This is a genomic window from Bradyrhizobium sp. Kon37, from assembly GCF_055807535.1.
The window spans coordinates 731,126-788,663 of record NZ_JBVVOY010000001.1 but is presented as its reverse complement, the minus strand read 5'-3'; the positions used below and the strand labels follow the sequence as shown (position 1 = coordinate 788,663).

Sequence of the window (57,538 nt, the reverse complement as noted above, 5' to 3'; positions counted from 1 at the left end):
GCCACGACCGGCCGGGTCGGCGCCCAGCACGTCCTCAATGCGGAATACTTCAAGCGCATCGACGCGTTGAACTACACAATGATCCATGATGACGGCCAGCATGTCGAAGGGCTCGATGATGCGGACGTGGTGCTCGTCGGCGTTTCCCGCACCTCCAAGACCCCGACCTCGATCTACCTCGCCAACCGCGGCATCCGCACTGCCAACGTGCCGCTGGTTCCAGGCATTCCGGTGCCCTCGCAACTGGAAACGTTGACGCGACCGCTGGTGGTGAGCTTGCATGCGACGCCGGAACGCTTGATTCAGGTGCGCACGAACCGTCTGCTCTCCATGGGCGCCGATTCCAGCAGCGACACCTATACCGACAAGCAGTCGGTCGCCGAAGAGGTCGCATTTGCCCGCAAGCTGAGCGCCAAGCACGATTGGCCGCTGCTCGACGTCACGCGGCGCTCGATCGAGGAAACCGCCGCGGCGATCATGAAACTCTATAGTGATCGTCAGCGTAACCGGCCTTCTGAATAAACTTGAGAACAGTCTTGGGAATGGTTTCGCGATGGGTCTGTGGCTCGGCAAATCTTCGTTGATCCTGGCCTCGCAGAGCAGCGCGCGAAAGATGCTGCTGGCCAACGCCGGGCTTGAGTTCAAGGCGATTACGGCTGATATCGACGAGCGCGGCATCCAGGCCGCCTCCGGGCTTTCTGGTCCGCGCGAGATTGCGCTGCTGCTGGCGCGCGAAAAAGCCAAGGCAGTCTCGGCCCATCACGCCGGAAGCACCGTCCTCGGTGCGGATCAAACGCTGGCGCTTGGCGATCGCCTCTTCAACAAGCCTACGGGCCGCGCCCAGGCGCTGGCGCAACTGCGCGATCTCTCCGGCAAATGCCATGAGCTGAATTCCGCAGTGGCGATAGCACGCGATGGCGTGATCATCTTCGAGGACGTCTCGGTCGCCCGCCTCACCATGCGGCAGATGACCGAGGCCGAGCTTTCGGCCTATCTCGACACCGCCGGCGATGCCGTCACCACCAGCGTCGGCGGCTATCAGCTCGAAAGCCTGGGGATCCATTTGTTCGAGCGTATCGAGGGCGATCACTTCACCATTCTCGGCCTGCCGCTGCTGCCGCTGCTTGCGTTCCTGCGGCGCGAGCGGCTAGTTGCGGTGTGAATGGCAGAGATGGCTGGGCGCTGATGCGGATCCTGGGACTGACCGGCTCGATCGGGATGGGTAAATCCACCACCGCGAAATTATTCGCGGAGGCTGGTGTCCCTGTCTACGATGCCGATGCGGCCGTCCATCAGCTCTATGAGGGCGAGGCTGCGCCCGCGATCGAGGCCGCCTTCCCCGGCACCACCGCGAACGGCAAGGTCGATCGGCCAAAACTGTCGGCGCGTGTGGTGCACGATGCTGCGGCCATCAAGCAGCTCGAGCAGATCGTTCATCCGATGCTCGGTGCTTCCCGGAAAAAATTCTTCGCCGACGCCGAAGCGGCCAACGCGCCGGTCGTGGTGCTGGACATTCCGCTGCTGTTCGAGACGGGTGGCGAGACGCGGGTCGATGCCGTGGTCGTGGTGACGACGTCTCCGGAACTGCAGCGCGAGCGGGTGCTGGCGCGCGGCACGATGGACGAGGCCAAGCTCGACGCCATCATCGCCAAGCAGACACCCGATGCGGAAAAGCGCAGGCGTGCCGATTTCGTGGTGGATACGTCGCACGGACTTGATCCAGTGCGCGCCCAAATCGCGCACATCCTCGCCGAGGTCGTTAAGATGCCGCAGCGGCGCGCCTGATTCGCCGCCTGACACGGCTTCTTGGATCATGCGCGAAATCGTTCTCGACACCGAAACCACCGGCCTCGACCCGCTGCGGGGAGATCGCCTGGTCGAAATCGGCTGCGTCGAGATGCTCAATCGCATGCCGACGGGACAGAGCTTCCACGTCTACATCAATCCCGAAAGGGACATGCCGGCAGAAGCCTTTGCGGTGCACGGGCTGTCGGCCGAGTTTCTGGCGACCAAGCAGCTGTTCCACGAGGTCGTCGACGATTTTCTGGAGTTCATCGGCGACGCGCCGCTGGTGATCCACAATGCCTCGTTCGACATCAGCTTCATCAATGCCGAGCTCGACCGGATCAAGCGCCCGGCGATCCCGCGCGAGCGACTGGTCGATACGCTGCTGCTGGCACGGCGCAAGCATCCCGGCGTGTCGAACCGGCTCGACGATCTCTGCTCGCGCTATGCGATCGACAATTCACGCCGCACCAAGCACGGCGCATTGCTCGACGCGGAATTGCTTGCGGAAGTCTATGTGGATCTGGTCGGGGCGCGGCAATCGCAGCTGCTGCTGGCGTCGGAATCCGAGGAGACTCGCGCCAATGGGGCTGCCGATGCGCCACGGCGGCAGCGGCCGGCGCCGCTCTCGCCGCGGATTTCAGACGCCGAGCGCGAGGCCCACCGGGCCTTCATCGCAACGCTCGGCGACAAGGCGATCTGGAACGAGTTTCTGCCCGCTCCAGCTGCCCCTTTGGCTGGTTAAGCCTGGCCGCTCGGCTGAGCGGCCATTTGCCGCTCCATGTTCTGACGATAGAGGCCGACGAAGTCGACCGGATCCAGCATCAAAGGCGGGAACCCGCCGTCACGCACGGCAGTGGCGATGATCTCGCGGGCGAACGGGAACAGCAGGCGCGGGCATTCGATCATGACCAGCGGATGCAAATTGTCCTTCGGCACGTTGGAGATGCGGAACACGCCGGCATAAGCGAGCTCGAACGAGAACATGATCTTGCCGGCGGTCTCGGCCTTGCCCTCGACCGACAACGTCACCTCGAACTCCTGTTCGCTGAGATTGTTGGCGCTGACATTGATCTGGATGTTGATCTGGGGCGGCTGGCTCTGCTGCTGGAGCGAGCTGGGCGCGTTCGGATTTTCGAACGAGAGGTCCTTGGTATATTGCGCCAGGACGTTGAGCTGGGGAGCCTGGGCCGCCTCGGGAGGGGTGCCGTTACCGTTGGTCATAAGAGTGTCTCCTTACCCGATTGGGCTGAATTTCGCGGCGGTTGGCTAACATAGGGCTACCTCGTTCCACAAGGACGAACGGTCCCGGATGGGGAATTCCGGCCACGGCCACAACTGCGGCGTTCACCCCGTCGATCCCGCCTAACCGCGGCTTAAACGATTGAAGATGCGCGATTTCCGGGCAGGATCGGGTTTCCCCTTAAGCATAAAACGCGCTACACTCGGTGCTGTGCCAAAAGGCGCCATTGGCCGGGCAAGATTTCGTGCCTACATCCCACGGACCTGACGCGCGGACCCGAAATGGTGATGTAGACTTGCCGTTCCGGTATGGAACGGTCTACTGGCCGGATCGATTTTCCCGGCACGACCCCTTCGAACGGCCCCTTCTACAGACGACCAGAAAGCGAATACGACGTGGACATCTACACCATCATCTTCCTGGCGCTGGCGGTCTTCATCTTTCTGAGGCTGCGCAGCGTGCTGGGGCAGCGCACCGGTAACGAGCGGCCGCCGTTCGACCGCAACGCGCTCCAGGGTGCCCAGGACAAGAACGTCGTCACCATGCCGGGCAAGGTCATCGACCAGGCCCCCTTGGCGCCGACGGCCGAGCCGGCCCCGCCCTCCGACCGCTGGAAGGGCCTGACCGAGCCGGGCACCGTGCTCGCCCAGGGTCTCGACTCCATTGTCGAAAAGGATTCCACCTTCGATCCGCGCCATTTCATCTCCGGCGCCCGCGGCGCCTATGAGATGATCGTGCTGGCCTTTGCCAATGGCGACCGCCGTTCGCTGAAAGACCTGTTGTCGTCGGAGGTCTATGACAGCTTCGATGCCGCGATCAAGGAGCGCGAGAAGAACGAGCAGAAGACCGAGACGCGCTTTGTCTCGATCGACAAGGCCGAGCTCGTCGGCGCCGAGCTGCGCGACCGCACCGCCCAGCTCACGATCCGCTTCGTCTCGCAGATGATCTCGGCCACCCGAGACAAGGCCGGCAATATCGTCGACGGCAGCGCCGACACGGTCGCCGACATCACCGACATCTGGACTTTCGCCCGCGACATCACCTCTCGCGATCCGAACTGGAAGCTGGTTGGCACCGGAAGCGCGAATTAAGGCTTTCCTGAAGACCAGCGCGACGGCGCTTTGCGCAGGTGCCGTCGCGCTGTCGTCGTTTTCACTCGGCGCCGAGGCGGCGCGGCGCCACTATCGCAGCCATCACCATCATCTCCCGGGATTGCCTGCCGCGCCGCCGCGCGCCTTGCCGTATCCGCAGCTTCCCCTGCCGTTCGAGATTCCCGGCGCGCAATATCTGCCGCTGGCCTGGGCCGACGTGAAGGGCTGGGGCGATGACAATCATCTCGCCGCCTACAAGACCTTTCGCGCCAGCTGCCGTCCGATCAGCGCGCAGACCGGCGCTCCCGAACCGAAGGCTTTGGGTGCCTCGCTGGCCGAACCCTGCCGGGTCGCCAAATCGCTCGAGCTTACCGACGACGCCAGGGCCAAAACCTTCTTCGAGGAGAATTTCGCGCCGCTGCGGATATCTCGCCTCGGCGAGCCCGACGGTTTCGTCACCGGCTATTACGAACCGGTGCTGGAGGGATCGCGCACGCAGACCGATGTCTACAACGTCCCGGTCTATCGCCGCCCGTCGAACCTGTTCGTGCGCGGCTACAAGCAGGATTCGGTCAGCCTGCCCAACAAGGGCGCGGTCTATCGCAAGATCGGCCGCCGCAAGCTCGTGCCCTATTACGACCGCGCCGAGATCGAGGATGGCAAGATCGCCGGCCGCGGACTCGAGATTGCCTGGCTGAAGGACCCGACCGATCTGCTGTTCGCCCAGATCCAGGGCTCGGCGCGGATCAAGTTCGACGACGGCGGCACAGTCCGGCTCAATTACGATGCCTATAACGGCTATCCCTATACGGCGGTCGGTCGCATCCTGATCGAGCGCGGCATCATTCCGAAGGAAGAGATGTCGATGCAGAAGATCAGGGAGTGGATGGCCCAGACTCCCGACGGCGCCAAGGAGCTGCGGCGCCAGAACCGCTCCTACATCTTCTTCCGCGAGGTCAATCTGTCCGACAAGGAGGAGGCGGTCGGCGCGCAAGGTATCCCTCTGACGGCCGGCCGCTCGATCGCGGTGGACAAATCGCTCCACGTCTACGGCACGCCGTTCTTCATCGAAGGCGAGCTGCCGATCGATTCCGAACGCGCGAAGACGCCGTTCCATCGGTTGATGATCGCGCAGGACACCGGCTCGGCCATCATCGGTCCGGCGCGCGCCGATCTCTATTTCGGCGCGGGTCAGGAGGCCGGCCGCGTCTCCGGACGGCTGCGCCATGCCATGCATTTCGTGATGCTGGTGCCGAAGGGCCTTGATCCCACGGCGCGCGGCGCGCGGCTCCCGATGCCGGACCCGCGGCCTTCGGAGAAGATCGCAAAGCTGTTTCCGCAAACGGAGACCGCGAAGGACAAGCCGGCGGCAGCCGTGGCGCAAAGCACGAGCGAGACCGTCGCTGTCGCCGGTCCAGTCCCGCTACCGGTGCCGCGTCCCGTAATCGAGCCAGTTCAGGAGCCGCGGCGGCCGGTTAAAAATCGTTCCCATCGGCAGCAATGAAGCGATCGTCCCGTCCGCCCGTGCTGGAGCCTCGTCCCTCGCCGCGCCGTCGCGCGCTGAGCGAGGAAGAGCGCGCTCTGTGGGATGCGATCGCCAAGCAGGTCAAGCCGCTGAGGAAGCATCGTGCCGCCAAGGTGCAGGCCGCGCCGCGCACCGAGCCTTCCCCCGCAGCGCCCGCCACGCGGCTTGCGTCCTCGCCACGTCCGATGGCCGCCGCCCCGGCACCGCGTGCAGCGAAGCCGGCCGTGCCGCCGCTGGCGCCGCTCGGCAAACGCGAGCGCACAAAACTGTCGCGCGGGCGTAGCGAGATCGAGGCGCGGCTCGATCTGCACGGCATGACCCAGATGCGCGCCCATCGCGCACTGACCGGCTTCCTGCACCGCGCCCACCATGATGGTCTGACCTTCGTGCTCGTGATCACCGGCAAGGGCCGAAGCGGCGGCGAAAGCGGCGTGCTGCGCCGTCAGGTGCCGGAATGGCTGAGCCTGCCGGAATTCCGCGCCTTCGTTGTGGGGTTTGAAGAGGCCGGTATCGGCCATGGCGACGAGGGCGCGCTTTACGTGCGGATCAGGCGAGCGAGATACTAGAACGGCCGCACGATGCCGACGCGCGGGATCAGCGTGAGGATCAGGCCCAAAATATTTGTCTTCCGATCCTCGGCCGGAATCAGCGGCGTCTCGCGCGCGGCGGGGAGCATCTTCACCGCGTGCAGGATCAGGAACATGCAGACCGCCCAGTTCGAGATCCAGCGCGAATAGTCGAACACCATCGCGAACATCACGAGACAGGCGAGGCTGACGCCGGCGAGCGCCGCGACCACGAGACGGCGATGCGTGTCGCTTGCGAGCGCAGCGATCAGGTTCGCAAAATAGCGCCACAGCGGTGTGTGCAGCCAGATCAGCAGCGCGAACACGGGCACGCCGAGGATGTTGTGGGGCAGGCGGCCCCAGGTGTCGGAAATCTCCCGCGCCAGCGGCTGATACCAGATGTAGGCGAACTGCAGCAGGTCGGCCCGCGACGGAACGGCCATCCGGCTCTTCAGGTAGGAAACGAAATCCGCCTCCGGGATCGGCATCGTTCCCCAAAATTGCGCGGCGAAGAACAGCGCGGAGACGGCAACCAAAGCAATGATGCCGAACGCGACATTGGTGCGATCGCAGCCTTGCATCAGATAATACCTGATCACGACGATGGTGACGATGGTCGGCACATACATCAGCAGATGGATGTGGTGGATCAGGATGAGAATGATCGAGAACAGCGCAGCGAGCGCCACGAACAGCAGCGAGCCGGCCGGCACCAGCAGCAGGATGATCGCCAGCGCGCAGCCATAGATATCGAAATGGCCGAGCGTGTGCATGAAGTTTTTGAGGAAGAACGGCGAGCCCGCGATGAAGACGAACAGCGGCAATGTCTTCGCGGTGAAGCCGAACGTTGTCTGGAAGAGCCTTGCGTACAGCCCGAGCGTCGCCAGCCATGTCGCGCCGCCGAGCGCGAACACCAGCCATAGCGGCACCTTGTCGGTGAACAGCGCGACGATCGCCCCGATCAGCGCGCGCTTGATGAAGCCGAAATGATAGTCGACGAGGAGGTGGATGTAGGGGACGTAAGGCGGTAGCTGGATCTTGTGAACGAAGACGCCGACGATGACCGCCGCGTTGATCGCGAGCAGGATGCGCCAGGGGTTTTTCTGAAAGTCAGCGAACATGTGGCACTCGACGCGCGGCACCTTCCGCTGTCGTCCCGGCGAAGGCCGGGACCCATAGCCACGAATGTTTGCTTTGAGCCAAGGCTGGAGCCGCTATCTCTTCCAACAATAACCGCTGGTGGTTATGGGTCCCGGCCTTCGCCGGGACGACGGCGGAATAAATAGCGCGGCCCGGTCAAATTACAAAATGAACCGGCTCAGATCCGCGTTCTTGGCGAGGTCGCCGACGTGCTTTTGCACGAAATCGGCGTCGACCCTGACGGTCTCGCCGCTGCGGTCGGGGGCGGTGAAGGAGATCTCGTCCAGCACCCGCTCCATCACCGTCTGCAGCCGCCGCGCGCCGATGTTCTCGACGGTGGAATTGACGGCGACCGCGACGTCCGCAAGCGCGTCGATGGCATTGTCGGTGATGTCGAGCGTGACGCCCTCGGTCTGCATCAGCGCGACATATTGCTTGATCAGCGAAGCCTCGGGCTCGGTCAGGATGCGGCGCATGTCGTCGCGGGTCAGCGCCTGCAGCTCGACGCGGATCGGCAGGCGGCCCTGCAGTTCCGGCAACAAATCGGACGGCTTTGCGACGTGGAAGGCGCCGGAGGCAATGAACAGAATGTGGTCGGTCTTCACTGCGCCGTGCTTGGTCGAGACCGTGGTGCCTTCGATCAGCGGCAGCAGGTCGCGCTGCACGCCCTCGCGTGAGACGTCGCCGCCGGCGCGGCCTTCGCGGGCGCAGATCTTGTCGATCTCGTCCAGGAACACGATGCCGTTGTTCTCGACGGCGCTGATCGCCTCCATCGTCAACTGATCGCTGTCGAGCAGCTTGTCGGATTCCTCGTTGACGAGGATCTCGTGCGAGCTCTCCACCGTCAGCCGCCGCGTCTTGCTGCGGCCGCCGAGCTTGCCGAAGATGTCGCCGATCGAAACCGCGCCCATCTGCGCGCCGGGCATGCCCGGGATCTCGAACATCGGAAAGCCGCTGCCGCCGCCTTGCGTCTCGATCTCGATTTCCTTGTCGTTGAGCTCGCCCGCGCGCAGCTTCTTGCGGAAGGAGTCCCGAGTCGCCGCGCTGGAATTGGCGCCGACCAGGGCATCGAGCACGCGCTCCTCGGCGGCGAGCTGCGCTCGGGCCTGCACGTCCTTGCGCTTGCGCTCGCGGACCTGGGCGATCGCGACCTCGACGAGATCGCGCACGATCTGCTCGACGTCACGGCCGACATAGCCGACCTCGGTGAATTTCGTCGCCTCGACCTTCAGGAACGGCGCGTTGGCAAGCTTGGCGAGCCGCCGCGCGATCTCGGTCTTGCCGACGCCGGTCGGGCCGATCATCAAAATGTTCTTCGGCAGCACCTCTTCGCGCAAGGAGCCTTCGAGCTGCTGCCGCCGCCAGCGGTTGCGCAGCGCGATCGAGACGGCGCGCTTGGCATCGGCCTGGCCGACGATGAAACGGTCGAGTTCGGAAACGATTTCGCGGGGAGAGAAGTCTGTCATGGGACCTTAGCTAGGATCAGATGCGGGGCGGGACAAGCCGCTTTTTTGCGTCAGATGATCGGCGGACCCGATTGCCATTGTTTCACGGCCTCGACCGGGTGGATCAGCATCAGGATATTGAGCGTCAGATTGTCGCGAATATGGAGCGCCAGCATGATTTCGAAGGCGAGCCCGAGCAGGACGGTCACCGATACAGGCAGCAGGCGCGCAGCGAGGAAGCCCAGCATCATGGACAGATTGTCAGAGACCGAATTGACGATGCTGTCGCCGAAATAATCCAGCGAGATCGTGCCGGCGCGGTAGCGTTCGATGATGAAGGGCGAGTTCTCGACGATCTCCCAGGCGCCCTCGATCAGCATCGCGATGATCAGGCGCGCGGGCCAGGACAGAGACACGAACGGCAGGCGCGCGAACAGCAGCCAGGTCAGTCCGTAGAACAGGAAGCCGTGCAGGATGTGCGAAAAGCTGTACCAGTCGGCGATGTGCTGCGAGTTCTCCGAGCTGTTCACCACGCCATGCCACAGCTTGACATAGCCGCAAGTGCAGATCGGCACCCGGCCCATCGCCAGCAGAATCGAGGCCTGCATCGCCAGCAGCAGCAGCGCGATGCCGACCCAGGCGAGCGGTGGAAACGCGGCCTTGCTCTCATGCGTGGTTGCCAGCGTCATGGCTCGCGTACCATCAGGAGTGCGGGCCCGTCGGGCGTCTCGACCATGCGCTCGCGGACAAAGCCGGCCTTCTGATAGGCACGCACGGCGCGCACGTTGAGCGGATCGGGATCAGTGACGATGCGCGGCAGGCCCTGCCGCAATTGCGCGTCGGCGAATTGGCGGATGAATGCCGAACCGTGCCCGCGCGCGATCATGTCGCTTTCGCCGATGAATTGATCGATGCCACGCGTGCCCTCCGGTTGCGGCCCAAGACCCGTGTTCCAGGCGGTCAGGCGGTAGCATTGAAGATAGCCGAACGGCTTGCCGTCGGCCAACACGATGAACTGGTCCATGTCGGGGTCATCGAGATCGCCGCTCACGAGCGCGAACTGCTCGTCCGGATCGCCCCACCATTCCCGCACATGTGCCTCGCCCAGCCATCGCCGGATCAACGGCAGGTCGGCCGCGGTCATCTGGCGGAAGGTGTAGGCGGGGGTCATGGCCTACCCGGCCGACAGCGCTTCGACGGTAACATTACGGTTGGTGTAGACGCAGATGTCGGCGGCGATGTCGAGGGAGCGGCGGACGATGGTCTCGGCGTCCTTGTCGGTGTCGAGCAGGGCGCGGGCGGCCGCTAGCGCGTAATTCCCGCCGGAGCCGATCGCCATCACGCCCGCTTCGGGCTCCAGCACGTCGCCGGTGCCTGTCAGCACCAGGGAGACGTCCTTGTCGGCGACGATCATCATGGCCTCCAGCCGTCGCAAATAACGGTCGGTGCGCCAGTCCTTGGCGAGCTCGACGGCGGCCCGGGTCAATTGCCCCGGATATTGCTCGAGCTTGGCTTCCAACCGCTCGAACAGCGTGAAGGCGTCGGCCGTGGCGCCGGCAAAGCCGCCGATGACGTCGCCCTTGCCGAGTTTCCGGACCTTCCTGGCGTTGGACTTGATCACGGTCTGGCCGATCGAGACCTGGCCGTCGCCGCCGACCACCACCGTGCCGCCCTTGCGGACCGTCAAAATCGTGGTGCCGTGCCAGACCGGCGAGCTGTTCTGGGAAGCCTGCATGAATGATCCTCGTTGTCCGGGCTGATTTAGGCGGTCGGGAGCGGGGGCACAACGGGCCGCTCCGGGACCAATTTCGCTCACCATAGGCAGAAGTAGAGGCCCGGCCCGCCGTTCCCGCAGTAGCGAAGGCGTCATTTGGCTGTTAAAAGACCGGCGTTTTCGGCCCCGAACGAGGATGAAAGCCAGTTTTGATGCGCACCGCGACGATCAAGCGCAAGACCAAGGAAACCGACATCGAGGTCACCGTGAACCTCGATGGCACCGGCGTGTCCAATATCGCGACCGGCATCGGCTTTTTCGACCATATGCTCGATCTCCTCGCCCGCCATTCCCGCATCGACCTCACGGTCAAGGCGGTCGGCGATCTGCACATCGATCATCACCATACCACCGAAGACACCGGCATCGCGCTCGGCCAGGCCGTCAAGCAGGCGCTCGGCAACATGGCGGGCATCACCCGCTATGCAGGCGTGCACATGCCCATGGACGAGACGCTGTCGCGGGTGGTCATCGACATCTCGGGCCGCCCGGTCCTGGTGTTCAAGGTCGACTTCCCCCGCGACAAGATCGGCGAGTTCGACACCGAGCTGGTGCGCGAGTGGTTCCAGGCCTTCGCCATGAACGCGGGCGTGACTCTTCACGTCGAGACCCTATATGGCGATAACAGCCACCATATCGCCGAGTCCTGCTTCAAGGGTCTGGCACGGGCGCTGCGCACCGCCATCGCGATCGATCCGAAGGCTCTGGGCGAAATCCCGTCCACCAAGGGCTCGCTCGGCGGCTGACATCTTTCGGCCCGCGGCCCGCGCCGTTTGCGGTATCACTGAATTCCTAGGGAACGGGGCATCGCCATGTCCGTCTACACAGTTCATGCTCCCTCACCTGCCGGAGCCGATCTGCGCGCGACCGACAAGTTCGTCTTCGTGCGCGACGGCTTCCATTTCTGGGCGATGATCTTCGGACCGTTCTGGCTGCTGTGGAATCGGCTGTGGCTGGCGCTGATCGGCTGGCTGATCTTCGTTGCCGTCTTGAATGTCGGGCTGTCCAGCCTCGGCGTCGGCCGTTCGTCGATCTTCTTCGCCGACATCATCGTCGCGCTGCTGATGGGATTCGAGGCCTCCAGCCTGCGCCGCTGGACGCTGTCGCGCGGTAAATGGCGGCAGCTCGACGTGGTGATTTCCGACGACGAGGACACCGCCGAGCGCCGCTTCTTCGAGCGCTGGAGCCAGAAGCAGCGCGGCATCGTCAACGATCAATGGGCCGTCGATCGCGGCGGCCCGCCGCCGACCCGCAACGTGCCGGGTCAGCAATTCTCCAACCCGCCGCCGATGCCGGCGGGTGGCATCATTGGTTTGTTTCCAGAACCGGGAGGGTCAAGATGAGCGTCGCCATCATCGATTACGGTTCCGGCAATCTGCATTCGGCCGCCAAGGCGTTCGAACGCGCCGCGCGCAGCATGGACAACCCGCAAAAGGTGTTCGTCACCAGCGATCCGGACCAGGCCTACAGCGCCGACCGTCTGGTGCTGCCGGGCGTCGGCGCCTTCGCCGATTGCCGGCGCGGGCTCGATGCCGTCAACGGCATGGTCGAGGCGATCACCGAAGCGGTGCGCGTCAAGGCGCGGCCGATGTTCGGGATCTGCGTCGGCATGCAGCTGTTCGCCACCCGCGGCAAGGAACATGTGATCACGCAAGGCCTGAACTGGATCGGCGGCGACGTCGAGAAGATCACGCCGAACGACGAGAGCCTCAAGATCCCGCACATGGGCTGGAATACGCTCGATGTGCTGCGCGAGCACCCGGTGCTAGACAAGCTGCCGCTCGGCCCCAAGGGCCAGCACGCTTATTTCGTGCACTCCTACCACCTCAACGCCGCCAACGAGGCGGACGTGCTCGCGCGCGCCGATTACGGCGGGCCCGTCACCGCGATCGTCGGCAAGGATACGGCGATCGGGACGCAGTTTCACCCCGAGAAGAGCCAGCGCTTTGGCTTGGCCCTGATCTCGAACTTTTTGCGATGGAAACCGTGATTCTCTTTCCGGCGATCGACCTCAAAAACGGCCAATGCGTGCGCCTCGAACAGGGCGACATGGCGCGCGCGACCGTGTTCAATCTCAATCCCGCCGCGCAGGCCGAGAGCTTCGTCGCGCAGGGCTTTGAGTATCTCCATGTCGTCGATCTCGACGGCGCGTTTGCCGGGAAGCCTGTGAATGCGCAGGCCGTCGAGGCGATGCTGAAGACGATCACGATTCCGGTGCAGCTCGGTGGCGGCATTCGCGATCTCGCGACTGTCGAAGCCTGGCTCGACAAGGGCATCACCCGTGTCATCATCGGCACCGCCGCGGTACGCGACCCCGAATTGGTGAAGGCGGCCGCCAGAAAATTCCCCGGCCGTGTCGCGGTCGGGCTCGATGCACGCGACGGCAAGGTCGCGGTCGAAGGCTGGGCCGAGACCTCGCAGGTGACGGTATTGGAGATCGCACAACGGTTCGAGGATGCCGGCGTCGCCGCCATCATCTTCACCGACATCGCGCGCGACGGCCTGCTCAAGGGCCTGAATCTCGATGCGACCATCGCGCTGGCGGATGCCATCTCGATTCCCGTGATCGCCTCCGGCGGCCTCGCCTCGATCGAGGACGTCAAGGCGATGCTGACGCCGCGCGCGAAAAAGCTCGCCGGCGCGATCGCCGGCCGCGCGCTTTACGATGGCCGGCTCGATCCCGCAGCCGCCCTTACCCTGATCCGCGCCGCGGCCTAGGAGACCTCCGATGTTCAAGGTGCGCGTGATCCCCTGCCTCGACGTCAAGGACGGCCGCGTCGTCAAGGGCGTCAACTTCGTCGATTTGCGCGATGCCGGTGACCCCGTCGAAGCGGCGATCGCCTATGACGCAGCCGGCGCCGACGAGCTCACTTTCCTCGACATCACCGCGACCCATGAGAATCGCGGAATCATGCTGGACGTGGTCCGGCGCACCGCTGAAGCCTGCTTCATGCCTGTGACCGTCGGCGGCGGCGTGCGTGAGGTCAACGACATCAAGACCCTCCTGCGCGCGGGTGCCGACAAGGTCTCGATCAACAGCGCCGCGGTGTCGCGACGCGAGTTCGTCAAGGAAGCCGCCGAGAAATTCGGCGGGCAATGCGTGGTGGTCGCGATCGACGCCAAGCGGGTCAAGCGCGCCGGTGGCGGAGAGCGCTGGGAGATATTCACCCATGGCGGCCGCAACTCGACCGGCATCGACGCCATCGAATATGCCCAGGAGGTGGTCTCGCTCGGCGCCGGTGAAATCCTGCTGACCTCGATGGACCGCGACGGCACGCGGCAGGGTTTTGACATCCCGCTGACCCGGGCGATCGCCGACAGCATTCCCGTTCCCGTGATTGCTTCGGGCGGCGTCGGCAATCTCGACCACCTCGTCGACGGTATTCGCGACGGCCACGCCACCGCCGTGCTGGCCGCCTCGATCTTCCATTTCGGGGAATTCACCATCCGCGAAGCCAAGGAGCACATGTCCCGGCGCGGGCTGCCCATGCGCCTCGATGCCTGACGACTCCCGTCGATAAAAATGCTACATGATCGGTGGGGACGGCTTATCCCGCCGGATAGACGGCCAATACCGGCCAAGGCGCGTTTTCCGAGTATTTGTATGCCGCGTTTCACGATCCACGATCTGGCCGAGACCATCGATGCCCGCGCGGCAGCGGGTGGCGAGGCGTCCTATACCCGCAAGCTCCTCGACAAGGGCGCCGAACATTGCGCCAAGAAGTTCGGTGAGGAAGCAGTCGAAACCGTAATCGCAGCAGTCGAAAACGATCGCGCGCATCTGATCGCCGAAGGCGCCGACCTGCTCTATCATTTCCTTGTGCTGCTCAAGGCCCGCGGCGTAAAGCTGGAAGAGGTCGAGGCCGCATTGGACAAGCGGACCAATATGTCAGGGTTGGAAGAAAAGGCGTCGCGCAAGGGCGGCAGCTAGCCGAGGTGGAGAGTCGCGTCATGGATATCCGCGCACCCGAGCAGCAGTATAATCCGTACCGCGTCTATACGCGCGAGGAGTGGTCGCGACTGCGCGACGACACGCCGATGACGCTGGAGCCGGGCGAGTTCGACCGGCTGCGCTCGCTGCACGACCGCCTCGACTTGCAGGAGGTCGAGGACATCTACCTGCCGCTGTCGCGCCTGCTGTCGATCTATGTCGATGCGATGCAGCGGCTCTATTACGCGGAGCGCCAGTTCCTCAATATCCGCGATCGCAAGATGCCCTACATCATCGGCGTCGCCGGTTCGGTCGCGGTTGGAAAATCCACCACGGCGCGCGTACTTCAAGCGCTGCTGGCGCGCTGGTCGCCGCGTCCCAAGGTCGAGCTGATCACCACCGACGGATTTCTGTATCCCAATGCCGTGCTGGAGCGGCAGGGCATCATGCAGAAGAAGGGTTTTCCGGAGAGCTACGACCTGCCGCTGCTGCTCAGCTTCCTCTCCGACATCAAGGCCGGCCGCCGCCATGTGCGCGCGCCGGTCTATTCGCATTTGACCTACGACATCGTGCCGAACCAGTGGGCCGAGATCGACCAGCCCGACATCCTGATCGTCGAGGGCGTCAACGTGCTGCAGACCGGCAAGCTGCCGCGTGACGGCAAGGCCGTGCCCGTGGTGTCCGACTTCTTCGATTTCTCGGTCTATATCGACGCTGACGAGGCCGCGCTGCGGCAGTGGTACATCCGGCGCTTCCTGTCGCTGCGCGACACCGCGTTCACCAATCCAAAATCCTACTTCAACCGCTACGCGCTGTTGTCGGACGAGGAAGCCACCGCCACCGCGATCGCGATCTGGGAACGCACCAACCTCGCCAATCTGGAGGATAACATCCTGCCGACCCGTCCCCGCGCGACCCTGATCCTGAAGAAGGGCGCCGACCACACGGTGGCAAGCGTGGCGCTCAGGCGGCTGTAACTGCCTTGACGAACGCAGTCCTTGTTAAATTTCGGGCTGAGTATCTTTTGTTGCAGACCGGCGAGGGGTATTTGGTTATGGCTTTCGGAAACGCACACGGGCCCCATGGTTGATCGTCTCAGAAGCGCTGCCGAGCAGCTGGAAGCACCGACCTGCCCGGATTGCCATATCGAGATGAAGTGGTTCCGTTCCGAGCTGCTGGCGGACGAGCCGGCCCCGATCATCGCGCATCTTTTCGTGTGCCCGCATTGCAAGCGCGCGGCCCAGGCGGACACCAAATTCAAGGGCACGCCAGCGCCGCCGGCCAAGCTGTCCGCGCCGCGGTTTGCTGCTCACGCCGCGTAACATTCGGGGGCGGCCGGATTCGGCGCTCGGCTGGCCGCCGGATAGTAACTCGACATGACGATCATTTCCGGGCCTCCTGTCGCGCTTTCGAGCCGATGAAGATGTGCCACGCCGTGAGAAACATCGCGGCGACGAGCGGGCCGATGACGAACCCGTTCGCTCCGAAAGCCGCAAGGCCGCCTACGGTCGCGAGCAGCACGACATAGCTCGGCATTTGGATCGACTGGCCGACCAGGATCGGACGGAGAAAATTGTCCGCAAGACCGATCACGAAGATCCCGAAGGCGAGCAGGATGATCCCTTTCGTGACTGAGCCTGCCACAAGCAGGTAGAGCGCGACCGGAACCCAAACTAGCGCAGAGCCGAGCACGGGCAGAAGCGAGAGCAGCGCCATCAGGGCGCCCGCCAGCAGCGGGGCAGTCAAGCCGAGCACCCAGAAAATCAGCCCGCCAAGCGCTCCCTGAATCAGCGCAACGAGAACGATCCCCTTGATCGTCCCGCGAACCGCGAGGGTGAATGCATTCAGAATCTCGGTGGTGTGGCTCGGCCGCAGCGGAAGCGCGTCGCGAATCCGCGCGTTGAGCTCGTCACCATCGCGGAGCAGGAAGAACAGCAGGTACAACATCACGAGCAAGCTTGCGACGAACTCCAGCGTCAACTGACCGATGTTGATGGCGTGCCCCGCCAGCTGTTGGCCGGCAGGTACGACCAGACTCGACAGACGTTCCTTCAGGGCCGAAAAATCGATGCCGGCCAGGCGATCCGATAGGGAAGCAGCCCAGGCGGGCAGCGCGGATTTCAGCTGCTGCAGGGGATGAGCGAAATTGATCTCTCCACTCTGAGCGCGCTGATACAGCTCCCCACCCTGGTCGATGAGCGAGGCGATGACGACCGCCACCGGGATGAGGACCATGACGATCACGACGACGACAGTGAACGATGCGACCAAGTTGCGCCTTCCCGGAAGCGTTTCCAGGGCCCGTCGATAGAGTGGCGCGAAGATGATCGCCAGAAGCGTGGCCCACAACAACGCGCCGGAGAACGGCCAAAGCACCCACCCGAAGGCAAGGGAGATCGCGGCAAGCAAGATGAGGAATGAGCGGTCTTCCGATGTTCTCACGTGTTCGCCAACCCTTCTGTGGCCAGAGCATGTTCACCCGAATTCCGGGCCGTCACTTGTCTGCTTTCGCGGTCCAGTCGGCGAACTTGATGCGTCCTGCAAAGGTTGCAGGACCCGAGCCGCCGGCCTTGTAGACGAAAGCTTCGCCTTCCTGCACGTCCCCGGCTTCCTTGCCGAAGGCATCGGCGATGTTGGTCTTGTGGGTGACCAGGACGGTGTTGGTGCCGGCCTTGGGCGGCGCATCGACGAGCTGCCGCACGGCCTGGCCCGCCTTTGCATTGGCACCGGTGGGATTTGCCATGCCCGACGCGCTCGCGTTGCTGCTGTCCGTCAACGCATCGACCGGCTTGACCTCGCGGCCGGAGATCAGTCTGCCCGCCTCGATCGCGCGGTTCAGCTTGCTGGTGTAGACGTCGCCGATCGGAATCGCGAGCTCCTTGATGGCCGTTCCGATCTGACGCGCCATGTCGCGGCCCTTTTCACTGAGCTGACGCTGGGCACTCATGTCGTCGAACTTGAAAGGGTAGACATCTTTTTGGCTGTCGTCGGTGGCGGTGTGGCGAAACACCAGCACGTAGCCGCCTTCCTTGAGCGAGGCGATCAGCTGCGAGCTATCGGCCGCGGCGGCTGGAGTGGAACCACAGAGAAGGATCACGAAGGCGAGGCGGCACAGCAGGTTCATGCGAAATCCTCTGTTCAAAATGCCCCAGAGGATGGTGACGCGCGACGCGCTCGATTTCAATTGTCGATTGCCGGCCGAGATCGGGTTCCCAAGAAATCCGGATCAAACCGCCAGCTGCCGCGCCGCCGCCAGCCCGGCCAGCGCCTCTTCCAGCTTCTCGCGATCGAGCGGCTTGATCAGAAACCCGTTCATGCCCGCTTCAAAGCAGGCGTAGCGATCTTCCACCAGCGTGTTGGCGGTGAGCGCGAGGATCGGCGTGTGGTGGCCGCCTCTCACTGCCTCATGCGCACGGATTCGTTTTGTCGCTTCGATGCCGTCGAGCTGCGGCATCTGGATGTCCATCAGCACGAGATCATAGGGCGTGCCGGCCGATGCCGCGCCGAGCCAGGATTCCAGCGCGGCCTCGCCATTGATCGCGATGACGACGCGGTGGCCGAGTTTCGTCAGCAGCGAGCGCATCAATAGCGCGTTGATCTCGTTGTCCTCGGCGACGAGAACCGACAGGCATTTCGCCGCTACCGCGCCCGTGGATGGGGCCGACGGCTCCGGCGCGAGATCGGGCGAGGCGACCTCCGGGGGCAGCGCGAGGCGTGCGGCGAGTGAGGCCGCGCGCAGCGGCTTCACCAGGAAGCCGGTGAAGGCCGGCGAGAGTTTCTCGTGGCGCGAGCCCGACGTCAGCAGCACGAGGCGTTGCGTCGCATGGCTGCGTGCGGCTTCGCCGAGGCGGTCGACGATGGCAGCACCGAGCGCGCGATCGATCAGCACCGAATGCCATGAGCGTTCCGGCAGCAGCGCTTCCGCCACCGCCGCGTCCGTCACCATGCAGGTCTGGCCACCCCAGCGCTCCAGCCGCCGCGCGATCAGCGAGGCCTCGATGCCGTCGGCGATCAGCAGGATCGACTTGCCTGTGAGGTCGGGACTCGGGAACACCGTCTGTTCCGCGTCGACGGCGGATGACACCAGCGGTACCGCGACCTCGAAGGTTGCGCCCTTGCCCGGCTCGCTCGTGAGCGTGATGCGGCCGCCCATGCGCTTGACGATGCGCTCGCTGATGGCGAGACCGAGGCCGGTGCCGCCATGGGTGCGGGCGACGCGTTCGTCGGCCTGCTCGAATTCGCGAAAGATGCGCTGTTGCGCTTCCGGCGCAATGCCGATGCCGGTGTCGCGCACCAGAAAACTGATCTCGTTCGGCCAGATGCCGGGCTCGACGATCAGCGCAACGCCGCCGCTCGCGGTGAACTTGATGGCGTTGCCGGCGAGGTTGAGCAGCACCTGGCGCAGCCGCGCGGCGTCGCCGACCACTTCGAGCGGCAGCCGCTCGTCGACATAGGCGGCGATCTCGAGCTGCTTTGCCTGCGCGCGCGGCGCGAGCAGCTCGGTGATGTCCTCGATCAGGGCCGAGAGCGCGAAGGGTCGCTGCTCGAGATCGAGCTTGCCGGCTTCGATCTTGGAATAGTCGAGCAGCTCCTCGATCAGCGCCATCAGCGCTTCGCCGGAGGTCTTCACGGCCTTGGCGTAGGTCGACTGCTCCGGCGTCAGCGTGGTGTCGAGCAGCAGCCCACCCATGCCGATGATGCCGTTGAGCGGCGTGCGGATCTCGTGCGACGCCATCGCCAGGAAGCGCGATTTGGCCCGATTGGCGGCGTCGGCCTGGTCGCGGGCCTCGGACAGCGCCCGCTCGGTCTCGGTGCGGTCGGTGACGTCGCGTCCGACGCTTTGCAATTCGGCGGGTTGGCCGGCGTCGAGGCGGACATAGCCTTCGCGCCAGGCGATCCAGCGCGCGCCGAGCGGGGTTGCGATCTTCTGGTCGTGAATGCGCGTGCCGTTGCTCTCGCGGGCGCTGTCGCCCTGCTCCAGCACGTCGAAATCAAAGCGCGTGCCGACCAGCGCGCCGCGCGCCTGTCCGGCAAGCGCGCAATAGGCGTCGTTGGCGAACGTGATGCGGCCGCTTGTGTCGCGCAGCACGATCAGATCGCCCTGCTGTTCGAACAGGCTGCGAGCGCGTTCTTCCGCTTCCTTCAGCTCCCAATTGCGGTCGATCAGCGTTTCGTTGTGGGCAGCCAGCGCACGCATCCGCTTGTTGACGAAGCGCAGGCGCATGCTGAGCGTGGCGAGGCCGAGGCAGGCGAGCGCGAACAGGAAGCTGGCGCCGATCGCAAACGCATTGGGATCGTAGCCGGACGTCTCGGACCGGCTGCCGGAGACAAATCCATAGGCGCCGCCGAAGGTCGCCGAGAAGATCATGATGGAGCGGATCGCGAAGGCGATTTTTGGGTACTGTCGCCTGAAGCGGCGCATGCGCACCTTGATCCGGAACGTCCGATCCATCGCCACCGACCCGACTCTTTTCTTAAAACGCTGTGCTCGCTGTCGACGACGATGTGCCGCCGACCTTGCGAACAGTTTGAAGCCCTGCGACCGCCTCCAAACAGGGTTGACGAGGTGTTAACGGCGCAGAGCGAGGCGGTTCAAAGCGAAGCGGCCTGGAGATGGCGCTGGCCGCCGCGGGCGCCGACGATCAGCGCCGCCGCCTCGCGCTGGGAGAAGGTCTTCGAGCGCACATAGACGCGGTAATCCGCCGGCCCTTCGCTGGAGAGAAAGATCACCTGACCGCCGTCGACGGGCTGCGCGGCAATCGAGATCAGGCGCGTCGAGGGGTTGGCCTGGCAGGATTCCGATTCCGAGCCGGGGCCGTCGTCGACGACGGCGAAGTCGGCAGCGTCGGCGTCCTCGGTGATCTGAACCCGCACCGTGGCGCGCGCGGGATCATCGGTGAAGGCGACATGCACGCCGGCGGTCCAGAACAGCGACGTCAGCTCGACCGAGGTGTCGCCGAGGGCGATGCAGGGATGCGAGACCGATCCGATCTCACTGCGAGCAAACACCGCGGCCGCCAACAGGGGAACAACCGAGGCCAGGATCTTGAAACGCAACATGACACGCTACTCGCCAGGCCCTGGGGAAACTCGTGGCGGGAACTGATGGGCCTTATGGTTTGCAGAGCGTAAAGGAAACTCGTTACCGCCGGGTTGATGCCGGTATCGGGGGATGAGAGTCTCGGTCGGTTAGGCGCTTTTGTTGGTTTTTCGCTCGACTTCAGTGAGAACCAAATAGCTGTTCCTGCCAAAGCTGATCGCCCACAGCGCCGCCCAGGCACCCCACCTGTTCCTGACCTCGATCTCGACGGTCTGGCCGGGACTGGTGCGAACGACGAGCGGCTGGCTCCTGCCCCAATCAATGCTCGCATCGATCGTGCAGGTGCCGGCCGGCAGCGTGATCTCCAACACGTCGTTGCGTGCAAGCTTCCCAACGCTGGTCCCGTTGACCCACAGCTCGTACGACCTCAGCCAATCGGCATATTGGGACGCACGAACAAATCTGATGGTGCAGGCATTGGCGTCGGTCATAGCTTCACTCTCGGGCATGGCGATGTTGTTGAGAAAGCTGCTGCGGCGCATCGCTCACGCCAACTGGCGCACATCCTCCGCGAGCGCGCGGTAGGACAGCGCCTCGGCGAGATGCAGCCGGCCGATCTTGTCGGCACGATCGAGATCGGCCAGCGTGCGCGCCACCCGCAGCACGCGGTGATAGCCGCGCGCCGACAGCCGCATGGTCTCGGCGGCGTCGCGCAGCAGCTTCTGGCCTTGCGCATCCGGCTTGGCGATCTCCTCCAGCACCGAGGCCGGGGCTTCGGCGTTGGTGCGAACCTTCGGCAGGCCGGCGTCCGCGTAGCGCGCGAGCTGGATGTCGCGGGCGGCCGCCACGCGGGCGGCGACTTCGGCCGAGCCCTCTGCCGGCGGCGGCAGGATCAAATCGGCGGCGGTTACCGCGGGAACCTCGATGCGCAAATCGATGCGGTCCATCAGCGGCCCCGAGATGCGGGCCTGGTAGTCGCCGGTGCAGCGATCGATGCGGCCGCGCTTGCAGGCATAGCCGGGCTCGAACGCATTGCCGCAGCGGCAGGGATTCATCGCGGCGACCAGCATGAAGCGTGCGGGATAGGTGACGCGGTGATTGGCGCGGGACACCGAGACCTCGCCGTTCTCCAGCGGCTGGCGCAGCGAATCCAGCACGCGCGGATCGAATTCGGGGAGCTCGTCGAGGAACAGCACGCCCTGATGCGCGAGCGAGATCTCGCCGGGCCGTGCGCGCATGCCGCCGCCGGTGAGCGCGGCCATGCTGGCGGAATGATGCGGCGATCGGAACGGCCGCCGCGCCGTCAGCGCGCCGCCCTCAATCTCGCCGGCAACAGAGGCAATCATCGACACCTCGAGCAACTCGCCCGGGGACAGCGGTGGCAGGATCGAGGGCAGCCGTGCCGCCAGCATCGATTTGCCGGCGCCGGGCGCGCCGATCATGAGGATATGGTGGACAATTAAATAAAAATCTACTAATGATCCTAGATGGTTATCCCTGCCCCACATCCCCGACCTAAGGCCTTCTCTTATGTCCGCATGTCAACCGATCTGCAAAAGAAGGGCGATAGCCTCCGCAGGCAGCTTGATGCCTCCCGCAGATATGCCGAGGAGCACGGCCTCGAATTGGTCGACGATCCCGATCTCCACGACCTCGGCGTCTCGGCCTTTCGAGGAAAAAATCTGGCGTCGGGCGGGCTCGGACGGTTTCTGACCGCCATTCGGGATGGAAAAATCGAGCGCGGCTCGTATTTGCTGGTCGAGTCCATCGATCGGATAAGTCGGCAAACACCGACCAAGGCCCTGGAGCCCTTCCTAGCGGTGATCAATGGGGGGATAGTCTTGGTCACTATGAATCCTCAAGAGGTCTTCACAGCGGAAACGACGGACTTTTACCGCCTACTGATGGCGCTGACTATCATGCAGCGGAGCCACGAGGAATCGGACGTAAAAAGTCATCGCCTGAAGAGTGCGTGGGCCGCAAAACGTACCAGTGCGCGCCAGAAGAAGTTAACGGCCCGGTGCCCGAGCTGGCTGCGCCTTTCAGCAGACCGCAGAAGCTTCGAGATTATCGAAGAACGGGCGGCGATCGTCCGCAGGATTTTTGACGAAGCTGCGTCCGGATACGGAACGTTCACGATCGTCCGACGCCTCAACAATGATGGCATCCCGACCTTTATGAACAAAGGGGGTTGGCAGAACTCGACGGTCAACAAGATCCTCAGCAGCCCTACGTCAATTGGTACGTATCAGCCCAATCGAATGGAGGGTGGTAAGCGAATTCCCGAGGGTGAGCCGATCCAAGACTACTTCCCCCAAATCGTTCGGCAGGACGTGTTCGAAACGGCTCAGCGCGGCCGCCTCGAACGGTGGCGGACTGCCGAAAACGAAAAGGGAAAAAAGTCGCATCCGGAGGGCGGCAGAAAGGGCAAGCAGTATACAAACCTCTTTTCAAGGTTAGCCGTCTGCGACTACTGCGGCGAATCAATGCACTATCAAAACAAGGGTGCACCTCCCAGAGGACGGACGTACCTCGTGTGCTCGAATGCGCTTCGCGAGGATGGTTGCGTGATGACGGGCCGCTGGCGTTACGACCAGTTCGAGTCGACGTTCTTGTCGTTCGTCGAGCAGCTTGATCTGGCATCGCTCGTCTCGTCGAGCGAGCGTTCGACAAAGCGCAATGAGGTGGCGTTTCATCTTGATGCTGCCGTGGGTAAAGTGAGATTGTTGGAGGACGAGCAGCGCAAGGCCTACGAGATCGGCCTAAAGATGGCGAATTTTGACAGCGCCTTCATTGCCGAGCGGATCAAGAAGGCTGAACTGGAGCTGGTCGCAGCGAAGAAGCAGGAGCGGCAGCTGCGCCACGAGATTGCGATCCTCGACCAGACGGCATTGACGTATTACCAAAGTCCCGAGCAGGTCGCGGAGCTGATCGAGCGTGTGCGGGCCGCCAGAGGTGGAGACGTGTACAAGCTCAGGTCCCAGATCGCATCGAGGCTGCAATCGTTGATCAGCGAGTTGCGCCTGACTGTGGACCCGGACACACAGCGCTTTGAGGTGGTGTTCCGAGATGGTCAGAGCATGACCCTGTTCGTCGATCCTGAAGACCCGACGAAATTCATCCAAAAGGTCAGCGGGAAGGCGCCGGAGTTTGAGGTTCTTTCTGCTGATGGCACCGCTATCCAACTGCCAGCCGACGAAACAGCTCTGGAGGGGAAGTAAAGATCCCCCAAAAGGGTCACTCAGAGAGCTTATCTTTGCCCAGTGGGCAAACCGCGCTATTCGGCTGCGCAATTGTTGGTAAGATGACGAAAGAGCGGCTCAATGGCTGGCTAACGCTGGGGGCTCACAAGAAGGCGAAGGAGTAATGGGTCCGAGCCTTACATTCCGAGGACGACTATGGACCAAGATAAACAGAATGCGTCCGAGACAGGCAATGAGTTCGCAGAAAACATCGTGACTATATGGGCCAAAGCCGTCGATACGCAGATGCACTTTAATGAGATGAGCGTCAAATCCCGGCAGCTGGGTCTGACGTTTGTCGCGGCGTCGCTTGGTCTAGCCATTTTCCTTTTCTCAAGAGGAAGTTCAGAAGCTCGATATGTATTTCCAGCCAAGCTCTTTGGTCATGCCTACGCCGTCCATGTCGCCGAGTTGATTATACTCGCGGCAGCAGCGGCCGTGTACGCCGTCAAACTGCTCGACCTCGGAGTCTATCACAAAATGCTGCGTGGGGCGGTTGCTTTCGGCGAAGACTTAGAGGAAGTCCACCTCCGCAAGCAACTCGGCTTGAGCAAAGGAATGACTCAAGCGATCTCACATTTTAGCAGGCATTCCGATGCCGAGACATCCATCCTAGAAGGTCGAACTCAATATTCGGGCTCAAACCGACGGAACGCGGAGCAAAAAATTAGCGCCTTTTACTGGACGGTTATCGTCGTATTGGTCGTAAGTGCGGTCATCATGTTTGTTATCGGAAACGATCTTATTTGACCCCGCAATGAATAGATTTTCGCTCATCATCTTCGATTTGGACAACACCATCTACGACTGGTATGCCGCCTTTCTTCCGGCGTTCTATGAAATGGTCCAGGTGGCTGCGAGCATACTTGGCTGCGACGAAGAACAGCTCCTAGAAGAGATACAGCAGATCCACATTCAACATCGCGACGTAGAGCATCCGTTCAGCCTTTATGAGACGGCAACGGTCCAAAGGCTTGTGCTTTCCAAAGGAGAGGACGCCGCATGGCAGATGCTGGACCCCGCGTTCCATGCGTTCAACAGACGACGGAAAGAGCACTTAAAGCTGTTCCCGGGTGCTAAGGAGACGCTGACAACCTTGCGCTCACGCGGCATCGATTTGGTTGCTTACACCGACAGTACGTATTTCGCGGCGCTTGGAAGGATTGAACGTTTGGGTCTCTCTGAGGTTTTCAAGATGGTCTATTGCCGAGAGCGCGGCAAGAGTCAGCGACCGCAAAAATGGACTTCACTGGAGAGTGGATCAACGAGCGCTCTGGTCACGGAAATTCCCTCACACGAATCCAAGCCAAACCCTCGCGTATTGCAAGATATCGTAGCAGGCCAAAGCTTACAGATGTTCAACGTCGCTTATGTCGGTGACAGTCTAGCAAAGGATGTCTTGATGGCGAAACGTGCTTCCTGCTTTGCAGTTTGGGCCAAATACGGCGCACATACTGACCGAGAGATGTACAATCGATTGATCCGCATCTCGCATTGGAGCCAGGCCGATATTCTACGGGAAAGGGATTACGCGATCGAGGCAAGGAACGTTGTCCCCGACTTCGTGTGCGAGCGGTCCATTTCTGAGCTGTTGATCTTGGTTTAGTGCTCGGGGCCAAAGAATCAGTTATTCGGCTCAAGATTTTCCCCACAACTTAGACGTTTTTCTATCTTGCTACGAGCGCAGTGGCGCGACTACACGTTACAATCAGCTGCATGCAAGTGATTTTCATCCATGGATTGGAAGACATTCGTTTCAGGTATGGTCGGCTCCCTCGCCTGGCCAATCGTCGTGTCGGTTCTCGCAATCATGTTTCGAGAGGAAATACGCTCGATATTCAAGCGAGCAAGGAAACTTGGGAACGGGATGCTCCAGATCGAGCTTGCTGATGATATCGACAAAGCTCGAGATCAAGCGGAGAAGGTCCAGGCTGAGCAAATCGTTCCGACGATTTCAACGAAGCCCTTGGATCAGGCGACAGTGGAACTAGTCAAATCCTCGCCTTCTTTGGCCGTACTGCAATCGTTCAAAGAAGTCGAAGCTGCGCTATTAGCGATACGAGCACTCTTGCCTGACAACAAGCCGCATCGGAATCTAAATGAAGTGCTCGCGTATATAAGATCGCACGGGATGATCACAGAAAGTGTTGTGGCGTTGTTTCAAAGACTTCGAAAAACAACAAAGGCCGTATCCCACGCTGCGGAGAATACGCTTACACAGGGCGAGACCTATGAGCTTATCGGTCAATCCCGATTGCTGACGGATGTATTCAAAGTGGTACAGTCAAAGCTTCAGGTAAAGTCTCCGTAATCGAACTCCTGACTGGCGCTCCATCGTCAAAAGCAGCGATGGTTTCTAAGCGCGCGTCTCGAAGAGTGGCATTGCATACGATGCCAGCCGAATCTTGAAGCAGAAGATCGAGGTCGTGATTCTGCCGACGATGCTTCAGTAGTTAGCTAACCGTAGCGTCAACGGCCTCGAAATCGAACTGTCGCCCCTGACATCTTTCGCAGACTTGTGCCTTGTCAGACGAACCGCAGGTCTCGCAGGTGAACTGCTGACTTCGATCCTTACAGCTTAAGATCCCGCCATCGGTCATGTGCCTCACCGGAACGACTACGTGAGCGCAATTCGGATTCTTGCACGTGCTCCTCAATACCTGCATGGGCGTCTCCCGTTTCCCGTTGAAGTATACAAGATAGCAGCGCACAATTCGTTACTAATCGACAAATCTGAAACGTTTCCCGTCAGGTACGATTCCACCCACGGAGCAGCGACTATTAGGCGCGCTGGCGCGGAGAGCGGGCTCGTAAATCCGCGTTGAGAGCTTTTGACTCGCAGTGTGCTTGACGACACTTGCCCTCATTGAGGGCCTTTTCATTCACAATAAAGCGGAGAACGCCCATGGCGATCGAGGACGCGCGCCCCTGCCCTTGTGGTTCGGGGCTCCTCTCCCGCGGGGCAAATGATGCCCGCGGGATTCCCCTCGCGAGGGTTTGCCCGAAGTGTGAGTACGAGAAGCTGGCCAGGTATCGGCCGGAAGCCCGATCCTTCCATGTGGAAGACGCGATGCTGTTCGCCTGCCCCTGTGGTCGGAAGTGGGTTCATTGGAAGTTATTTCGCCTAGCTCTGTTGCAAAGTCGAGATGACGCCGATCGGTGACGGCCCGCTACCACTAGCCAGGATGAAGCTTGAGGACGCCTTCGAACTCTTCGGAGAAGACTATGACCCGACAATCCAGTAGCTACGCCATGATGTTTCAGATGGTGGAGCATCCGTGGTCGGGCGCGGTCATCATCTTTGATGACGGCTCGACCAAACTCCACCGTCATCGCCTCCGACCGGACAGCCCTGTTGTTGTCCAGCTCGAAGGTCTCAAACCCACTACCGGGCAGCTTGAGCAATGCCGGCACCTCTGGGTCAGGCTGTACGAGGCCATGGACTTCCGGGTGGCCTCATTCTGCCCCTCCCTGCTATCCATAGTCAGGAGATCCCGCCCGATCGTTGAGAACATCTCGGCCTAAACAGCCGGGATTTTACGGGCATTTTTCCAGAAACGGGACATCATTTACGAGTTGCCCCCCATCCGCCCGAACATAATCCGCATTTAACTAACTACTGCCCATCTGATGCCTTAGTCCGTGCCATGATGTCCTGTCGGCAAAAGGACATGACATGGCCGACACATCCCCCAATTTGAGCCAAAATCGCGAGGACTCCCCTTGCGGAATTCAGCGCGGCCCCTACTTCGATTGCCACGCCACGCGCTGTGGCAAAGCTTGTCTAGACTTGCCGCCGCGAGGTCCGCGGAAAGGTGTCCCGGCACTAAACTATTCATCCGCTTACGGTTTTGAGGGGACGAGCGCCGTCAAGCACTTCAAACTTCTGGCTTCCGAGCCGGGTTTGGTGTGCCTTGACGTATCAGGAACACTCTCCCGCCAAAGAAGCCAAACTGTCGGAGCTGACATGTTTGGTAATCCCCTCTCGCCACAATCCCTAACGCGCGTTAACCAATTTGTTAGGCAGCCAGGCCCATGCTTGCACCAAGAGGGCGCGGGAGGGCGCAATGCTTGAGCCAGTTGCACATGTCGTTGGAATCGTAGCGGGCCTTATCGCCTTTTGCTTCCTTACAACGCTGGCCATTTATCTTTTCTACGGAGGCGAACCGCCGCCCAAGATCGAGCGTCTGCTCGACAGAGCAATGCGAGTTTTTGAAAATGGCGCAGAAAGTATCTTCTCTCGGGTACGCGGCGATCACAACATGATCGATGTCAGTCCGAAGAAACCGACTGAGCTAGAGCCGCCTAACAAAATGGTCGGCTGATATCAATCGGATCGATTGACGAGATTCCCGACTTGTGCGCGGAATCTCGTCGCACCGTTTCCTTTGCGGCGTGGGTCGTTCTTTCTGTTGCAGGTCAGTCCGGCCCCTTTGCTTATCCGATAAGCACTGCTATGCGCCGAAGTGCATTTTGCTTTTGACGCACATTCTCGCTCTTCATCGTAGCGAAACAGAGTATTTCCGAAGTTCGTATCCCTGATCTGCGCAAGGATCGGCCGTCAACCGAATGATCCTTTAGTCCTCGCTCAACGAAGCGGTGTGCTGGAAGCGGATCTGAAACGAAACCGCAACAAGCTCCATAGTCAAACAGATGGTTCAACTGGCTGACCGGGGGAAGCATGAGCTCCAATCAATTATTGCAATCTAACACCGTGCGCGTAGATTGACGCGATTGAACATACAACCACAACATTAGAAGCTGTCTTTGAGTTCGACAAAGCCGAAGAGGCTAAAGCCACATAATGCTTAAGCAGCAGCTCTTACGATGCAGTCAGAGTGAGAATTGGGCGATTGTCGACCGAAGTAGGCTGTCGATCAGTAGAATGTTGAAGAGTGCTGTACTCGTAGCTTGCCTGGCATCTCTCGCGAATCCGGGGTGGGCGAGTGGTCGTGACGAAGTCATCAAGAATTCAAATTCGGACCGAACATGGAGTAAAGCTGCCGGAAATCCATTTTCTTCCGGCGCCAGTATCGCAGTGATCATAGGCGTTAGCGAATACATGGGTGAGGCAGCCGGAGGCTATCCCAAATTAGGAAGCGCCAAGTACGATGCTGATAAGATGATCGAATTCCTAAGGGAGGTAGTGGGGTTCGATACGATCTACGTGCTTACGGATGAAAAGGCCACGAAACAGCGCATTGATCAGCTTATGACTGATGTAGTGCCAAAGGTCGTTCGTTCCACAGATCGCTTTCTCTTCTACTGGTCAGGTCATGGTGATCAGATGACCGTAGGGCAGCGAACCTTCGGCTTCCTTCCGATTGCCACTTCACCTCTCAGGCAATGGTCAAGCATGGTGACCATGGATGATATCACTCGCTGGGATGGCTACCTTCAGGCGCAGCATGCGTTGTTCGTTCTAGATGCGTGCCTGAGTGGCCTCGCGGGCATTCAGACAAAGGACGCGCGCGAGGTTCGACGCGAGCAACTGGCGCAGTCTGCGCACCAACTCATCACGGCCGGAACTGCGACGGAGACTGTAATCTCAAGTGATCGATGGAGAGGCAGCCTGTTTACAGATTCATTCATTAGAGGGGTATCAGGCGAAGCTCCCCAGTCGTTTGGATTCGTGACGCTCTACTCGCTTATCGGTTACATCCAGGACCGCATCGCAGTTGAACAAAGTGCGATCCGGTACTCGAGGACACTCACTCCTCAGATTCGGAATCTGCAAGCAGGAAATGGCGCGTTCTTCTTTTCTCCAAAATTGGTGCTCCCGGTTACGAATACTCAATCCTCATCATCGCTGTTGCAGCCTAAAGGCGACGGCAGTGCCGCTGCGCGGCAGGTAGATCCAATTCCTACCCAGCCATCGCGCGACCTGGACCTAGCCTCACCGATCGTGAAGAACGAGCGTTTGACGCCGAAAACCGCAATGGCATTCCTGGTCGCGCCTAAGGTGGTTACACCATTGCCAGCACCGCCGCGTCCGCCGCTGCATGACCTAACGCCGCTCCCGATCGGTGTGGGCGTGGTGGCGGCAAGCGGCGCAACCATCGCCGATCTCCGCAACCAGCGACGCGAGAGCGTCGAAGGCGGCCGCACCGTCTACACCGAGCCGGATCGCATCATCATCCGCGATCCGGGCGGGCAGGCCTACGTCCGCGGCAACGATCTTTATCGTTTCCGCTACGGCGCCCGCGACATCCGCACCAACACTGTAGGCGGCGATACCCGTACCGTCGTGGTTCGTCCCGACGGCAGCCAGATCATCACCGTCGTCGGTCCGGACGGTCTGTTGCTGCGTCGAATCCGCAGAGACCAGAGCGGACGCGAGATCATCATCATCGACAACAGCTATCGCGATCCGCAGTCGATCGGCGGGTTCTATGTAGACGCGCCGCCGCCGGTCGTTAGGATTCCATACGATCGCTACATCGTCGATTCGGCGGAGGCGTCGCCGGACGTGATCTACGAGACCATGGTGGCGCCGCCGGTGCAACGGGTCGATCGTCGCTATACGCTCGACGAGATCCGCTACAGCCCCAATGTTCGCATGCAAATGCCGAGCATCGACCTCAACACGATCAACTTCGAGACGGGATCGTGGACCATCCCACCGGACCAGGCGGCGAAGCTGCAGGCGATCGCCGACGGTCTCAACCGTGCGATCCAGGCCAACCCGCGCGCGGTGTTCCTGATCGAGGGGCACACCGACGCTGTTGGCAACGACATCGATAATCTATCGCTGTCGGACCGCCGCGCCGAAGCGACTGCAACGCTACTAACCCAGCAGTTCGGCGTACCGGCGGAAAACTTAGTCACGCAAGGTTACGGCCCACAGTACATGAAAGAACAGACTGCCCGGCCGAGCGCGATCAACCGACGCGTCACGGTCCGCAACATCACGACGCTGCTCAACGGTGGCCAGGCCTCGCTGCCGCCGCCCCCGCCTGGCACCGCGCCGCCGCGCTAAAGTTTACACTCGAACAAAAGAGACGACGATGCCAATCTGGGTTCTTCTTTTCATCGGTTCGTCTTCGGCCATGCTATTGGTCGTCCTCCTTTTTGAATTTAGGCGCCAAAGAACGAGTGGCACCTATTCTCTCATAGCATGCGCTCTAGTGTTAAGTTGTGTGGCTGCTTGGGTCACTTACGATATGCTCGCTCCCTCAGGTATAGAATCGAAAGGCTTCGATACGACTTCCACGCCGTGGCTCATGATCATTTTGATGTATGGTTCCATGATCGCCGGGATTGTCGCTCAATCGTTCTATTTCACCGATCTGCCCGCCCAGACACCATCAGGCCTGAAGGCAGCGCTCGCTTCGCCGATAATATTCATCCCATTGCTTTCTTCATATCAGGAATCTTTGCAAAGCATGAAGGGCATCGGAACAGCCGAACTAATGATCTTGCTGGTTTCGTTCCAAAACGGCTTCTTCTGGAAAGTGATATTTGATCGACAGGCAGAGTTGTTGGGCAAGGAGAAGCGGTCAAACCCATGACGACTGACAAATCGTTCTTTGGGTCTTTATCTTTGGCCGGACGAGCGCTGCTACTTTGCTCTGCGCTCTTGATTGTCCAATGCCTTCATTGTCAACAAGTGAGAGCCGGAACGGACGAGATATACTTGCGCAAGACGCCGGGATTCTTCTCGAGTTCAACGATACAGAAACTCCTAGGTGGCTCGTCATTTTCCAAAAGTTATGCCCTGGTTGTCGGGATCGGACAATACCAAACACTTCCGAAGCTTTCGGCCCCAGCAGCAGATGCATTGAAGGTAAGAGACTTTCTCCGAGATGAAGCGTCGTTCGATTATGTTGTAACACTGACCGATGAAAAAGCGACAAAGGCTCGTATCGAAGACCTAATGGATCGTGAGATCCCAAGCCTACTCGGTCCCAACGATCGGTTTCTTTTCTATTTTTCAGGTCACGGTCTCACCCGCACCTTATCGCTGACGAAGCGAGGCTATCTAGCCCTTAAAGACGCAGAAGCGGGCAATTGGTCAGAAACCATAGACATGCCTCGCATCAAACAGTGGACTGAAAACGTTGCTGGTGCACGGCACTCCCTGTTTTTCATTGATGCTTGTTTCAGCGGTTTGGCTGCGTTCGAACCCAAATCTGACGCTCAAGAAAAGACCCTCGAACGTCTGATGCAGCCTGGGCACCATATCGTTACGGCAGGCACGGAAGGAGAGAAGAGCTTCATCCTGGGAGGCGAGAGCCTTTTCACCAAAGCATTTTTGGAGGCCGCCCGCGGAGAGGGAAGTACTAGCGATGACCCAATCATCTCGCTCAGTGAAATAATGACGCGAGTGAGCCGCTATCTCGATATGAAGCGTGCCGAGATAACGGAAAAGATAAGTATGAGCCCGCAAAAATATGTGTCCAGGATAAATGACAATGCCGGCGAGTTCTTCTTTCTAAGGCGCCGAGAGAAATCTGATTTCGTTCCGACTGAGGCAAAAAATAGACTGCGTGTTACCCCTCTAGCAAGCAAAGGGGAGGATCTCAACGAGGAGGAATTGATACGGAAGAACCGAGCTTCAATAGTTGAGTTTGTATCCCGTCTTCGGCCGAAAGATGGTGCGCGTGACGATCTACAGAAGGCGTTCGAACTCATCCGCGAAGGAAACATAGACCAGGCCTCTGCGTCGGCGCGAATGTCGGCGAGTCCGCTCGTTCAACGCTTGGTCGAATGGGCTATTATGAGTGGCGAAGATGACACAACGATATCCTTCGACCGCCTAAACGGCTTCCTGCTAGCGAATCCATCGTGGCCGCGGAAAAACTTCTTCAAGAGACGAGCGGAATCGATCATATGGACCGAACGGCTGACTAACGATGCGACCAAGGAGTTCTTGCATCGTTCCATGCCCGTAGGATTCGTTGGGAAGTTGGCGTTAGCCAGGCAATTGTTGATTGAGGAAGATCGTATCGGCGCGCAGGAGCTTATCGCTGATGCTTGGGAGAACGGATTGTTCTCTGAGGCGACAGAGAGCGTCGTCCTGAACGAATTCAAATCATTCATTGATACGTCGACTGAGCGTGCCCGCATAAACTCGGCTATATATCGGCGTGAATACGATATTGCCCTGAGAGCTGCTAAAAGGCTTGGTGGTGAGGATCTATTTCTTGCGAGCGCGCGTATCGCGATAAGCAAAAACTCGCCCGACGTGCGATTGCTGAGCAAGGACGAACGGCTCCAAAAGAGCGAAGATCTCGGTGCCGTATTTAGCAAGTTGCAGATACTTCGTCGCGATGACAAGTATTTGGAAGCCGCTGATTTGCTTCTTCACATACCACCGGCATCTGTCGCCGTCACCAACACGATTGACGAATGGTGGATTGAAAGGCGCTTGCTTGCACGTAAGTTGCTTGAGAAGCAAGAGTACGAGAGGGCCTACAGAATAGTTAGGCTCGCAAAGCCGACCTCAGATACGTATCGCGCTGAACAGCTGTTTACCGCCGGTTGGATTGCGCTCAGGTTTCTGAAATCGAGCGAGACGAGCAAGGTTTACTTCGAAGAGCTGGCGCGGATCGGCAAAGCTCCGGTTTTTGTGTCGCGAGGATACTACTGGCTCGGACGTGCTTACGAATTGTCCGGCAACTTTGCCGAGGCGAACTTCTTTTACGCGAAGGCTGCTAAGGAAAGCGCCACGTTCTACGGCCAACTTGCGTCGCTCCATCTGGGACAAGACAAAATTGCAATCCTAGGCTTGCCTGAGATCTCGCTTGACGACATCAGGGAGGCTGCTGATTCCGACTTCGTACAAGCCGTTTGCCTATTGTATTCCGTCGGATATCGCTCTCTCGCACAGAAGTTCGTTCTGGGTATTGTCGATACGTTTGATGTCACTCAGACAGTGTTGTTTGCTGAGATAGCCAATTTGAACAACGATGCGAACCTTGTGCTCGAGCTTGGAAAGAACGCGGTGGCCCGCGGCATCCCAGCTCTTGAATACGCTTATCCTAGAATTGGGGTGCCGGAGTTCCGTTTCTTGGGGCCAGAGGTTGAGATGGCCCTGATATCGAGCATCATACGCCAAGAATCGGGATTTTCCGCCGACCTCGTCTCGCCGTCAAAAGCGATGGGACTTATGCAGGTCACCCCTGAGGCTGGAAAGTGGATTTCTAAACGATATGGGTTCACGTTCGAAGAGAAGCGGCTGTTGGTGGATACGTCCTACAATGTTCAGTTGGGAGCAGCGGAGCTAGGAGCTTTGCTCGAAGACTATCGAGGTTCGTACATCATGGCTATTGCTGCGTACAATGCTGGAAAGGGATCCGTCAAAAAATGGGTCGAGCTGAATGGTGATCCCAGAGACCCCGCCGTAGACGTCGTTGATTGGATCGAAAGTATTCCGTTTTCGGAAACGCGCAATTACGTTCAGAGAATAATGGAGGCCTTTCAGATTTTTAGAGTAAAGCTGGCCAAAGCGGGCGAAGCTCCTATTGCAGTCAAACTAACGGTCGGACCGCCATAGCGTAAGCTCGTTTGTCATCGGTCCCATACGCGCTTGAGATAATTCTTGACCGTTTGCGGATAAAACTTCCGACCAGTTACAGTAGTAATTCCCGCGTCGTTCAAGTGCCGCGCAATCTCACTGTAAGAACGCTGCAATATATCCGCATTCAGTTTTCGCCTGAGCTGAAATGCAAATTCGTCAGCAGCCCTGCGATTCCTAGCGGCCAAGTTCCTTCCGTTTGATCCGAGAATCTTGCCTCGACGTTTCGCCTCTGCCAATGCTGTCTTCGTTCGTTCGGAAATCAGTCGGCGTTCTTCCTGCGCTAGCGCGGCGAAGATGTGCAGCTGGAAGTCAGTCGCGTTGGGCATTTCAGCGCAGACTAAGCCGATGCCCTGCTCAAGAATGTTTGCGATGAAGCTGACGCGACGGGAGAAACGGTCAAGTCGAGCAATGACGATCTTGGCGTTCTCGCGCTTGGCCAGCTGGATGGCCTTCTGAAGCTCTATACGAGCATCGTCGCGGCCGGACTGAACGTCACTGAATTCGGCGATCAGCGTACCAGCACCAGACACGAACTCAGAGATCTTGCGGTGCTGAGCAGCAAGCCCCAGGCCCGACTTACCTTGGCGCGCTGTCGATACGCGATAATAAGCGACGAGCTTCACGCCTGCCCCCTGATCGAAAATCAGGGCGTCCTGATCATTGGCCTTAAAGACAACTCTGTTGTTGCTGATCCAGAAAACGGGGTCCAACTCAGTTTTCGGTACTTTTTAGATGACGAAAGTGAGACCCACAGACCCACACTTCTGCGGTGGTCGCACTACGCTTTACCCTCGGGGAAAGGGTGGCAGATCGGCGTAAAGTCGGAGGCTGACCCAGGCAAATGGCCTTGCAACATCAGCGTAAAGTCGTGTCTATTGCTACTTAAGGTTAAATGGGTGCGCGAAATAAGCGCCGATCCTGGAAGCGGGGGGACTCTTTGAATTCGAGCAACAGCCAATTCGATGCGTCGGCCTCGCTAGCAGGATACTTATTTCAGTGTCGATTGGGGCTGTTGCTGTCGCTTCGAGAACTAAAGAAAAAGCCCAACAGTCAGGTTTCGGTAGAGAAATTCGATGATGTCGCCTTCCAGGATGAGGACTTCGTCCAATGTATCATGCAAGCCAAGCATCATATTGGAAGAAAGAACCTAACTGATTTAAGCGTAGACATCTGGAAGACTATTCGCATCTGGACAGAACAGTTCAAGGCCGGAGTATTTAAGAACTCCGACACTAAGCGTTTCCTTATTACAACAGCGAAGGCCCCAAATGGTTCGGCCATGGCAAAGCTGCGTCCAGAGTCGACGGAAGACGACCGCGACAAAGCACTTTATGAACTTCGGCAAGCGGCTAAAACATCAATCAACCAATCATCGAAACCGGGACGAGATGCCTTCTTGGCGTTGACTGACAGCGAAGCCAAATTTCTTCTCAGCACAATTACGGTTCTCGACAATTCGCCCAATCTACATGACGTGTTTGCGGAGATTGAGGGTGAACTACAGTTGGTTTCTGCCACTGCTCCTGGCAAGGTCGCTCAAGGTCTGGAGGGCTGGTGGATCAGCGCGATCAGCAAGCGGCTCGTTGGTGACGAAAACGCCGAAATTCCAGTGCAGCACATTGCGATAAAGGCGCAGGAGCTAGCGAGTTTGTATGGGCCCAAGAGTTTGCCAATTAGCGATCCCGCGGATTTCGGAGAAAAACCGTATCATCCGGATGATGAGGATCAAGTCTACGTGAAGCAGATGAGACTTATTCATTTGAATGAGTCTCCAATTCGTCGAGCAATTCAAGATTACTACAAATCGAATGCGCAACGCTCACGCTGGGCGAGGGAAAACCTTTTGCTCGATGGCGACGTCTTGAGGTTTGAGCAAAAGCTGATTGACCAGTGGGAGCGCCGTTTTGACGCGGAATGTGGCGGTGCGGAGAAGGTCGACGACGATCTCAAGCGAAACATGGGACGAAACGTATTTTTTTGGGCGACACAGCATCAAGTCGATTTCAGGAACGTCGTCGAGACTTGGATTACGGCTGGATCCTTTCATAACCTCGCCGACCGGTTGATCATAGGCTGGCATCCGCATTACAGCCACCACTTCGAGGAATAAAAGAGCGATGGAGCAGCTAGCGCGCTGGGCTAAACGTCCGAGTGAGGAGGCGAACCTCTTCAATCCCCCGTTTCTGTGTGCGCTGACCTACGAATTTTTAAAGGAGTTCTCTCGCCACAACAAATCTGGAGCCTCTATGTTCATAGTGATCCTTGCGCTGGCTACAAGCCTACATAGGAACAGTAGGGATAGACTACCTCATTCCACCATTACAGCTTTGTATTCATGGGTACAGGACAACGAAGACCTGCTCATCGGCTTTGCATTGCGAGCTAAGAACATAACCCCTTACGTAAAGGAAGCAATCATGTTTGGGCTCGCCGCTCAAACGTTGGAACTGGGCGAAGGATCTAATTTGCTACCTGGCTCAAAACGGGCGATCTTTTCCAAGAGCCTGCTTGAGGAAATGACCGCGGAGACAAGGGTTATTGTTGAACGCGCGAGGTTCATGGGACGGTGGCTGGCGAAGTCAGGCTCTGAAATATCAATTGCTGCAATGTTAGGAGTTCGCCCTTGAGTTTTTCGATCAGCGCAATCGTGCTCTACAGCCACCACGGCGCGCAACGGATCGTCCCCTTTAAATCGCATGGACTGAATATTATCACGGGAAAGTCGAAAACAGGTAAGTCGGCGATTATCGATATCGTGGACTATTGCCTAGGTCGCGGAAGCTACAATGTTGCTGAAGGCGCGATACGAAAGAAAGTCGCGTGGTTCGGGCTGCATCTTACTAAGTCTGGAGACTCGGTATTCATCGCGAGAGATAATCCAGGGCCGGGCTCAGGGACAGGATCAAAAGTCTTTTTTAGGCGCGGGCACTTTCCTCCGTACCCCTCAATCGAGGAAATCTCCAAAAATATCACTGAAAGCAGCCTAAAGGAATTTGTCACACGCTTTTCAGGCATCGAAGAAAACGAATACAGGCCCGTTTTTGGCAGTCGACTACCGCTTGAGGCCGATATTGGGCATGCGCTTTGGCTGTGCTTTCAAAAGCAGAACACGATCGCTAGCCAAGATCAGCTCTTCCATCGAATGAACGAACAGTTCTTGCCCCAAGCCTTAAAAGACACCCTCCCCTACTTCCTGGGTGCGGCGGACGAGAACCATTTCAAGTTGATTGGAGAATTAGACGAGCTGAACAAAAGGCTGAGAGTTATCGAATCTCAGCAGTCTAAGACAATTCAGGTCGTCGAGCTTAGCAAATCGCGTGTGACAAGGGTTATCAACGAAGGCAAAAAAGTTGGCCTTGTTCCGCAGGAATATCAGGCTGTAGACGATTCGGCATTCTCCTTCCTTGCTAAGGTTTTAGAGACACCGATTGATGAGCCCGACCTGCTTCCGGACTTTGGAGAGACGATCCAACGGCTGCGCGACGATCAAACGACGTTGCAAGGCCGACTAGCTGAGCTGAATCAAGATGTCCGCTCAGCTCGCACATTCCTCTCTGATCAGACAGACTTCTCGCGCGAGGCATCGGAACAAAGAGCAAGGTTAAAAAGCATTGAACTATTCAAAGGCGAAGTGCCAACGCCCGATCAATGTCCTTTATGTGAATCCCATTTGGAGATCCCTGTTCCGAAGGCCGAAGAAGTCAAAGACTCGTTGCGAAAAATTTGTGAGCAATTGGAGGGCGTCTATCGGGACAACCCCCACATCCAGAGACACATAAGTGAATTAGAAGCGCGCATCGGTTCAGCAAGTTCAAACTTGCGAACGGTTCAGAGAGAGCTTCATCGTTCCATCCTCGAAGATGAATCAGTCAAAGGGCGTCAAGACATGCTCCTTGAGCGGGGGCGGTTTCTTGGACGTCTGTCAGAGTTTTTGGAGTCGGTAGAGCCCAAGGTAGACGACGACGGCTTGGCTGGGCAGATTCTCGAGTTGAAGGCGATGATCGAGACTGTTCGATCACGTATTAATTCTGACGATATGGAATCTCGGCTCGAAACTATCTTGAGCTTTATCAGCAAGAAAATGACGGAATACTCCGATATGCTCGATCTGGAGCATAGCGGAAGCTCGCTGCGTCTTGATTTGAAAAAACTTACAGTCGTGGCGAATACCGTCGACGGCCCAATTCCGTTGAATCGTATGGGAAGCGGCGAAAATTGGGTTGGCTATCACGTACTCAGCCATCTTGCGCTACACTGGTGGTTAAGGAAGAAGGATCGGCCAGTACCAGCATTTCTAATCTTTGATCAGCCGACGCAAGCATATTACCCTCCTGATAGTGTGGAAGGCGGGCTCGATGAGATCGAAAAGGACGATGATCGCACGGCAGTCCAATCGCTATTTAAGCTAATGTCTGTAGCATGTGATGAAATAGGCTCGGGCTTCCAGTTGATTGTCCTGGACCACGCACACCTCAAGGATGTCTGGTTCGAAGACGCTATTGTACAAGAGTGGCGAGGAAATGCAGCCCTTGTGCCATACGACTGGCCGGAATCATAACTCCGCTTCCAATCGTAATGACAAAGAGCAGTGGCGTCACGTGGCAGCCTGAGTACAGACGATCAGAACTTTAAAACCTAAACCAGCGTTTGAGTTTTACAGCTGATCGTGAAATCGCATTCTTTGAGCTTCCGCCTACGATCCATTTGCAGAGCGGCGCTTCCACCTTCACTGGGCGGACAGTCGCTTAGGTGCATTAGCTCACAGAAGAAGATAGCTGAACGGCAATTGCGAGCCAAATACTCTAAGTCTTGGGGAAGACGCGATTTGCTCCCGAACGTAACTGACGCGTGGCTGAACCTTCTGCTTCAAAAATGACGAACATGGTCTCTTGATCCGGATCGCCCTCCCGTAGCCAATCTGTGGCCGAGGTCTGTGTAAGCTACCGGATCGACCACGCTAGCTAATATCCGACTCTAAATTTGGTTGTTGATAGGAATGCTTCGACGATAGGGTAGCCAGGTCATAGAGGAACTTCAATATCATGACAGGAGCGGCATCGATAACAGTTGCGGGCTCTGCGACCGACTCGGTGATAATCTCGGGGCACGGGAATAGCGTCACTGTCTATCTCGGCACGGGCATAAGCCGTTCCAGTGATCTTGAGGAGCCCACCGCTGGTGGACTTGGGACATTCGACCGTAATCCGTATCGTGGTCTAGCTGCCTTTTTCGAGGAGGATGCCGATCAATTCTTTGGGCGCGAAAAGCAGATTGGAAGGTTGCGGGATGCGTTCTGCAGAGCTCGGTCATCTGCTCTTCGGGAAGGCGTGCCGCTAATCCTTCCCGTTCTTGGGCCCTCTGGTTGCGGAAAATCGTCTCTCGTACGTGCCGGCCTGGTGCCGGCGTTCGCCCGCCACCCGTTGGGCGCGCTTCAAGATGCCCGGGTTGTGGTCGTCACGCCTACCGCGCATCCGATAGAGTCGCTGGCACGTATTCTGGCGCGAGTCGCAACTGATGATCCGGCTCCGGTCGCGAAGGCAGCTGAATTTGAGGCGGAGTTGCGGCGCACCACGGGGCCTGCACATGAGGGTCTACGTAGGCTGGCGCGATACGTAGTTGGGTCCAGTCGGCAGAGCCTCGTTATAGTAGTTGATCAATTCGAGGAGATTTATACGCTTTGTGGCGACCCATTAGAACAAGACACTTACATTAAGAATCTGATGCACGCCTCGACGCACTCGGGCGGCGAAGTATCCGTAATACTTACGTTAAGGACGGACTTTATTGGTAGCACGCAGAGGCACTCCGATCTGAATAAGATAGTCACCGAGAGCGGTGTTATCATTCCGGCGATGGATGAAAGTGAGTTGCGTGAGGCGATTGCTACGCCAGCGGCACGTGCTGGACGACCTCTAGACGCGGCATTCGTAGAGTTGTTGATTCGCGACACGATTGGGCGCGAAGGCGCATTGCCGCTGCTTCAGTTTGCCCTGCAACGCATCTGGAATGCGGCGCTTGAAGGAAGGGATCCCAGCGAGACTTATCGAGAGCTCGGCGGGGTCGGTGGCGCCCTAGCGCAGGAAGCGGACAGTTCGTACGAGTCGCTATCCGAGCCGCACAAGAAAATAGCTCGACGTGCCTTTCGGCGCATGGTTCGCCTTGGCGAGGGCGTTGGTGACACGCGCCGTCGTGTAGAGCTTCACACGATAGTTTCCCACGGTGAAAGCGTAGGTGATGTGCTCTCGGTCTTGCGGACGTTTACGCAACCGAGCAAGCGCTTAGTGACCTTGGAGGGCCAGGGTAACGAAGTGTTGGCGGAGGTAACGCATGAAGCGCTTATCACTCGTTGGGACAAATTTCGCGTTTGGCTGGGCCCAAGGCAACGTGAAGACGAGCGATTTCGCCGGCAGGTTACGGATGCTGCAATTGAGTGGAGAACCAACAGCAAGAGATCAGATTTGCTGTGGCGAGGCTTCACTCTCGGTCGGTTCCGAGAATTTCTCGACCGAACTGATGATGAACTTACAGAAATTGAGCGCGATTTTTTCAACGAGTGCGTTAAAGCCGAGGTTGACGCCGAGCTAACTCAAAAACGACGGACATATATCGCTAGGGCCGCGGCAATCCTTATGGCAACTCTTGCCGGGGCTGCAATCTGGCAGTGGTACGAGGCATTAGGTCAACGTGATCTAGCGAACGAGGCGCGTGACAGCGCCAATAAATTGCTGGCGATGGCGGATAAGGCTAAGGCGGTGGCCTTAAGTGAACGTGATAGAGCGGATACTGAGCTCAGAAAATCCCAGGTGACACAATCACTGTTTTTAGCGGATCTCGCAAATCAGAAAACGAGAGAGGGGGATGGAACAACGGCAATTCTTCTTGCTCTCGAGGGATTGCCGGACCGGGCTGCTGGTCTTGACCGACCCTATGTGGCACAGGCAGAATTGGCTCTGGCGACTGCTTTGCAGGAGAACAGGGAACGCATTCTTCTTCCTCACAATGGTGGCGTATGGTTCGCGACTACCGATCAAGCTGGCGGTAGAATTCTCACGAGCTCGGATGACCAGAGCTTGCAGCTGTGGGGTGCGGAAAGCCAAACGCGCGCCATTCAACTTAAAAATAGTTTTCATGCAAACTGGTCCGATCTTCCATCTTATATCGCGGTCGACGGCAAACGCATCCTGGTCGTAGCTCCGGACTCGACAGCTCGCCTCATAGACATCGAGAACGGCCATGAACTAGCTCGCCTTGGTCGAGCAGAACGAGGTGCTTTTTTTAGCCCTGATGGTCGTCGAGTAATAACAGTTTCGAAGGACGGCCCGACTCGAATTTGGGATGTGGCAACTGGTGGCCAGGTTGCTCACTTGGCTGGCTATCAGGCCGTGTTGAACGGAGCCGCTTTCAGCGCCGACAGCCGGCGTGTAGTCACTATCTCAGACGACTCGGTTCATGTGTGGTCCGTGGAGACTGGGGATCACATCGCGAGCGCGCGTGCCGCTAGCGTTAGTGGAGCTATGTTCCTGGACCAGGTGGAGATCGTCGTATGGTTCGAAGATGGCTCGACGGGAGTTTTCAGAGACGGCGAAATTCTCCGTCGACCCGTTGTGCTTACTGGAAGCGTCATAAGTTCTTTGGGTGCAGATAGGAGGTGGGTGGTAGCACGGACGAAGGATGATAGGGTAGTTCAAGTAATTGATATGCGCACTGGCGACATGGTCGCGAAATTAGTCGGTCACAGTGAATACGTTCGGCGCGCGGTTTTCAGCCGCGATGGCCAACGGGTTGTAACCGTTTCAAATGATCTCACGGCGCGGGTTTGGGATACGTCCAGCGGTCGAGAGATCGCCCGACTTGTCGGGCATACAGGCCGCGTGTTGGATGCTGCATTCCTGGGAATTGGGCGATTGGTGACTGCATCGTCTGACGGTACGGCACGTGTGTGGCACATAGACCGTCGCAAGGAGAGCGCTCGGTTTGGGGGGCATTCCGACTCCGTGCATAGGGTCGCATTTAGTCCAGACGGCAAGCGCGTGCTTACCGCAAGCAGGGATCGATCAGCACATCTATGGGATGCCAATACCCATGAGGAGATCGCGCGGTCCATAGTACCGACTGGCGGCATAGCTGCGATCGGCTTCAGCCCCTCGGGCGAAGCTCGTCTACTTGTCACCACCCCAACCGGAGCGCAGATACGAGGAGTAGGAAGCGACGAGATAATCGCGAATTTTCAGGACGTTGCTGGACACGCTGCCTTAAGCCAGGATGGGCGTAATTTGGTGTATTCCGCAAATGACGACACCGTCCGGGTATGGGATCTAGTAACCGGCAAAGAACTAGCTCGGATTCGTGATAGCGCCCAGTTGCTGGCGTCCAGCCCCGACGGTCGGCGCGTGGCTATCTTTTCAACTAAGAACGATATGGTACGTATTTGGGATGTTCAAACAGGAAGAATGGTCAGTGAATTCGCGGAGGAAGGCACTCTTTTCGACAGCATTGCTTTCAGCCCAGACGGACGGCGCGTGGTGGTCGGGTCGGGTGAGCCGGGCTCATATGGGAGGGCGAGAATTTGGGATGCTGAGAACGGAAAAGAGATAGTCCGGATTGAGAACAATCGAACTATGGTCAACAGCGCTACGTTCAGCCCGGACGGGTCGCGCATAGCTACGGGTTCCATGGATGGAATAGTACGCGTCTTTAGTGCAACCACCGGCGATGAGCTTGCGCGGTTTGAAGGACACGAGGAAGAGGTGAACGCCACTGCTTTCAGCCCCGATGGTCGGTGGATTGTAACGGGATCGAGAGATCACACCGCGCGAATTTGGCGAACTGCAGCCGATACTCAAGCTTTGATCGACGAAGCGAAGTCAGGCGTTGTGCGTTGTTTGACCCAAGCTCAACGCGAGGACTTCTTTATTAGCTCAGTTGCACAAGAATGGTGTTTTGAGCTGGATAAATGGCCCTACCGACGTCGTCGTTTTGGCCTAACCACTGGGCCGATAACGGACGAACTTGTTGCGAGGTTCAACTTAAAATCAAAAGAAGGCCTTGTCGTAACACAGCTCGTTACAGCCCTCCCCGCAGAGAAAGCGGGTGTCAAAGTCGGCGACATTATTGAGCGGGTTTCCAACGTGGCAGTCAACAACCAGAAGGAGTTCAATGACGCTCTTGATGCAGTAGAGCCAAACAAGTTCGTTCTTATGACCGTAGTGCGCGGTGACGCGAGACTTGAAATTCACCTCACGCCTCGTTTTTGACTGACGCCGCTGTACCAATAAGCGGTCTTTGGGCTCTTCGATGCGCCGACTGCGGGCGCATAAGAACTTGAAGCTTGTCGGCGGCCTCTGGCGAGCCGTGTTCCGCAGCTCGGTGTTTGCGTCCAACCCTTTGATTGTGCAAAGATCGTACCGACTTGTTTAGATCGCAACGAAACAATCGAGCCTACCAGACCGCGGGCAACGCCAAGAGTTACTGGTGGAGATGAGTATGGCAAGATCTACTGGGCACCCAGCCCCCGGGACGTTGTTACCGCACCCTACCATCCGAGGCTTTGGTCTTCATCAGATACGCAAGCCGCGGTCGGACCTCGTGATAATCTTTGTGCACGGCATCCTCTCCGAAGGCGAGGCTGCGTGGGGGCAACCATCTTGGCCGGAGCTTGTTGCGGGTGAGCCTGGCTCACAAGACGCCGGGATCTTCGTATTCACTTACCAGAGCACTATTTCATCCGGCGCATACAGCATCGGCGATGTCGTTGATGCTCTACGAGAGCACTTCAACCTTGAGCGCATGTGGGACGGTCATCGTCTGATTTTCGTATGTCACAGCATGGGTGGGATAGTGGTTCGTAAATTCATTGTCACGAACCAGACAAGACTGATGGATCATCGCTGTGCGATCGGGCTCTTCCTTGTTGCGTCCCCGTCCTTAGGAGCGAAAGATGCAAATCTTATCGGGCCCCTCGCTCTCGTTCTCGGTCATCAACAGGTTCGTGCTCTCCGATTTTCCCAAAGCAACACGTGGCTGAACGACCTTGATCGAGAATTTATGACCCTGAAAGAAAGCGGCCGCCTACTTATAGCAGGGAAAGAACTGGTCGAGGATCGCCCCACGGTGTTAAAGCGGTGGTTAGGACTTCGCACCCAAGTGGTTGAACCGTTCTCAGCTGGCCGATATTTTGGCGAAGCGTTCAAGGTTCCAGGTACCGACCACATTTCCATAAGCAAGCCACAAGATCGCGAAGCGATCCAGCACCGCCTCCTCGAGCGGTTCGTCTCACAATTCGAATCAACCGAAAGCGAATTGGGCCTCGTCATCGAAGCTAGAATGGAATCCGCTGAGATCAGATCCCGCGACTTGGCCCAAAAACAGAAATCCGGGACTGAGACTGCAGCTCCGAGTACCACCACGCCTGAACAGAACTCGAAAGTTGATCGATCTATTTCAATTCGTGGGAATGCGGTTGGAAGCACGATAATCTCTGGAGATAATAATAGCGCGGACATTCGGCCCTTCACGAATCGCCCCGAATAAACGGCTCAGGAGATCAATTCGGCGAGCCGGCGGTTGTAACGGGCGGTGGCGGATCTCGCCGCTGCCGTGTCGGAGCGCCAATTAACCTAAGAGATTTATAGGGCCAAAGAAGCTCTACACGAGCTCTCGACCTAGCAGGGGTCATGGACGCGCTCGCGTCTTTCGGCTTGATGCCGTTGTGGAGCAGCCGTCCGTTGTGGGCGCCCAATTGATCCGCGTAGAAGCCGCTCGATGCATTGGGGATGGTTAGTGACGCAACGAATTGCTTGATACGACGAAAACAGAGCCAAGTGCGAAGGGCGCACGATAGAAGAAGGCACGCACACCTCCGATGTGGCGGCCGAAATGGCGCCCATTTCAGGCCCGCAGCCAAGCTCAAGCCCTTACTCGCTCCAAGTATAGACTTGGTCTCCGTGGTTCGTAGAAACAACGACCTTGATCGGATCGCAGGCTGGAAGAACCTTAATGGCTTGGCCGGTGCTGAGTTTCTGAGGGAAGGAAGCCAAAGCTAAACCTGAGCACTCCCGCTTGTTGTTAATGACTACGTTCGTGACCGTAATATCCTCGTCTTCAAGCGACTTGATCTCAAGCGTCGAGTAGGCAGGCATCGGCGGATATTGCGAAGGAGGAAATCGCTCCCTCGCAACGGCCAATTTGAGAGATCCAGCAAACGGGAGCTTCGACACGATCCAGTTCAGCGGCTCGTCGAGCATCCCCAAACTGAACATGCCGATAGCGACGACAGCAGCAACAACCCAGATCCCTGCTGACCGACCGCCCGAACTTCCTTTGCTTCCGCCCATTCGCAGCGGGCTTGCGCTGGCCCCAGGTTGAGTAAGATTAGTGCGATCGGCGGCGATGCCCGGTCTTCCGATAAGGCCCGCCAAGAGCCCCGAGCCGAACGTTTTCCCGCCCGCAGGCGTTTCCGCATTCGCCGTCGATTCAGGCTGCGTCCGCGGCGTACCACATGAGGCGCAAAAGTTGGCTGTAGCCGGAACGACTGCCCCACACGCCATGCAGAAACTTTGATTAGCCGCCATCCCTTCCCCCCTCTTCATAATTCGGCTTTAAAGCCGTGGGCCAATAAACCACATCGCGATTGGCTAGGTCCATGGACCTGCGCCAGCTTTTTGCAACGAACCTTCGTCGGGTACGCCACAGCCGCGGTATCTCGCAGGAGCAGCTAGCTAACGACGCGGGCATCGACCGGGCCTATGTCAGCCGGGTCGAGCGAGCCGTCACCTACGTTGGTCTTGAAATAATCGGCAAGCTCTCAGCGATTCTTGACGTGGAGCCTGCCGAGTTCTTTTCAAAAGCCAGCCAAGCGGGCTACCAAGCGACGTTCGACTGAGTGAGCAATCAGCCTTTGCCCGCCTTCTTTTCCTTCGCAGTCTTGAAGTTCGAGCGCACCGCATTGGCGCAGGCCGACAGCGCATCGTCCAGGCCGCCAGCAACCGCCAGCGTTTTGATCTGGTCCAACTGCTCGACCAGATCATCCCACGCCGCATTTCCGGTGCCGACTGCCTTGAGGGTGCTCTTCCCCTTCTCCAACTCCAGCGGCTGCTTCCCGTATCGTAGCTGAAAGAAGATCGCACCCGCCCCGTCGACCCAGAACTGCTCCCGTGAGATACGCTTTCCCTCACGGAACAGCCCGATCTTGGTGATCTGCTGATCAATGCTCGACGTGAATTTATTGCGCCGCTGAAGGACCGGAGTGTTGGCGGTCGGCTTCTGTACGGAAACCAGAGAGATAGTCGCTCGTGCCATGATGGGCTCCTCGTTGTTGATGGAGCCGCCGTCTTCTGAATTCGACACTTGGGCAACAACCTTTTTTCATAGCTATCACTTTGAAATCAGCTACCCGCTCGTTATCTGGGAAAATTCGATGCGGGAGGAGATTGCGACTACCTCCTAGCGTCGATCGCTCGGCCCGGTATGGTCAGATCCATTGCCCTTTTTTTTGCTCCGTAGCTGACTTTGTCATGGTTGTGCCCGCTGGCGCAGAGCCAGCCCTCATGGTTTGATATGTAGCTTAATTGATATGGTGCTTCGTGGCCTGCGAACGCCTCGAACGTCGACTAGCAGCTGTTCTAGCCGCTGACGTGGCTGGCTATTCACGCCTTATGCACAGGGATGAAGAGGCGACGCATATCAAATTGGCATCTCTCTTTGCGGATGGCGTCGCGCCGGAGATCAAGCGACACCGCGGCCGCATCGTGAAGAACACGGGTGACGGGTTTCTGGCCGAGTTTCCAAGCGCGGTCGAAGCGGTTCGAGCCGCTTTACAGTTCCAGACTCGAATGAAGGAACTTACAATCGATGAGCTTGAAGACACACGCATAGCCTTCCGTGTGGGTGTCAATATTGGCGACATAATCGTCGAGGCCCATGACATTTTTGGAGACGGTGTCAACATCGCGGCTCGGCTGGAGAGCATCGCAGAACCCGGAGGGATCTGCATCTCATCTTCTGCCTACGATCAAGTTCGCGGCAAGGTCCCGGTCGAGTTCGTCGATCTAGGCGAAAAGAGCCTGAAGAACATCGACCGCCCTGTTCGTACCTACGCCGCAAACATGAAAGATGGAGCCGTCTCTGCCCAGGAGCCAGGGGCCAAGAAGCCGCTGCCGCTGCCGGACAAGCCGTCGATAGCTGTCCTGCCATTCGAGAGTATGTTGGGCGATCTCGGACAGGAATACTTCACAGATGGTATGGTCGAGGACATCATCGCTGCGCTCTCTCGGTTCAAATCGCTCTTCGTCATCGCCCGAAACTCGACGTTCGTTTACAAAGGCAGAGCCGTCGACATCAAGCAGGTTGGACGTGAGTTGGGCGTGCGTTACGTGCTCGAAGGGAGCGTTCGAAAGGCAGCTGGCAGGATCCGCATTACTGGTCAACTAATAGACGCCGTTTCAGGTTCTCACTTATGGGCCGACAAGTTCGACGATCACGTGGTCGGTGACATTGAGAATATCTTTGATTTGCAAGATGGCCTTGTCGCTCGGGTCGTAGGGGCCATTGCGCCCCGAATAGAGCAAGCCGAAATAGAACGCGCTAAGCAGAAAGCCACCATCAGCCTAGATGCTTACGATCTTTACCTGCGCGGAATTTCCAGCTGGAATCGCTGGACCAAAATCGATAACGAACAAGCATTGAAGCTCTTCTATGCCGCCATCGATCAAGATCCAGATTTTACAACACCCTACGGTCTGGCGATTTCCTGCTACATTATGGATCGAGCGAGCCATTGGTCGAATTACCAAGATAGCACAGAAGTAGCCCGGCTAATTCATAGAGTGCGAGACGTCGGAATGGATGATCCAATTGCACTCTGCTGGGCGGCTCATGCAATGGCGATGTTCTTCGGCGAGAATGATGAGGCGGTCTCCCTGGTTACACGGGCCACGGATCTAGATACTAATCTTGCCATGGCGTGGGCACGCGCTGGATGGGTCAACGCATACGCGGGCGATGCCGGCAAAGCGATCAACAGTGTGCATCGATCTATAAGGCTAAATCCCTTAGACCCGCGTATCTTTCTCACTTATTCCGCCATGGCATTCGCACATTTCATAGGACGAAACGAGTCAGAGGCAATTGAATGGGCTGTTAAGGCGTTGCGACTGAAACCCGACTGGCCTCCGGCTCTTCGAGTGGTCGCGGCCAGCAATGCGGCACTTGGATTGTACAACGAGGCACAAAGAGCGATTGCGTCACTGTACGCATTGATTCCCGATGAACGAATCTCCACAGGTTCAGTCAACTATCTCAAGAGACAAGAAGATAAGGACCATTATTCTGAAGCGCTGCGTAAGGCCGGCCTGCGAGAGTGAGGTCGAGCGGATCGAAGCGCTAACAGTTGGGCTTCGAAAGTGAGGGAACGTCGATCAGCGGATCCTGACCGTCATACGAACACACTTACAGGGTGCCGCGCGGATGGCCTCATGGCTCCCAAGCGCTCTCCTGCGCCCCCTCTCTGAAGGCGACCGCAAGGCCTTTCCAAGGAGTTGGGGAGGGCATGCGCGATGACAACGATCCTCGGTGCCAGTCGGCGGAGCCCGCGCTAGGAGACGCCCAGATCTCGACAGCCGACAAGCTCCTTTTCCAAAGTTGGAGCGAGCGCATGTGGGCTGACGGGGGTCCGACCGGCCCTTCGCTATCGATCGACCAGGCTGTAAATGGAGGCTACTCGAAAGTTGGGGTATGGAGGAGCGAAATGGATGACAAAGGCCCGGGGCTAAGGAGCAAAAGTACTCCTCACGTAATCGTGCACCTCTCATGGCAGGAAAAGTATCGAGAGCTACGAAAGGCCGAGATCGAAATCATAAATGCACGGCGTGAAGCGGGTCGCCAGATTGACGAGGAAATCAAGCCGGGAGACGTTTTGAACGCAGTTGGCTTGGCACTGTCTGGCGGTGGAATCCGATCTTCGGCGGTGTGTCTGGGCGTACTTCAAGCATTGAACCATCGTAACTTGCTCGACCGTATCGACTACATTTCAACGGTTTCGGGAGGCGGTTATATTGGAGCATCGCTCAGCGCCACTATGACCGCCGCAGGAACGTTCGCTTTCGGAGAGCCATCTCTGAACGGGGAGGCAGAACGCTCAGCGGAGATCGTTGATACTCCGGCTGTGGGGCATATTCGCAATTACTCTAACTATTTGGCTCCGAGTGGAGCACGCGACTTGGTCACAAGCGTCGTCGTCATGGTGCGAGGAGTAATCATCAATTTGAGCCTAGTGCTGCCCGCCATATTGGTTCTCTCGGCTCTGACGGTTCTCGCCGTTCAGGCCCGCTCCTGTCTGTATGTAAGTCGCCTGTCCACACCTGACGTTTTTGATTCACCCATTGCGGCGTCTGCATTTATCTTGTCCGGGACCGCAAGCGCTGTTCTTGTGGTGCTCGCCGGAAGGGTTTTCCGAATATTCCCCGGTAAGGATCGCAGCACGCTATTCTATTATATCGCGGGTACATGCCTCGCACTTGGCGCGATCCTAAACATCGCTAAAGTTCTTTCAAATGTACATTTGCCATTAACAGTATCAGCGGTTTCGCTGGGTACCGTCCTGTTTCTTGTGTGGGGTATCTTGCGATCGTCTCTCCCCCCTAATCGCTCTCATGAGATCGGCGGTCTTCTGCCCGTTGCAGCTAGGAGTTATCTTCTCCTGATGCTGCTAATCGCCTTTATCGAATTTCAGCCATTTCTCTTAGTGCAAATGTTCGACAGTGCTGATCCGCGCCTTTCGAGCACGCTCCCGGTCTGGACTGCTTTTAACTCTATCGAGAGACTGATGATCCTTGCACTGCCTGTCTCACTTTTTGTGCTCTTGGTGCGTCAGCATCTCACGGATTTTTTGGCGCGCGGTGTCTGGCCCGACCTTATTTCGCAGGGACTCTCGTTGGGCGCCAGCGCCGCATTTTGGTTAGCTGGAATCACGTTGCCGCTCTTTGCGTGGATCGTCTATCTCTATTTCTGCTATTGGGGTATACCCAACGATATGGTGATACGTGACCGAGCGCGTTGGGTGTGCCTCCCAACACAGTTCTGGTCACTTCCCGATCCACCTTTTTTGATGTCGCCGATCTCTCACATTCCCGAAGTGATTGTGTCCGCAGCAGAGTTGTTTGGCGGATCCATGATGGAGTGGACGAAGGGCACCTTCGCCAACAATGTAAACCTTTCCATAGCTGCTGTTTATCTAGCAGGGGCAGTTCTACTGTTTCAGCTTTCCTGGTTGCTTAAGCCTAACACAAATTCGGTGCACCGCCTGTACCGCGACCGCCTTAGCAAAGCATTTCTGTTCGATCCCACCCGGTATGAGCCGGACGAACGGGTCTCTATGGCGACCATGTCCGATCAGTGCCGGGATTTTGCCTCCTTGGACGAGATGAAGCTGAGCGATCTCTTGGTGTGCAATTCTGTAGGACGCTTTAGCAGCAAAGCTCCTTATCACCTCATAAACGCTGCCCTGAATATCCAAGGTTCGAAATATACGAATCATCGCGGAAGAAATGCAGACTTCTTCCTGTTTTCTCCACTATTCGTTGGTAGCGAGGCAACTGGCTATGCGAAAACTTTCGAATTCGAACAAGCCGACCCCACCATGGACCTTGCGACAGCGGTAGCGATTTCCGGCGCCGCGGCCTCGCCGAATATGGGTTCGGCTTCAATACGCCCGCTAACTCCACTGTTAGCTATGTTGAATGTGAGGCTTGGGTATTGGTTGCTCAATCCGCGGTATACTGGCGCACCTCGTCGGAGGAGACTCAGGCGTGGAGGTAGGTACCTCTGGGCGGAAATGACTGGGCGACTAACTGAAGCGTCTGAAACAGTGTACCTTACAGACGGCGGTCATATTGAAAATCTTGGCGTGTACGAACTTCTTCGCCGGCGCTGTAAAACTATTATCGTCGTTGACGCGGAAGCAGACGTGCTAATGAACTTTCCTTCGCTTATGACGCTAGAGCGTTACGCTCGCATTGATCTTGGCATTCGGATCTCGCTTCCTTGGTGGTCAATTAAGCGGAGTGCACTACAGCTTAGAAGTCGAGTGGAGCGGCAAGAGGCGCCGGGTGAACCAATGACTAAGACAGGGCCTCACGTGGCAATCGGGGACATAGATTACGGCAGCGGCGAGAAGGGCTATCTGGTGTATATAAAGCTATCTCTCACCGGTGACGAAAACGACTACATCCGACACTACGCTCGTAGAAATGAAAGCTTTCCGCACGAAGCGACAACAAACCAGTTCTTTTCCGAAGAACAATTTGAAGTCTATAGAGCTCTAGGGTTTCATATCTCGAACGGTTTTCTTTCGGGCGAGCACAAAGTGGCAGCGAACTCAACAATCGGCACTGTAGAGCTAAAACTTACCGACCGAGGGGTGGAAGCGCTCGAAGAAGTGCGCTCCGCGCTCGGGTTGGATAGCCAAATCGGTCAATCTAACCCACGCCGGCCTTTGGCGCCGTAAATCTCTGACGAACTCTCTCCGGAGCTTTTCTAGGGATCCAGGTTTTATATTGGAGTGTGAGCTCGACCTGCGAAAATGCTCGATCTGTATTCTACAGGGGTGAGAGGCCGACCGGCTATTCTCCCTCAGTACGACGCCTGGAGAGACCAATGGCAAAGAGGAAACTCACGGCTGAAGGCGAAGTAGTCGCCGCCTATGGAGCTGCTATGGTTGCGGCTTTCCAAGTGCTTATAAGCTGCCTTGAGGAGAGTGACGCACTCCTACCGGGTCAGTTTCCAGATGCACTCGCAGTCTATATGGAAATGGTGAAGAGCCGAAAGGGTGGCGTGAACGATATGTCCCTAGCGGTGCTACACGACATTCGGACGGCTACAATGGTTTAAGGACCCTGAGTTGGGTCACAAAGGGTTCGCCGGCTTTTAGTATCTACTGGCGTAGCGCTCTACTAATGCGATGGACCCATTATCGCTTGGGCCGGCCAGCCCAAAACTGAGATGAGATAGCTCTCTCGCTTCCATCTCAGTCGGGCCGACAAATCGGTCCCACAGGGCGAGGCCCCCGGCGCGCGTTCTCCTAAATATCTCCATGTGCAGATCAACACTGCATCCCATTCGCACCGAACGGAGATATCATGGTTCGCAAGCCACTACGTTGGCACAATCCAGCATCACTATCAAATCCCACAAACATCGAAGAGCGCCTTATCGGCGACTATCCATCGCATCTGCGAGGGATGGCGACCAACCGCTATGGCGGCAACATCCTTCAACATGAACGCGGGTTCCGGGGCGGGACGTACGGTGCGGCAGGACCGGCTCGCGTCTACAACGAAGAGCAGCGAAAGAAATACGAGAGCGATCTGCGGGAACGGGGGGAGCTATCGTGAGCTACAGCAACTCAACTCCTTCAACAGATGGCCGGAACGTCAAGGGCCGATCGCTCTGGGATGAGTCGGAAGATTCACCCTCTCCTCCGCCGACCGCGCAAGCAGCCCCGCCAGAGCGCCGCAAGTCGTATCGTCAGCGCTATCCAGACTCGTTGCCTATCGACGTTCTCGAATGGCTACAGCTCAACAAGCCGCAAAGCTACGAGGAGCTGATGGATCTACGGCGAGCCCTCTATGCCCGACGTACGACAGGAGTTTATCGGATTAGGCTTGGTGGCTTAACATTACTCGGTGAGCAGAAGATTCTCCTGACTGGGCGAGCTAGTGCAGTTCTCATCCTTAGCGACAAGGCTCGCCACTTCCTGCTGCGCACCCTTTGTAGATTGCGAAAGTCTGAGCGTTGGCCGCCGATCCGCTATTGATGTCGGCGACAGGGACACATCGCGACACCCTAGCGAGCCTAATAGGCGACTTGCCCTTCGATAACCCGGTAGCCGTAACATTGACTATGAAGAAGCGGGTGGGAGCGCGTGCGGCAGATGATATCGTTGCTTCCGAAAACCTTCGGCTCTTTCGCGTGCGGCTAGAATCCAGAGTTCTGGGTCGTGCCGCAAAAATGCATGGCAAACGGCTACGAATGGTCTGTGTGCTGGAAATCAGCGCAGACCACCGTCTCCACTATCATTGTATAATTGAACGTCCCTATTACTGCTCGTTTGAGCGCTTCAGGGCGATCATTCGAGGCCAATGGCCGAAGACTGATTTCGGCTATCATGAGGTAGATGTCCAGGACCGGTCCGATTCCGGGTGGACTCACTACCTTCTCAAGTCGCGGCAGAAAACGTCACTGCTTGATTCCATAGATTGGACCAACTGCCACTTCTGATCGCAGGGCGAAATGCCCCTTTCCGGCACCAATCATTCTGAATTGCGCAAAGAGCGTCTCCTGGTGGAGGCGCTTTAATAGCTAACTGTACTCCAACGGCGGTGAATAGAAATGACATGGTCGAGTGCAGAGTGCGAAAGCGATTAGCAGCTCTGTGCAATCAAGTTGCTCATCAAGCCAATCATGATAGAAGGCCACTCCAGTTAATCGGAGTCGACATGGCCAAGAAATCAAAGAAGTCCGCTAGACGGGAATACACCAAGGAAGACGTGAAGGAATTGCGGGCTCATTCGAAAGCAAGAACGCCTGTTACCAAGATCGCAAAGCTGACGAAGAGGTCCGTAGGTTCCTTGCGCCAGAAAGCATTGAAGCTTGGAATCGGATTGGGCCATCAACGCTAGTTAGCCAGCCCTCTGCAGCTCTGACCCCCTCAGCTCTTGGATGGTGCAGGCCGAGCTAAAACGACGAGGCAACATCGTCCGCCACTCATGACCAAGTCCGAACCCCTGAAGCTGCATCGCAACACAGGAACGAATCAACTCTGATATAGAACAACTGGAGGAGCTATAACGTCCGGTTTAGGTGTTCGACAGCTCTGTGCATCGAGAACTGGACGACCTCTTCGAACTCGCCTTGAGCGCAGTGAATGAGTGTCAACGACCGCACGCCGATTGTAAGTTGAGTTTGCGCATCAAAGAGCCGAGGCCATCTGTTCGACAGTCCTGTCTCTCAGCTACCTTGGTGGAGGTAACTTTAAGCAAGGTGCTTCGCGGCGGCTCGGCTTTCATCTTCTTGGCACTGGCTCTGGTGTCGTTAGGGTCGTGCCAGTGGCGAGGGATGAATTCCGGAGCCTTCACCTTGGCTGCTTCCTTTGGCGACGGCTGAGTCGGTCCCGGAGGATCGGAAGGTGGCGTGTAAGCAAGGGCAACCTGCTTCACTGTCGGCTGAATATCCTGCATGCTGACCAGCGAAAGCCGATCAGCCTTATTGCCGGCCACAGCAGGATAGAGGACTGAAGGTGGCGGCACAGGAGCAGACTTTGAGGTGGCGGCAGCAATAGCACCGACACCCCCAACACAAACCAGTCCAAGTACGACGACCTTGATCACAGCGATGCCCTACATCGGAGGATCAAGTCATAAACGACATTTGGCCCGGACTAAGGCGAGTTGATTATTTGGTTAATGACGTCGATCGGTTGTTGTCTGGCTCCGATGTAGGAGAGATCACTTCTGGCTCGTCTTGAGTAACATCCGAGCCATCTCGAGCCGCTGCCTTGCTTCGCGGACTTCCTCCGCGCTGAAGATCTTACCGGCCTCGCCGAAATCAATCACAGCTTGCTCCACGGAGAGGTGCAACAGGCCGGCTCGGGCAAGTACCCGCATGCCAACGGGGAATCTACCGATATTGTTGGCTGTGGATGCCACGAGGCGGCGAGCAGCAGATGCCCCACCGACCTCCTTGATCAGTGTGAGAAGCCCCCAGAATGGATGACCCGTCAACTGAGCAGCCATAGCCGTCCGCTCAAGCAAGACACGCTCAAAGTCTTCTTCCTCAGTCATGACAAGACCCTTTGATTAGACCGAAGGAGCAATCGGAAGTGTGATCCGAGCGGATCGACCACGCTGCTGGTCTACTTTGATCAAACCGGCCGCACTCAGGCTCTTGAGAGCGCGAGACTTCGCGTCTTTGTCGATGCAGAATCTCGCCAGCAGCGATCTCGGGATTGTTACAGTTGTCCTTCCCGTCAGGTCGCACTGATGGCGCACTGCCAAATAGACCGCCAACGCTTGGCCCGGCAGTCTTGACGCCATCCAGAGCTCGCTCATCGGGATGGGGCCTTTCAAAAATCGGGCGGCTGAGCGAGCGGGAGCGCGGCGGTTGAGTATCGTCGGAATTTCGATTTCGAGCGTCTTCGATTTGAGCATCACATTAGATTCATTAACAGATGACACGGTTTCGCATAGGAGCGACGCCACGTTCGCGTTGCTGCGATAGTTCAGGCGCTTCTTCGGCGAGTGGATTGGTCTAAATCAACGCACAGTCACTCACACGGTGGCATGACCGTGGAAAAGAGCTTCGGGAATGTCGGCGAGGCGCATAACGCGATTCCACATTTCGATGCCGCGCTCCTCCATGTACCGATGCGGATATCGAATAAGCCTCGCCTCGGTACGGACGGGAATGCCACAAACGAGCTGGCCTGCTTGCGTCATGATGTCCCTCATCCTTTCTACGTCAGACTCGAGATGATCAGGTGAGGCTGCGATCAAGAATGCATCGTGAACCGGAGCACAGACCTCGATACCTGCCCGAATAGCGCCAATAGCAGCGATCCGCATCATCTCAGCGCCGTTCGCCTGCATAGGGAAGTTCTTGATGGAGGTAAGCCTCTCTCCGCCAAACAGCCTGCGCTGCCAACCGAATACCGTCTGCATTTTTCTGGCAACTAGCGAGCGATCAACCATAGTGTCACTCCACCTCCAGAAGGTGCTGTAGATGCGTTTGTGCGACGCAATCAACTCACGTGCATGCGCGACTGTGGTGCCGGCCTGCAATGCGATTGATTCGGCGCCCATTCCATAATTCAATCCCAACACGACTACTTTGCAGGCGTTGCGGATACCAGGGTGCGACTCCTTTGTAGCCTCGGGTGGGACCAGTTTTGCCTGCCTTGCAAAGGCAATGTACGGGTCGCCAGCTAGATACGCTGCGATCAACCGCTCGTCGCTGGACAAACCAGCTGCGATTGCGATCTCCTGGCAGGAAAAATCGATGTAGGCCAAATCTCGATCGCGCGAGGGTGCGATAAAGCCTCGCATCCATTTTGCGGTCCCAAAAGCGAAGCTGCTTGTGGAGGGCTGGTTACGCCCGGTCACGGAACTGTAAGGCCGCAGAGACGTGCGAGCCCGCTCGTCGTGGCCGACCCTCAGCCCCCTGAGATCAGCCTGGCGCACAGTATTGCGCAGCTCTCGTAGAGGAGCGATGACCGGCCAAGCGTGCTCCTGCAGCTTGAAGGCGTCGTCAGACAAGTCGAGCAACCCCGAATCAATTCGAGGCCACGGGATGCGCATGTGACGCAGCCACCGACTGAACCTATCGCGCCTAAAACTTTCTCCATCATAAACTTGATAAGTTGCGTCTACCTCAACAATCAGATTCCTTCTGACCTGTGGCCACTGACTGCGAACTTGATAGAGACGATCGACGTCGATGGGGATACCGTGGTGCTCTATCGCTGCGACGGCCTTGCAATACTGTCCCCTGATGGTTGCGCGAGGCCAGTCAATAGACCCTGCCGTCGCGGACAGCAAAGCAGCGCTGGCATCCACATCAAGCTCACAGTAGTCAAGGATCTGCGCGATCTCTTCCGAGTTCCAGTTTCCGCGCAATACGAGGTTGCGCATGGTGTCCTTCAAGCTTGAGTCCATATGAGGCAATCCATGAAGGGACAAAGCATCGAGCAGACTCGCGTTGTGCCGCGAGCCGTTTGTCTGGATCCGAAATTCCGCATACTGGTCGACGACGTTCTCCGGCCGCAGCCATGAGGGTTGGAAGCAGCTCAACTCGGATTGAGCTGCAAATGCAACCAGGACCGCGTCGTTTCCAGTCTCGAACGGCGCACGGGCCATCTTGCGAAGATCGTCTTGCCAATATCTGCGGGTCTCGCCGCTTCGAAGCTCGCGAACTACCAAGCAGACAATTTCAGGTCGATTGCCGCCGATCGATCGAAATTCGGTGTCGACGCAATTGACGTATTTGAAGGGGACGGCCTCTAGGCCGCCCCCAGTTGCCAGTGCAATCATCAGAAATCGCCGCGGAGTTTGCGGCAAATCGGATGATCATCACTATCGATAACGTGGTTCTTAAACGCGATCTCCAGCAACTCGTTCATCGGCTTGTCCGGAAACTTCGGGCCGTCGATATCGCCGAGCGCCTTCATGATGCGATACTGCTTCAGG

The 57,538-nt window shown here is 58.0% G+C and carries 55 protein-coding genes and 1 pseudogene (2 of these 56 cut by a window edge); 36 read left to right on the top strand and 20 right to left on the bottom strand.

All coding sequences use genetic code 11. The annotated features are described in order from the left end of the window. The 4 genes in view from AC0L3J_RS03735 to dnaQ are tightly spaced (at most 31 nt apart) and all read left to right on the top strand, a layout consistent with a single transcriptional unit that may run on beyond the window. Positions 1-522 carry the 3' portion of a pyruvate, water dikinase regulatory protein gene (locus AC0L3J_RS03735; protein ID WP_027514822.1) on the top strand. 318 nt of this gene lie to the left of the window's left edge, so the window shows 522 of its 840 coding nt (coding positions 319-840); the start codon falls outside the window, past its left edge; its stop codon occupies positions 520-522. Positions 523-553: 31 nt separating this feature from the next. After that, complete coding sequence (locus tag AC0L3J_RS03730) at positions 554-1,162, top strand: Maf family nucleotide pyrophosphatase (RefSeq protein ID WP_473345994.1); 609 nt, start codon at positions 554-556, stop codon at positions 1,160-1,162. 23 nt (positions 1,163-1,185) lie between these two features. Further along, on the top strand, positions 1,186-1,785 hold the full coding sequence (gene coaE, locus AC0L3J_RS03725; protein WP_247285461.1) for a dephospho-CoA kinase: 600 nt from the start codon (positions 1,186-1,188) through the stop codon (positions 1,783-1,785). A 28-nt stretch (positions 1,786-1,813) separates the two neighbouring features. After that, on the top strand, positions 1,814-2,530 hold the full coding sequence (gene dnaQ / locus AC0L3J_RS03720; RefSeq protein ID WP_473345993.1) for a DNA polymerase III subunit epsilon: 717 nt from the start codon (positions 1,814-1,816) through the stop codon (positions 2,528-2,530). Here the strand turns inward: dnaQ and secB are convergent. Next, on the bottom strand, positions 2,527-3,009 hold the full coding sequence (gene secB, locus AC0L3J_RS03715; RefSeq protein ID WP_007598595.1) for a protein-export chaperone SecB: 483 nt from the start codon (positions 3,007-3,009) through the stop codon (positions 2,527-2,529). The two genes, dnaQ and secB, sit on opposite strands and share 4 nt — an antisense overlap. Before the next feature lie 414 nt (positions 3,010-3,423). On the opposite strand from secB, the gene AC0L3J_RS03710 reads away from it, so the two are divergent. From AC0L3J_RS03710 to AC0L3J_RS03700, 3 genes are read left to right on the top strand one after another with little or no spacing between them, the layout of a single operon-like run. Further along, a complete protein-coding gene (locus AC0L3J_RS03710) occupies positions 3,424-4,119 on the top strand; it encodes a Tim44/TimA family putative adaptor protein (RefSeq protein ID WP_473345992.1) in 696 nt (231 codons plus the stop codon). Then, on the top strand, positions 4,097-5,623 hold the full coding sequence (mltA, locus tag AC0L3J_RS03705) for a murein transglycosylase A (RefSeq protein WP_473345991.1): 1,527 nt from the start codon (positions 4,097-4,099) through the stop codon (positions 5,621-5,623). The genes AC0L3J_RS03710 and mltA overlap by 23 nt, the downstream gene beginning before the upstream one ends. Beyond that, positions 5,620-6,210 (top strand): Smr/MutS family protein, encoded by a 591-nt coding sequence (locus AC0L3J_RS03700; protein WP_473345989.1) that lies wholly within the window; start codon positions 5,620-5,622, stop codon positions 6,208-6,210. The genes mltA and AC0L3J_RS03700 overlap by 4 nt, the downstream gene beginning before the upstream one ends. On the opposite strand, the gene AC0L3J_RS03695 is transcribed toward AC0L3J_RS03700, so the two are convergent. The 5 genes from AC0L3J_RS03695 to hslV form a co-directional block, all read right to left on the bottom strand. Further along, entirely contained in the window at positions 6,207-7,331 is a 1,125-nt protein-coding gene (locus tag AC0L3J_RS03695; RefSeq protein WP_473345988.1) for a hypothetical protein, read from the bottom strand. The two genes, AC0L3J_RS03700 and AC0L3J_RS03695, sit on opposite strands and share 4 nt — an antisense overlap. A gap of 180 nt (positions 7,332-7,511) precedes the next feature. After that, a complete protein-coding gene (hslU, locus tag AC0L3J_RS03690) occupies positions 7,512-8,816 on the bottom strand; it encodes an ATP-dependent protease ATPase subunit HslU (RefSeq protein WP_473288224.1) in 1,305 nt (434 codons plus the stop codon). Between the two features lie 50 nt (positions 8,817-8,866). Then, positions 8,867-9,484, bottom strand: coding sequence for a DUF2585 domain-containing protein (locus AC0L3J_RS03685; RefSeq protein WP_473345987.1), 618 nt, complete (start codon positions 9,482-9,484; stop codon positions 8,867-8,869). Beyond that, a complete protein-coding gene (locus AC0L3J_RS03680; protein WP_473345986.1) occupies positions 9,481-9,966 on the bottom strand; it encodes a GNAT family N-acetyltransferase in 486 nt (161 codons plus the stop codon). The genes AC0L3J_RS03685 and AC0L3J_RS03680 overlap by 4 nt, the downstream gene beginning before the upstream one ends. Before the next feature lie 3 nt (positions 9,967-9,969). Continuing rightward, the gene (hslV, locus tag AC0L3J_RS03675; protein ID WP_354172020.1) at positions 9,970-10,530 is read right to left on the bottom strand and encodes an ATP-dependent protease subunit HslV; all 561 of its coding nucleotides are present in this window, start codon (positions 10,528-10,530) and stop codon (positions 9,970-9,972) included. A 191-nt stretch (positions 10,531-10,721) separates the two neighbouring features. On the opposite strand from hslV, the gene hisB reads away from it, so the two are divergent. The 8 genes from hisB to AC0L3J_RS03635 all read left to right on the top strand — a co-directional run bounded on the left by hisB (position 10,722) and on the right by AC0L3J_RS03635 (position 15,822). Then, a complete protein-coding gene (gene hisB / locus AC0L3J_RS03670; protein WP_473345985.1) occupies positions 10,722-11,315 on the top strand; it encodes an imidazoleglycerol-phosphate dehydratase HisB in 594 nt (197 codons plus the stop codon). 66 nt (positions 11,316-11,381) lie between these two features. Further along, positions 11,382-11,912, top strand: a complete 531-nt coding sequence (locus tag AC0L3J_RS03665) for a DUF2628 domain-containing protein (RefSeq protein ID WP_473345984.1) — start codon at positions 11,382-11,384, stop codon at positions 11,910-11,912. Further along, positions 11,909-12,559 carry an imidazole glycerol phosphate synthase subunit HisH gene (hisH, locus tag AC0L3J_RS03660; protein WP_473345983.1) on the top strand — a complete coding sequence of 217 codons (651 nt, stop codon included), beginning with the start codon at positions 11,909-11,911 and terminating at the stop codon, positions 12,557-12,559. Before AC0L3J_RS03665 ends, hisH begins: the two co-directional genes overlap by 4 nt. After that, the gene (gene hisA, locus AC0L3J_RS03655) at positions 12,547-13,287 is read left to right on the top strand and encodes a 1-(5-phosphoribosyl)-5-[(5-phosphoribosylamino)methylideneamino]imidazole-4-carboxamide isomerase (protein ID WP_473345982.1); all 741 of its coding nucleotides are present in this window, start codon (positions 12,547-12,549) and stop codon (positions 13,285-13,287) included. The genes hisH and hisA overlap by 13 nt, the downstream gene beginning before the upstream one ends. A gap of 10 nt (positions 13,288-13,297) precedes the next feature. After that, positions 13,298-14,074, top strand: a complete 777-nt coding sequence (hisF, locus tag AC0L3J_RS03650; RefSeq protein WP_007604055.1) for an imidazole glycerol phosphate synthase subunit HisF — start codon at positions 13,298-13,300, stop codon at positions 14,072-14,074. Positions 14,075-14,173: 99 nt separating this feature from the next. After that, a complete protein-coding gene (locus tag AC0L3J_RS03645) occupies positions 14,174-14,500 on the top strand; it encodes a phosphoribosyl-ATP diphosphatase (protein ID WP_007598445.1) in 327 nt (108 codons plus the stop codon). Between the two features lie 20 nt (positions 14,501-14,520). After that, positions 14,521-15,477 (top strand): type I pantothenate kinase, encoded by a 957-nt coding sequence (gene coaA / locus AC0L3J_RS03640; protein ID WP_007598451.1) that lies wholly within the window; start codon positions 14,521-14,523, stop codon positions 15,475-15,477. Positions 15,478-15,582: 105 nt separating this feature from the next. After that, positions 15,583-15,822, top strand: coding sequence for a hypothetical protein (locus tag AC0L3J_RS03635; protein WP_085349253.1), 240 nt, complete (start codon positions 15,583-15,585; stop codon positions 15,820-15,822). Positions 15,823-15,883: 61 nt separating this feature from the next. Here the strand turns inward: AC0L3J_RS03635 and AC0L3J_RS03630 are convergent, their stop codons facing one another. The 6 genes and pseudogenes from AC0L3J_RS03630 to AC0L3J_RS03605 form a co-directional block, all read right to left on the bottom strand. After that, complete coding sequence (locus AC0L3J_RS03630; protein ID WP_473345981.1) at positions 15,884-16,942, bottom strand: AI-2E family transporter; 1,059 nt, start codon at positions 16,940-16,942, stop codon at positions 15,884-15,886. 52 nt (positions 16,943-16,994) lie between these two features. Next, entirely contained in the window at positions 16,995-17,624 is a 630-nt protein-coding gene (locus AC0L3J_RS03625) for a histidine phosphatase family protein (protein ID WP_473345980.1), read from the bottom strand. 102 nt (positions 17,625-17,726) lie between these two features. Beyond that, on the bottom strand, positions 17,727-19,952 hold the full coding sequence (locus AC0L3J_RS03620) for a PAS domain-containing hybrid sensor histidine kinase/response regulator (RefSeq protein WP_473346073.1): 2,226 nt from the start codon (positions 19,950-19,952) through the stop codon (positions 17,727-17,729). Between the two features lie 140 nt (positions 19,953-20,092). Continuing rightward, a complete protein-coding gene (locus tag AC0L3J_RS03615) occupies positions 20,093-20,560 on the bottom strand; it encodes a hypothetical protein (RefSeq protein ID WP_473345979.1) in 468 nt (155 codons plus the stop codon). A gap of 129 nt (positions 20,561-20,689) precedes the next feature. Beyond that, positions 20,690-21,082, bottom strand: a complete 393-nt coding sequence (locus AC0L3J_RS03610; RefSeq protein ID WP_473345978.1) for a hypothetical protein — start codon at positions 21,080-21,082, stop codon at positions 20,690-20,692. Positions 21,083-21,085: 3 nt separating this feature from the next. Then, a pseudogene (locus AC0L3J_RS03605) lies at positions 21,086-21,994 on the bottom strand (YifB family Mg chelatase-like AAA ATPase); the annotation flags it as partial. Between the two features lie 33 nt (positions 21,995-22,027). Here AC0L3J_RS03605 and AC0L3J_RS03600 point away from each other — a divergent pair. From AC0L3J_RS03600 to AC0L3J_RS03560, 9 genes are all read left to right on the top strand, one after another. Next, positions 22,028-23,761, top strand: a complete 1,734-nt coding sequence (locus tag AC0L3J_RS03600) for a recombinase family protein (protein WP_473345977.1) — start codon at positions 22,028-22,030, stop codon at positions 23,759-23,761. Positions 23,762-23,938: 177 nt separating this feature from the next. After that, complete coding sequence (locus tag AC0L3J_RS03595; protein WP_473345975.1) at positions 23,939-24,532, top strand: hypothetical protein; 594 nt, start codon at positions 23,939-23,941, stop codon at positions 24,530-24,532. A gap of 7 nt (positions 24,533-24,539) precedes the next feature. Then, positions 24,540-25,388, top strand: a complete 849-nt coding sequence (locus AC0L3J_RS03590) for an HAD family hydrolase (RefSeq protein WP_473345974.1) — start codon at positions 24,540-24,542, stop codon at positions 25,386-25,388. Positions 25,389-25,517: 129 nt separating this feature from the next. Next, positions 25,518-26,093 (top strand): hypothetical protein, encoded by a 576-nt coding sequence (locus AC0L3J_RS03585; RefSeq protein ID WP_473345973.1) that lies wholly within the window; start codon positions 25,518-25,520, stop codon positions 26,091-26,093. Positions 26,094-27,007: 914 nt separating this feature from the next. Next, on the top strand, positions 27,008-27,307 hold the full coding sequence (locus AC0L3J_RS03580; RefSeq protein WP_473345972.1) for a hypothetical protein: 300 nt from the start codon (positions 27,008-27,010) through the stop codon (positions 27,305-27,307). A gap of 542 nt (positions 27,308-27,849) precedes the next feature. Then, on the top strand, positions 27,850-28,107 hold the full coding sequence (locus AC0L3J_RS03575; protein ID WP_473345970.1) for a hypothetical protein: 258 nt from the start codon (positions 27,850-27,852) through the stop codon (positions 28,105-28,107). Positions 28,108-28,667: 560 nt separating this feature from the next. Then, positions 28,668-30,761 (top strand): caspase family protein, encoded by a 2,094-nt coding sequence (locus AC0L3J_RS03570; protein WP_473345968.1) that lies wholly within the window; start codon positions 28,668-28,670, stop codon positions 30,759-30,761. Between the two features lie 28 nt (positions 30,762-30,789). Then, the gene (locus AC0L3J_RS03565; RefSeq protein ID WP_473345966.1) at positions 30,790-31,293 is read left to right on the top strand and encodes a hypothetical protein; all 504 of its coding nucleotides are present in this window, start codon (positions 30,790-30,792) and stop codon (positions 31,291-31,293) included. Positions 31,294-31,418: 125 nt separating this feature from the next. Beyond that, the gene (locus AC0L3J_RS03560) at positions 31,419-34,280 is read left to right on the top strand and encodes a transglycosylase SLT domain-containing protein (RefSeq protein WP_473345964.1); all 2,862 of its coding nucleotides are present in this window, start codon (positions 31,419-31,421) and stop codon (positions 34,278-34,280) included. Positions 34,281-34,294: 14 nt separating this feature from the next. On the opposite strand, the gene AC0L3J_RS03555 is transcribed toward AC0L3J_RS03560, so the two are convergent. Beyond that, on the bottom strand, positions 34,295-35,014 hold the full coding sequence (locus AC0L3J_RS03555) for a recombinase family protein (RefSeq protein WP_473345963.1): 720 nt from the start codon (positions 35,012-35,014) through the stop codon (positions 34,295-34,297). Positions 35,015-35,316: 302 nt separating this feature from the next. On the opposite strand from AC0L3J_RS03555, the gene AC0L3J_RS03550 reads away from it, so the two are divergent. The 5 genes from AC0L3J_RS03550 (at position 35,317) to AC0L3J_RS03530 (ending at position 44,834) form a co-directional block, all read left to right on the top strand. After that, positions 35,317-36,414 (top strand): ABC-three component system protein, encoded by a 1,098-nt coding sequence (locus tag AC0L3J_RS03550; RefSeq protein WP_473345961.1) that lies wholly within the window; start codon positions 35,317-35,319, stop codon positions 36,412-36,414. A gap of 7 nt (positions 36,415-36,421) precedes the next feature. Then, the gene (locus AC0L3J_RS03545; protein ID WP_473345959.1) at positions 36,422-36,931 is read left to right on the top strand and encodes a three component ABC system middle component; all 510 of its coding nucleotides are present in this window, start codon (positions 36,422-36,424) and stop codon (positions 36,929-36,931) included. Continuing rightward, positions 36,928-38,862 (top strand): DUF3732 domain-containing protein, encoded by a 1,935-nt coding sequence (locus AC0L3J_RS03540; protein WP_473345958.1) that lies wholly within the window; start codon positions 36,928-36,930, stop codon positions 38,860-38,862. Before AC0L3J_RS03545 ends, AC0L3J_RS03540 begins: the two co-directional genes overlap by 4 nt. 484 nt (positions 38,863-39,346) lie before the next feature. After that, complete coding sequence (locus AC0L3J_RS03535; RefSeq protein WP_473345956.1) at positions 39,347-43,558, top strand: NACHT and WD repeat domain-containing protein; 4,212 nt, start codon at positions 39,347-39,349, stop codon at positions 43,556-43,558. 343 nt (positions 43,559-43,901) lie between these two features. After that, positions 43,902-44,834: a lipase family protein gene (locus AC0L3J_RS03530; protein WP_473345955.1), complete on the top strand. Its 933-nt coding sequence runs from the start codon at positions 43,902-43,904 to the stop codon at positions 44,832-44,834. A gap of 383 nt (positions 44,835-45,217) precedes the next feature. On the opposite strand, the gene AC0L3J_RS03525 is transcribed toward AC0L3J_RS03530, so the two are convergent. Next, positions 45,218-45,874 carry a zinc-ribbon domain-containing protein gene (locus AC0L3J_RS03525; RefSeq protein WP_473345954.1) on the bottom strand — a complete coding sequence of 219 codons (657 nt, stop codon included), beginning with the start codon at positions 45,872-45,874 and terminating at the stop codon, positions 45,218-45,220. Positions 45,875-45,945: 71 nt separating this feature from the next. Between AC0L3J_RS03525 and AC0L3J_RS03520 the strand changes: the two genes are divergently transcribed. Next, positions 45,946-46,185 carry a helix-turn-helix domain-containing protein gene (locus AC0L3J_RS03520; RefSeq protein ID WP_473345952.1) on the top strand — a complete coding sequence of 80 codons (240 nt, stop codon included), beginning with the start codon at positions 45,946-45,948 and terminating at the stop codon, positions 46,183-46,185. Positions 46,186-46,193: 8 nt separating this feature from the next. Here the strand turns inward: AC0L3J_RS03520 and AC0L3J_RS03515 are convergent, their stop codons facing one another. Then, positions 46,194-46,601, bottom strand: a complete 408-nt coding sequence (locus AC0L3J_RS03515) for a hypothetical protein (RefSeq protein ID WP_473345951.1) — start codon at positions 46,599-46,601, stop codon at positions 46,194-46,196. 284 nt (positions 46,602-46,885) lie between these two features. On the opposite strand from AC0L3J_RS03515, the gene AC0L3J_RS03510 reads away from it, so the two are divergent. From AC0L3J_RS03510 to AC0L3J_RS03485, 6 genes are all read left to right on the top strand, one after another. Further along, entirely contained in the window at positions 46,886-48,664 is a 1,779-nt protein-coding gene (locus tag AC0L3J_RS03510) for an adenylate/guanylate cyclase domain-containing protein (RefSeq protein ID WP_473345949.1), read from the top strand. A 383-nt stretch (positions 48,665-49,047) separates the two neighbouring features. Next, entirely contained in the window at positions 49,048-51,804 is a 2,757-nt protein-coding gene (locus AC0L3J_RS03505; RefSeq protein ID WP_473345947.1) for a patatin-like phospholipase family protein, read from the top strand. 631 nt (positions 51,805-52,435) lie between these two features. Then, complete coding sequence (locus AC0L3J_RS03500; RefSeq protein WP_473345945.1) at positions 52,436-52,690, top strand: hypothetical protein; 255 nt, start codon at positions 52,436-52,438, stop codon at positions 52,688-52,690. Further along, on the top strand, positions 52,687-53,112 hold the full coding sequence (locus AC0L3J_RS03495; RefSeq protein ID WP_473345944.1) for a hypothetical protein: 426 nt from the start codon (positions 52,687-52,689) through the stop codon (positions 53,110-53,112). Before AC0L3J_RS03500 ends, AC0L3J_RS03495 begins: the two co-directional genes overlap by 4 nt. Beyond that, positions 53,112-53,576, top strand: coding sequence for a rolling circle replication-associated protein (locus AC0L3J_RS03490; RefSeq protein ID WP_473346072.1), 465 nt, complete (start codon positions 53,112-53,114; stop codon positions 53,574-53,576). The genes AC0L3J_RS03495 and AC0L3J_RS03490 overlap by 1 nt, the downstream gene beginning before the upstream one ends. Positions 53,577-53,794: 218 nt before the next feature. Beyond that, on the top strand, positions 53,795-53,977 hold the full coding sequence (locus AC0L3J_RS03485; protein ID WP_473345943.1) for a hypothetical protein: 183 nt from the start codon (positions 53,795-53,797) through the stop codon (positions 53,975-53,977). Between the two features lie 252 nt (positions 53,978-54,229). Here AC0L3J_RS03485 and AC0L3J_RS03480 read toward each other — a convergent pair whose 3' ends face one another. The 5 genes from AC0L3J_RS03480 to AC0L3J_RS03460 all read right to left on the bottom strand — a co-directional run. Then, a complete protein-coding gene (locus tag AC0L3J_RS03480) occupies positions 54,230-54,685 on the bottom strand; it encodes a hypothetical protein (RefSeq protein ID WP_473345942.1) in 456 nt (151 codons plus the stop codon). 117 nt (positions 54,686-54,802) lie between these two features. Beyond that, positions 54,803-55,138: a hypothetical protein gene (locus AC0L3J_RS03475; protein WP_473345941.1), complete on the bottom strand. Its 336-nt coding sequence runs from the start codon at positions 55,136-55,138 to the stop codon at positions 54,803-54,805. Positions 55,139-55,153: 15 nt separating this feature from the next. Then, entirely contained in the window at positions 55,154-55,504 is a 351-nt protein-coding gene (locus tag AC0L3J_RS03470; RefSeq protein ID WP_473345939.1) for a hypothetical protein, read from the bottom strand. Positions 55,505-55,624: 120 nt separating this feature from the next. Beyond that, positions 55,625-57,382 carry a DNA polymerase gene (locus AC0L3J_RS03465; RefSeq protein ID WP_473345937.1) on the bottom strand — a complete coding sequence of 586 codons (1,758 nt, stop codon included), beginning with the start codon at positions 57,380-57,382 and terminating at the stop codon, positions 55,625-55,627. Further along, positions 57,382-57,538 carry the end of a hypothetical protein gene (locus tag AC0L3J_RS03460; protein WP_473345935.1) on the bottom strand. The gene runs 476 nt beyond the window's last position, so the window shows 157 of its 633 coding nt (coding positions 477-633); its start codon lies off the right edge, out of view; it ends in the stop codon at positions 57,382-57,384. The genes AC0L3J_RS03465 and AC0L3J_RS03460 overlap by 1 nt, the downstream gene beginning before the upstream one ends.

Bases quoted from the DNA above. Each gene is read 5' to 3' on its own strand.
- AC0L3J_RS03515 (WP_473345951.1), bottom strand. From the start codon at position 46,601: ATGGCACGAGCGACTATCTCTCTGGTTTCCGTACAGAAGCCGACCGCC.
- AC0L3J_RS03470 (WP_473345939.1), bottom strand. From the start codon at position 55,504: ATGCTCAAATCGAAGACGCTCGAAATCGAAATTCCGACGATACTCAAC.
- dnaQ (WP_473345993.1), top strand. From the start codon at position 1,814: ATGCGCGAAATCGTTCTCGACACCGAAACCACCGGCCTCGACCCGCTG.
- AC0L3J_RS03730 (WP_473345994.1), top strand. From the start codon at position 554: ATGGGTCTGTGGCTCGGCAAATCTTCGTTGATCCTGGCCTCGCAGAGC.
- AC0L3J_RS03685 (WP_473345987.1), bottom strand. From the start codon at position 9,484: ATGACGCTGGCAACCACGCATGAGAGCAAGGCCGCGTTTCCACCGCTC.
- AC0L3J_RS03580 (WP_473345972.1), top strand. From the start codon at position 27,008: ATGACCCGACAATCCAGTAGCTACGCCATGATGTTTCAGATGGTGGAG.
- AC0L3J_RS03535 (WP_473345956.1), top strand. From the start codon at position 39,347: ATGACAGGAGCGGCATCGATAACAGTTGCGGGCTCTGCGACCGACTCG.
- hisA (WP_473345982.1), top strand. From the start codon at position 12,547: ATGGAAACCGTGATTCTCTTTCCGGCGATCGACCTCAAAAACGGCCAA.
- AC0L3J_RS03680 (WP_473345986.1), bottom strand. From the start codon at position 9,966: ATGACCCCCGCCTACACCTTCCGCCAGATGACCGCGGCCGACCTGCCG.
- AC0L3J_RS03635 (WP_085349253.1), top strand. From the start codon at position 15,583: ATGGTTGATCGTCTCAGAAGCGCTGCCGAGCAGCTGGAAGCACCGACC.
- AC0L3J_RS03575 (WP_473345970.1), top strand. From the start codon at position 27,850: ATGCTTGAGCCAGTTGCACATGTCGTTGGAATCGTAGCGGGCCTTATC.
- AC0L3J_RS03585 (WP_473345973.1), top strand. From the start codon at position 25,518: ATGGATTGGAAGACATTCGTTTCAGGTATGGTCGGCTCCCTCGCCTGG.
- AC0L3J_RS03490 (WP_473346072.1), top strand. From the start codon at position 53,112: ATGTCGGCGACAGGGACACATCGCGACACCCTAGCGAGCCTAATAGGC.
- AC0L3J_RS03505 (WP_473345947.1), top strand. From the start codon at position 49,048: ATGGATGACAAAGGCCCGGGGCTAAGGAGCAAAAGTACTCCTCACGTA.
- AC0L3J_RS03500 (WP_473345945.1), top strand. From the start codon at position 52,436: ATGGTTCGCAAGCCACTACGTTGGCACAATCCAGCATCACTATCAAAT.
- AC0L3J_RS03620 (WP_473346073.1), bottom strand. From the start codon at position 19,952: ATGGATCGGACGTTCCGGATCAAGGTGCGCATGCGCCGCTTCAGGCGA.
- hisF (WP_007604055.1), top strand. From the start codon at position 13,298: ATGTTCAAGGTGCGCGTGATCCCCTGCCTCGACGTCAAGGACGGCCGC.
- AC0L3J_RS03565 (WP_473345966.1), top strand. From the start codon at position 30,790: ATGCCAATCTGGGTTCTTCTTTTCATCGGTTCGTCTTCGGCCATGCTA.
- AC0L3J_RS03525 (WP_473345954.1), bottom strand. From the start codon at position 45,874: ATGGCGGCTAATCAAAGTTTCTGCATGGCGTGTGGGGCAGTCGTTCCG.
- hisH (WP_473345983.1), top strand. From the start codon at position 11,909: ATGAGCGTCGCCATCATCGATTACGGTTCCGGCAATCTGCATTCGGCC.
- secB (WP_007598595.1), bottom strand. From the start codon at position 3,009: ATGACCAACGGTAACGGCACCCCTCCCGAGGCGGCCCAGGCTCCCCAG.
- AC0L3J_RS03570 (WP_473345968.1), top strand. From the start codon at position 28,668: ATGTTGAAGAGTGCTGTACTCGTAGCTTGCCTGGCATCTCTCGCGAAT.
- AC0L3J_RS03465 (WP_473345937.1), bottom strand. From the start codon at position 57,382: ATGATTGCACTGGCAACTGGGGGCGGCCTAGAGGCCGTCCCCTTCAAA.
- hisB (WP_473345985.1), top strand. From the start codon at position 10,722: ATGCGCACCGCGACGATCAAGCGCAAGACCAAGGAAACCGACATCGAG.
- AC0L3J_RS03645 (WP_007598445.1), top strand. From the start codon at position 14,174: ATGCCGCGTTTCACGATCCACGATCTGGCCGAGACCATCGATGCCCGC.
- AC0L3J_RS03615 (WP_473345979.1), bottom strand. From the start codon at position 20,560: ATGTTGCGTTTCAAGATCCTGGCCTCGGTTGTTCCCCTGTTGGCGGCC.
- coaE (WP_247285461.1), top strand. From the start codon at position 1,186: ATGCGGATCCTGGGACTGACCGGCTCGATCGGGATGGGTAAATCCACC.
- hslV (WP_354172020.1), bottom strand. From the start codon at position 10,530: ATGCAGGCTTCCCAGAACAGCTCGCCGGTCTGGCACGGCACCACGATT.
- AC0L3J_RS03595 (WP_473345975.1), top strand. From the start codon at position 23,939: ATGGACCAAGATAAACAGAATGCGTCCGAGACAGGCAATGAGTTCGCA.
- AC0L3J_RS03695 (WP_473345988.1), bottom strand. From the start codon at position 7,331: ATGTTCGCTGACTTTCAGAAAAACCCCTGGCGCATCCTGCTCGCGATC.
- AC0L3J_RS03700 (WP_473345989.1), top strand. From the start codon at position 5,620: ATGAAGCGATCGTCCCGTCCGCCCGTGCTGGAGCCTCGTCCCTCGCCG.
- hslU (WP_473288224.1), bottom strand. From the start codon at position 8,816: ATGACAGACTTCTCTCCCCGCGAAATCGTTTCCGAACTCGACCGTTTC.
- AC0L3J_RS03625 (WP_473345980.1), bottom strand. From the start codon at position 17,624: ATGAACCTGCTGTGCCGCCTCGCCTTCGTGATCCTTCTCTGTGGTTCC.
- AC0L3J_RS03485 (WP_473345943.1), top strand. From the start codon at position 53,795: ATGGCCAAGAAATCAAAGAAGTCCGCTAGACGGGAATACACCAAGGAA.
- AC0L3J_RS03475 (WP_473345941.1), bottom strand. From the start codon at position 55,138: ATGACTGAGGAAGAAGACTTTGAGCGTGTCTTGCTTGAGCGGACGGCT.
- AC0L3J_RS03600 (WP_473345977.1), top strand. From the start codon at position 22,028: ATGGTTATCCCTGCCCCACATCCCCGACCTAAGGCCTTCTCTTATGTC.
- AC0L3J_RS03545 (WP_473345959.1), top strand. From the start codon at position 36,422: ATGGAGCAGCTAGCGCGCTGGGCTAAACGTCCGAGTGAGGAGGCGAAC.
- coaA (WP_007598451.1), top strand. From the start codon at position 14,521: ATGGATATCCGCGCACCCGAGCAGCAGTATAATCCGTACCGCGTCTAT.
- AC0L3J_RS03610 (WP_473345978.1), bottom strand. From the start codon at position 21,082: ATGCGCCGCAGCAGCTTTCTCAACAACATCGCCATGCCCGAGAGTGAA.
- AC0L3J_RS03590 (WP_473345974.1), top strand. From the start codon at position 24,540: ATGAATAGATTTTCGCTCATCATCTTCGATTTGGACAACACCATCTAC.
- AC0L3J_RS03520 (WP_473345952.1), top strand. From the start codon at position 45,946: ATGGACCTGCGCCAGCTTTTTGCAACGAACCTTCGTCGGGTACGCCAC.
- AC0L3J_RS03665 (WP_473345984.1), top strand. From the start codon at position 11,382: ATGTCCGTCTACACAGTTCATGCTCCCTCACCTGCCGGAGCCGATCTG.